Source organism: Fluviibacterium sp. S390, assembly GCF_049800695.1.
Classification (GTDB): domain Bacteria; phylum Pseudomonadota; class Alphaproteobacteria; order Rhodobacterales; family Rhodobacteraceae; genus Meridianimarinicoccus.
This window is the reverse complement of sequence record NZ_JBNAFN010000022.1, coordinates 1-56,366: the sequence shown is the minus strand read 5'-3', so window position 1 is coordinate 56,366 and position 56,366 is coordinate 1. Positions and strand designations below refer to the sequence as shown.

The following is a 56,366-nucleotide window of genomic DNA, read 5'->3' as shown; positions in this document are numbered from 1 at the left end:
GGGCGTTACGCAACTCCTCGATCTGGGCCTGCAGGGCGGTGATCTGCGCCAAAAGCTCAGCATTGGGCTCGACCGGATCGGGTGCGACGAACACAACCTCGGGCTCGGGCGGGGGCAAGGTCTCGATGGCGCCGAACCCGTCGCCTTCGTTCTGGAACACGTCCGGCGTGGCCGTGGGAAGGGCTTCCTCTTCCTCGGGTTGGGACATGAGATAGAGCAAGGCACCGCCCGCGCCGATCACGAGGACGACGACCAAAGCGAGCAGCGGTGAGCGTCGTGGGGCAGGGGGCGAACCAGCGCCCTTGCCTTGTTCTAGAGCCGCGAGACGTTTCTCGAGGTCTGCGTTTCCAGTATCGCTCATGAGCCTACCCCCGCAGGTGGTGTGGCCTCGATGCAGACCACCTCCTCCCCGATCCGCAGCACCCATTGTCGGTTCACGCCTGAAACCCGGATCACGCCGTCCTCGGTGGCTTGTGTGTTGACCGTCCGTTCTCGGCCATTCGCGTAGCGGAAGATCGCAGGCACCGGCGCATTCCGTGGGAATTCGAAATATGTAAACGTCCCGTCATCCCAGATGCGGGTTGGCGTGAACTCGGTCCGCGCGCTGGCACCGTAGTTGTAGTTCGGCGCTTGGGCCGCGATGGCCCGGGTTGGGCGCGCAGCGTCCTCCGGATAGCGGAACTGCACCACGTAGAAGGTCGGGCTGCGGGTCTCCTGGACGTTGAAATAGTAGCTTCGCCTGTTCGTGTAGACCGTCACATTGGTATGGACACCGCGCGCGACGGGCTTGATCGCGAAGGCCTGCCCGCCCGGCACGCCATCGATCTCGAAGCCCTCGGTATCGCCCGCGATGATCGAGCGGATGCTTTCACCCTCACCGAATTCGACCGTGGTGACATGGGTAAGCGAGACGCTGAGACGGTAGACCTGACCCTCCTGGTAGGTGGCCAAGCGCACTCGGCTGTCGTTGGGACCGCCACGCGGGATGGCTTCGGCAGAGGCGAGGCCGGGCAACAGGGCAATGACAAAAATAAGCGATCTTATAAACAACAACGTCAGTTCTCCAATCTGTCGGAGCGGATGGAATATTCGAGGACGGTGAAGCCGAAGGGATTGGTCCAGACCTCATCGATGGAGCGGCGGGTCTCCGGGCGGAACTCGAAGAGAAGCGTCGCGGTGAAGAGGCCGGTCTGGGTGCCGTTGATGGAGGTCAGGCGCTTGCGCAGGCGCACCGTGGCGCGGTTGGTGCCGATCCGGTTGATGCTGAGGATTTCCACGTCGAGCCGAGCATTGGGGCCATAGACCGTCGGCGGGTAATTCTCGTTGGCGCTGTTCCATATCTGGCGCAGCCTGCTCTCGGCGGCCCCGTCCGAGCGGCGCAGGACGCTGCGGATGCGCAGATCGTTATCGAGCTGATTGTAGATCTCCCGGTCGGTCACATAGCGGAAGACCTCCGCCTCGATGATCGCCTGGTTGGCGGTCACCGAGGAAGCGCCCACCGAGGCCTCGGGGAGTGCAAAGCCGGTGGCGGGATCATAGGGGACAACGACGGGGGGCGGATCGACATCGAGGATCGAGACAGCCGCGGCACTCAGACAGCCGATGATGCCGAAGACAAGACCTGCCAGACCAAGGCGTTGCCAGAGCCGTTCGCGGCGCAAGGCACCGTAGACCAGTTCTTCCTCGATGATCTCTTGTTCACTCGCCACGTGTCACACCCCTCAATCACTCGGCCCGTAGGTCCGGCAAGGTGAAATCCATGAAGCGCTGTTCCTCGGCGATGGTGGCGGCATCGATCACGCCGCCGGTGCCATCGCCCACGGTTTGCACGGCTTCGAGCTGCCACATGGCCACGAGCGCAATGGCGAGTTCCGCCGTCACGCGCGTGTTGAGATCGACGCTTTGCTTGAGCTCTTCCATGTCGTCAATGAGCCCGACAAGGCGGTCTACCCGCTCGAGCGACTGGCCGGCATCTTCATAGCTGTTCTGGGCGGCGGCTGAGACGAGTGCGCCGGTTGTTGCCTGCGTGGCCACACGGTTGGCCCCGGGATTGCCGCTGGTGGCCATTTCCGAGAGCGTGTCTTCATCGAAGCCGAGATCGGCCAGCACCCGGTCCATCTGGGTTTCGATTTCGCCTGCGCCGGAGCCCGAGAGGCCCGAGAAATCCCCAGTCTTGATCGCCTCAATCGTGGCGAGGATGTCCCCGAACTCCTGGTCGAGCAGACCGTTCAACTCGTCTTCCATTTCCGTCCGGATGATTTCGGGAAGCTCGGCAAGTCGGGTGAGCGCTTCATAGGTTCTTTGCAGCTCCGCGAGTTGATCCGTGAGTGTGGCAAGCTGTTCGCGGAGCTGCGTCAGCTGCTCGTTTTGCAGGATCTCGTCTTCAATCATCTGCCGGAGCTGCTGGATGTTTTGCGCGATATTCTGGGTGTCGACGACGGGCACGCCCTGCGCTGCGGCAGGGGACAGGGTGCATAGATGCAGGCCAATCCCAAGTGTCGTGGCCAAGGCCGTCTTCATGAGAATATGTCCCATCAGTCTATCTCCCTGATCGTAAAATCCATGAACGCGCCTTCGGCCATGCGGGCGCTGGCCTGCGCCAATTCTTCTGCGCTCAGGACACGGGTCCGCGCTGCCTGAAGCCGGATGCGGGCGGCCACGAGGCGCACCAGTTCGGCGCGCGCATAGGTGTTAAGCGCGATGCTCTCCTGTAAATCCTCGGTCTCGGAAATCCGTTCGACGATATCCGCAATACGCAGGGCGGCTTGCCTGATCGCGGCGGGCGAGTTGTTGCCATAGAAGGCCGCGCCGTGCCCGGTGATTGAGAGGTTGGCATTGGCCAGAAGTGCGGGGTCGATCGTGCCAAGCGCTTCGATCCCGCCGATACGGGTCAAATAAAGGTTATAGCGTTCGGGGATCACCTGGACGTAGTGCTGGGTCTCGCGGAAGGGTGGCACGCCGCCATACTCGAAAACCCGGCCGGGTCCGGCGTTATAGGCCGCGAGGGCGTTGATGATGTTGCCATCGAATGTGTTGAGCTGGGTCGCGAGATAGCGCGCGCCGCCATGCACCTGTAGGTAGGGGCTGTCATAATATTCCGGGTTGATGCTGAGATCGCTGGCGGTGCCAGGCATGATCTGTGTGAGACCATAGGCGCCGACGGGAGACCGTGCCCCAATCGTAAACCGGCTTTCCTGCCAGATCAGCGCTTGCAGCAGCGCGCGCCATTGGACGGGGGAGAGTCCTGCGCGTCCAACACCCGCAAAGCCGCTGGTCTCCTGAGCCACGCGGATGATGAGCTGCTCGATGTTTTCCGCAGCATCCCCGAACATCTGCGCACCGCCGGGATTGGGGTCGATCTCGCCCCTGCCATAGACGGCTTCCACGGCGCGGTCGGGATCGCCGCTGCCGCTTTCCAGCCCCGAGACCATAGCCGGCAAGCCCTGACCGCCGAAGCTGGTCTGGGCATCGAGGATGCGTTGCAGGGTTTCCAGCTGCTCCCGTTCGATCTCGGCGATGAGTTCGCGCACTGCCAGCTTGTCAGCCTGAACAGCCAAGTCTGCCTCGCGATCGCCGGTCTCGACGATGTCACGCGCGGTCAGCCCACTGTCATTGGTCGGCACGCCTTGAGACAAGGCGAGACCGGGCAGCAGGCAAACCGCGAGGATATGAGGCAGGCTAGACTTCAACGTCGCCCTCCGGCGCGCCGAGCGGTGCGAAGTGGCAATCCTGGGCTGTCGCTGCCGTCGAGGCGAGAAAGGAAAAGCAATTGGCCTGCGGCTCCCGATACTGGGTGCAGGAGGCCAGCGCGCCGAGCGCAGCCAAAGCGATAAGAATACGGATCATTAAAGCCTCCAGAAGTCTGGGCGGTCGCGGTAATCGGCGCCGACAAGCGCTTCGCCCTTTTCCATGCCGCCAAGGATCGTGAGATTGGGTCCAAGGGCGCTCAAATCGGCATCGACGACGATTGAGCCCTGATCGTCGCGGATCAGCGCCAAGCGGCTGTTGCTGCCCGTGTTGAGAAGGACGTCGAGCTCCTTCTCTGTGAGATTCAGCATGGCGTAATCCGCAGGCTGCGCGCGGATATTGGGCAGCAGGATCTGCGTCGGCACCGCCTCGACGATGGTCTTGCCGGTCCGGGTGCGCTCAAGCTGGCTTGCGTATTGCGTCATCATCACCGCGACCGTGTTCTGCTTGCGCGCGGTGACCAGCCAATTCGACAGCCGCTCGGCGAAATACGCGTTGTCGAGCGCCTTCCAGGCCTCGTCGATCACGATGATGGTGGGGCGGCGATCCTCGATCTCGCGCTCGACCCGGCGGAAAAGATAGGAGAGAACTGCCATCCGCTCCTTGTCGGCCTCGCTGTCGAGAATGCCGGTCAGATCGAAGCCCACGACATCGCCCTTGAGCGAGAATGTGTCCTCGAGGCTCTGTCCGAAGATCCAGCCGTAGCGGCCGTCCTCAGACCACTCGAGCAGGCGCTGGTGCAGATCGCCGCCATCATCGGTGGACACAAAAAGCGACGCGAAATCCCGCCAGTTCCGCAAGGCGGGGTTTGTGGCCTGGGCATTCTGGCGCACGACTTCCTGGATGCGGTTGGTCTGCGCCGGTGTGAGCGGCGTGTCGGCACGGTAGAGCAGGGTTGTGAGCCAATCCGAGAGCCAGGCGGTGCCGCGCGCATCGGTCTCGGTCCAGAGCGGGTTGAGGCCCGTGGGCTGGCCTGCGTTCAGGGAGGCGTAGCGCCCGCCACCCGCGCGGACCGCCATCTCCATACCGAGGCGGTAGTCGAAGACGAAGATCCGCGTCCCTGCTCGACGGGCTTGGGTCATCAGGAAGGCCGACAGCACCGATTTGCCCGACCCGGGTCGTCCCATGATCAGGGTATGGCCGCTGGTCGGTTCTTTGTCGGGCGATCCCTGCTCGTGATAGGAAAACCGGTAGGCGCTCTGCTCCGGCGTGGGCAGATAGGTGATGACCCGGCCCCAAGGGGTAAGTGCTGCGGGTTTGCCGAGCTGCGTCCGGTGGAAGGCCGCGAAATCCGCGAAGTTGCGGTTGGTGACGGCGCTGGCGCGGACGCGCTTTGGCTGGTTGCCGGGGTGCTGGCTGAGGTAATGCGCCTTGGCCGCGACCCGCTCGCCGATCATCTTCACGCCCTCGGTCGCGGCGGCGTTCACGATCTCCGCGCTGAGGGTTTGCAGCTCTTCGAGCGTTTCGCAGAATAGTGTGACGACCATATGATGCTCGCCAAAGCTCTGGCGTTTGGCCTCGAGATCATCGGCAGCGATATCAAGGGCTTCCATGAGCGAGAGGGCCGCGTCCTGGCTGGCTTGCATCTGGCGCTTTTGCCGCTTTATGCGGCCCGCCATGAGGTTCGAATTGATCGGCGTGAAGGAGTGCGTGACGATCATGTCGACCGGCAGGTTCAGCATGTCGAACATGGTGCAGGAGGTGCCTTCCGAGTATTCTCCGATGGTGAAGCTCTTGCCGTAGCGGTGGCCCACGACGCCCTCGGAAAGCTCGAAATGGTCGCCGTGAAACGTCACGCGGGTATTGGCGACGTTGAAGGACAAAAAGCCGTAGGTGTTTGCCGGGTAGAGCGGCAGCTCGGTGCCAGTGTTGAGCGCGCCCAAAAATCCCACCAACTCTCCCGATCCGGCTGACAGCAGGCGCGGCTTGAGCTCGGTAAGCCCCGAGAGGAAGACGTTCACGGCCTCACCGAGGCGCTGCAGGCGTTTGCGGGTCTCCTCTCTCAGGCGGTCCGGCGCGCTGCGGCTGAGGAACGGCAGGAGGCTTTTGGCGGGTGGGCGATGGATGACGGTGAGCGTCAGTGTTTTGTCGCGGAGCCCGCTGGTCTCGAGTTTCGCGCGCCAGCGCCGGTCGACCTCGCCCGCGAAGCTGTCCTCACGGATGGGGTCGAGATCAGGTTTGATGGCCTTGGAGACCTTGTGGACGTAATAGCTGAATTCCGGCCCGAGCTGCGCGACGATGCGGGCACAAAGCGCCGTCACCTTGTCGAGATAGGCATCGTCGGTCGTGTAGCTGTTGATCCCCTCGAGCCGGATGCAGCGGAACAGTTCGTTCACCCGGGTCCGCACGGTCTGGTCGTCGACGAGGCTCACATAGGGCAGCATATGCGCGAGGCGGGTCTCGCGCGCATACCAGTCTGGCGTCATTGTGCGGGCATCGAGCGCAGCATCACGGGCGTCATCACGGGGCATAGCTATCCCCGCCATGAATGGACCTGTTGCGCGTGGGCGGTGTCTCCTGCAGGGCCGTCATCATCACGTCGATGAAACGCGGGTCCCAATCCGCGGCCTTCCAAAGCACCGGATAGAGAAGGGCGGCGACACCCAGCACCGCGATGTGCTGGACCCAGACGAACAAGAGCACCGAACCGAAGAGCCAGACCATCGCGTACATGATGGGCAGGCCCAGAAGCTTCGGCGGGCGCACGAGGCCGAGAAAGAGAGGCGCGCGCTCAGCCACCGGCAAAGACCGCAGCAACGATCGTCGGGGCAGCCGCAACACCGGCGATGCCGACAAGCACCCAAAGCGCTTGGCGCAGATCGATGATGTTGAAGAACCAGCTCAAGAAAACGCCGAGAACCGCGAGTGTGGCGATGACCACACCAAGAGGTCCGGTCAGCGCATCGACAATGCCCTGCAACAGGCTTTGGATCGGGGAGAGATCGATGCTCTGTGCAAGGGCGGGCTCGGCAATCAGCAGGAATAGCGCCAGCGAGGCGACAAAGAGGTTTGAAATCCAACTTGTTTGGATAAAGCGGAATCGCCAATGCACTGCCGCGCTGCGCGCTCTCGTGACATTGCCGATAAGTGTTTTTAGGAATGATTTCCAAAAAGGTTGGGACATCATGAATTTGATCCTTCCAATCGGGCCACAACGGCCATGACACGGGCCACGTGGTTCTGGGTTTCTCGGTAAGGGGGAATGCCACCGTGTTGGCGCACGGCGTCCGGCCCCGCGTTGTAGGCCGCCAGCGCCAGATGCGGATCGCCGAACGTCGCCAGCATCATCGCGAGGTAGCGGGCGGAGCCGTCGAGGTTCTGGAGCGGATCGCGCGGGTCGACGCCGAGATCTCGGGCAGTGGTCGGCATCAGCTGGCCGAGGCCAATAGCGCCCGCAGTTGAGATTGCATCCTGCCGGTAGGCGCTCTCAACCTCGATATTGGCGCGATAGAGAGCCAGCCAATCCGTCACGGAAAGCCCGGCTCGACTCAGGCCAGGATGACCGGCATAGCGCAAGGCCGTGGTCTGAATCCCGGAGAGGACCTCGGCGCGGGGCAGGGGAGTCGGACCGACACTGGTTGCAAAGCGCAGCGCTTCACGCTCTGGCACAGTGTCATCGCTGCCGAAAATCGCAAGTTCATCGGCTGCCGACCCCTGACCGAAGCCGTCATTGTAATTGCGCGCGAAGCTATTTTGGGATTGGGACGGCGTCAGAGAGCCGTCGCTCTCCATGACCAGGACCATTTGCGCTGAGGCAGGTGCTGCGACCAGCCAGATACAGACGAGGTTAGCTGCCAGTGCCCAAGTCTGATGGGGCTTTGTCTGGCGGGGCGAGTTTATGCGTGCAGCTTGTCCCCGCCTCAAGCGGCAGGTCGACATGGGCAAAGCCAAGGCCAATGAAGAATGACACCACGCCAGAGACCGTCTTGAACTCGCGGATCTTGATATCGTTGTAGGTCGTCCGCGTGCGGGCGGTGACGAGGAGCTTTTCCACCCCGTCATCAGAGACAACACGCATAATCCAGACCCCGTAATAGCTGGGGCCTTTCTTATGTGCCGACTCCTGGCACAGGATTTCTGCGCAATAGCCGCTTTCCACGAGTTCGCGGAACCTGGCTTCCGTAACCACATTTGGTGCTTCGATGTCCCAGTTCATGGCCCGGCTCACGCTTTCTTCAATGGCGCGACCCTAGGCATTTCCACTTGAAGCCTAGAGTTACGATAGTATACTTTCAACCGCAAGATGTAATATCGTGCTTTAGCTGTAGTTTGGTTACGCAAACACTAGTCACGGCCAGTGTCCGCGATCAAGGAGATAACAGGTTTGAGAAACCCAAGGTTGACACACCTACTCCCATTGCAATCTATGGTCCCTCTGATCTGCGTTCCCGGGCTGGTTTTGGCGGAATCCTGCTTCGCCCCGGCCCGTCCTTTTCTACCAAGCGATTCGCAGGCAGCGCGGGACTATGCGGACATCATCCGTGGCGATTTCGAAAATTACATCCAGGATATCCAGAGCTACTTCCGTTGCCTCGACAGCGAACGCGCCCGCGCTTTCGAGGAAGCGCGCGAAGTCAGCGAGGACTATGGCCGATTTCTGCAATTGGTAGGGGATTGATGGGCAACCTCGGGAGCATCAGACTTGTAGCCCATGGAAACCAGACGCCGATAACACCCTCAAATATCTACTTTTTAGATAACAGATTTCATCCGCTAGCGACGTCACAAAAGGTATGTGACGCGTGGCAAAGACAATCAGAAGCACGGGACAGGTGGCACTCTGCCAGGCGTTGGTCGACGCCCGCATCAAGGCAGGCCTTGGACAGGCTGAATTGGCGACCAAGCTCAGATGCCACCAATCCCTCATTGCCCGCCTTGAAAGCGGCCAGCGCCGAGTCGACGTTGTCGAGCTGGTCGTCTTGGCGCGCGCCATTGGCTTTGACCCGTTTGAGCTACTGGCGATTGTCGACGCCGCCACGGAGCCCGACCACAGAATTTGAAAGCAAAGAAATTTTCAAACGTACCGAATTGGACGTCTCCATGTGAATTGAGCTCCTCCAGGAAGGGTAGTGATCCAACATCCACCAAGTACGGCATGCGATCCGAGCGCGCACTCAATGACACGATGCCGTAACTGCAGCGCCAATGTGCAGGAAGTCAGTAAACAGTGAACGATGATAAAGGTGAGGGCGTTGCGATCGCCAATCTGATCGGGACCGATGGGTGCAGCGTTGTTGGTTGGGTTTATCGCTGGGATACAGGCGCGCATGCAGTGATGTGGGACGTCCATGGACCCCAGCCGGTATCGGAAATCCGGCCGGATCTCACTGCGGAACAGAAGCAGGAAATCGATTTCGATGGTTTGAAACGGATCGGAAGCGGCGAAGGCGGATAGGCTCCTCAGCTAGCCGCCAGTTCATATGTGATGGATAGCGTTCGCCGGCATACCGGACATTGGGGTCGCACGCGGCGAATGCGGACTCTGAGCCCAACCCGGTCATCGGAAATTTGTGCTGCGTGCGCTCGCAGCGTGAAAATTGCCGCAGGTGCGTAGTCTTCGGCGCTGCGCGGCGGCAGATTTTGCGGCCATTCGGTCATCGCGCAGCGTCTTTTGGGACAGGAATCAACAGGTCTCGGGACAAAGCAGACATCCGCTGGAGCGGTCCAGGGTACCGCATGTTAACAAGACTAAGAGAGCGGCAGTTCTCAACCTGAGAGGGATTTTCGGGAGGACATCTCCGTTGGAAACAGTTGCAAAGTTGTGGTACAGGTGGCACCGTCGCACTGAACAAGATTGAACCCATTGAATCAAAAAAGATTGAACCCATTGAATCAAAAAAGCACGTATGTGTCGGAGTTCCCTCGATGTCCTCAGGAATCACAAACAAGGCTTCTCAGTTTGCAAAGAGAGCGATTTGCGCGTTCGCGGCTCTGTTGTTGTGTGTCCAGCCCGCGTTAGCCTGCACCGGCATTATGCTGAAAACAGCCGACGGCAGTGTCGTGCACGGAAGGACCCTTGAGTTTGGCTTTTTTATCGAGACGGACGTTGTCCGCGTGCCGCGTGGATACACCTTTACAGGTCAAACCCCGCACGGTGACGGCATGACATGGAGCGCAAAGTACGCGGCGGTCGGTGCGATTGCTTTTGACAATCTTGCTATTATGGACGGCATCAATGAAGCAGGCCTTTCGGTCGGCTCGTTTTACTTTCCCTCTTTTGCGGAATACGCCGAGACCACCTCGGACAACCAATCGCAATCAATGTCGCCGGCGGATTTTCCGAATTGGCTGCTGACCAATTTCGCGACGATCGAAGAGGTGCGTGCCGCGGTAGAGGCAGGAGAGGTGTCCATCGCGCCAACCCTCTTGCCCGGGTTTCCTCCGACGCCCCAACCCTTTCACTTCATCATATACGACAAGACCGGCACGAGCCTCGTGATCGAGCCGATCGACGGCGAGTTGAAGTTGCATGACAATCCGATCGGCGCCTTCACGAACTCACCAAACTTCGATTGGCATATGACAAACCTGCGCAACTACATCGCGCTTGAGCCCCGAAATATCCCACCAGTAGAGGTCGCCGGTCAGACGCTTAGCGCACTTGGCCAAGGGTCGGGGATGCTGGGGCTTCCCGGTGATTTCTCGCCCCCTTCGCGTTCCGTGCGTGCCGCCGTATTCAGCGCGACCGCAATTCCTGAAGAAAACTCCGAGCGTGGCATCTTTCAGGTGTTCCACATTCTCAACAACTTCGACATCCCGGTGGGGATTGCACGAGAAGAAGAGGAGGGTGTCCTCCATACGGATTACACGATGCTGACAACCGCACGAGATCCTCAGACATTGCGCTATTACTGGAAGAGCTATGAAGATCAGACGATCCGGATGGTCGATATGAACACGCTGCCTTTGGAGGGCGACAGCATCTTGTCGATATCAACGGATGGCGAGCAGCCTGTCTTGGATGTGTCCGGGGCAATGCAGTAACGGTCACCCAAAGTCCATAAAACCTTGGCGCCGGCGGTGGTGATCACGGGCCCGTTCCTGTGTTGGTCACCGTTTTCTCTTTAAGGCTTAAATCGGAGTATGATGACCTATGAATCCTTTACCACGGCGCGCTTTTCTTCGCTTGTTATCGGGAGCTTCTGTTGCCGCCCTTGTGACCGCACAGCGGTCCGCGACGGCAAGCACCACGAATTTGCAGGACTTGACCGGCCAGTCGGTTCCCCTGCCCGAAACTACGGTTTATGTCGCGCGCTCGGTCATCACCATGGACCCGGCGGCGCCGCGTGCCGAAGCCGTTGCTGTTGTGGGGGACCGGATCGCCGCCGTTGGCAGTCGAGATGATATTGTGGGACTGATCGGCGATCAGCCGTTCCGCGTCGACGAAACCTTTGCAGACAAAGTCATGATGCCGGGGTTTGTCGAGCAGCATGTACACCCCGTTCTTGCGGCCCTCACCATGACGACCAAGGTCATCTCCATCGAACCATGGGACGCGCAAGACGGGTTTTCCGAACAGGTTCGTGATCCGGAGGGCTATCGGCAAAGATTGCAGGCAGCCCTTGCCATGCACGACGATCCGAACGAGACCTTTGTGACCTGGGGCTATCACCACTACATGCACGGGGAGATGAGCCGGGCCATTCTCGATGAGCTTGCACCGGACTTTCCAGCAATCGTCTGGCACCGCTCCTGCCATGAATTTTTCCTGAACACCAAGGTTATGGAACTCTATGGTGTGACCGAAGAGTGGTACGCATCTCAATCCGCAAGCGTGTTGGAGCAGAGCGACTTTGACGAAGGTCACTTCTTCGAGCAGGGCGCACTCGCCTTGCTTGGTTTGATCGCACCGGCGATCGCCACACCTGAGAGAATGAAAAACGGATTGGAGTATTCGGTCGGCTACTATCACCGTGCCGGCGTCACAACGGCCTGCGAACCGGGTGGGTTCTTCTCCAAAGAACTGCAAGACGCGGTCAACGCGGTCTATTCGCCTGACGGGACGCCCTTCAATCACTTTTTCATTGGAGACGGAAAGTCCTTTGTCCTGCCGCATCTGGACGATCCGGAGGCGGTGATCGAGATGGCAACGACAGTCTATGACTGGGGCACCGGCCGCACGGCATATCTGCCCAAGCAGATCAAGCTTTTCACGGATGGTGCGATCTTCAGTCAACTGATGCAGATGCGCGACGGGTATACCGACGGGCATGAAGGGGCGTGGATCATGGACCCGGAGGTGTTCATTTATGCGTTCCAAACGTTCTGGGATGCGGGCTGGCAGATCCACATTCACAACAATGGCGATGCGGGCATGGACCTCTTGCTCGACACACTTGAAACGGCGTTGCGCCGCAACCCCCGCTTTGATCACCGCACAGTCATCGTGCACTTTGGCTTTGCGGCCAAGGATCAGATCGAACGGGCAGCGCAATTGGGCGCCATGGTCAGCGCGAACCCCTACTATGTCACGGCACTTGCAGGGCGCTACGGCGATATCGGGATTGGGCTCGAGCGAAACGCCCGCATGGTGCCGCTGGGGGATGTAGAGGCGCTTGGCGTGCCAATGTCCTTCCATTCCGACATGCCGATGGCACCAGCGAAACCGCTGCAGTTGGCTTGGTCGGCCTTGAACCGTAAGACACTGGAAGGTGATGTCGTCGGTCCGGATCAGCGCGTGAGCGTAGAAACGGCTCTCAAGGCCATTACGATCGACTCGGCTTACACAATCCAGATGGAAGACGAGGTCGGCTCCATCACACCGGGGAAGCTGGCGAACTTCACAATCCTTGAGCAAGATCCCTACGAGGTGAAGGTAGAGGACTTTGACAAAATTCCGATTTGGGGCACCATTCTGGAAGGGCGTGTGCAACCCGTGGAAACTGCCGAAGGTACAACGAGGACAAATCCAGCTGCAGACTATTGTATCGAGCAGGGCGGACGCTACGAAATCCGCAAGAACTCAGAGGGCGCCGCGCAAGGCATCTGTATACTTAGCGATGGAACCGAGATTGATGCCTGGGAGTACTTGCGTCGCGAACGCACAGAACTTTCACCACTCTCTGCTCCGGTCAGAACAGCCAATTCCATCTCGAATGGTATGGGTTACCGCACACGCATGCGCCTGAAGATCTCGCGCTTCTATGCCGACCTGGGATTATGTAGCAGCGATGCCGCTCTGCGGGAAACGCTGTGCCACGAAGTGGCAAAGGCCTTAAGTTAGAGTCTCACGCGTTTGTAACTAACAATTGGAGCGAGTCCCGGGGAAAAGGCCGGGAGCCTTGGCGACATCCGAGCGAAGGTTAAGGCGGTCACTTATCTGACACCACTTTCCGTGGGGATTGAATTCCTTTCGGACGGCAGTTTTTGGGGCGCCCAAATGTTAAATGAAACGCTGCAAACAAATGACTGGTTTCGACCCATTGTCCGAAGCTTTCGCTACGCGCCAGCTAATTCGCGTTAGCAGCGAAAGGTCGCTCTGTTCGCCGTCTGAGCAATCGGATCACGTCGCGGCGAAAGTTCGGTCTTGGATCGGGCGAAGTAGTATCAGGTGAATGACCGCTCTCGCGACAGGGGATGCAACGCAGCGATGGTCCTGCCGCGAGCGCGAACGAATGCTGCGTTAGCGAAGATCGAAAATCCAAGGTCGGGTTTGTCCGCTCTCCGGACCTTGGCACCGACAACTGCGAATGACCGGTATCTGACTCCTTCAGCACGCTCAAATTTCCTCAGTTCGATGGCAACGCTGTCTTTGATGGCGCTAGTAGTTCACCTGCTCAAAGCCGTAGTTCCCTTCATAGTCACGCCAGTCAACGAAGACGGAACGGTGATAGATGCCGGGGCAATTCTGGCCCCAGCGTTCGAGACCGATATGGGCGGAGGGTAGGGAGGTGATGGAGGACCTCTGCCAGGCGAATTCGCCTTGGGTTCCGTATGTGCCGACGACCACTGTGGCGCTACGATTGCAGTCGCCGTCACGTCCGGATTCATGCTGTCGCGCATACCGGACATCAAAGACTCGGATGGATCGTACGAAGTTGAACTCAGGTCCGCTGATGTCGATGTCCGCGCGGTCTTGAACGAGCCGGAGGGCCTGGTCGGCGGGAACAAGGAATTCTGGGGCTTCTGGGGTACGCCAAGCAGCCGTAATTGGGTCAGCGGTATCGCGCGCTGGAAAGGATTGTCGCGGTCCAGTGCTGTTGTTCTGGAAGAACGCTTCAAAGATGCGGTCTGCACTGTTTGCTGCTGGAGCGGCCTCAAAGGACGCGCCCATGGGACAGCGCCAGATCTGAAGCGGCGGTTCCACCGGCCAAGGCGTAATGCGTCGGATGAATTCGGCGCGGGCTCTGGCGCATGGCACGGAAGCGGGCCAACCACCAGAGAGACACAAGAGGATCGCGCAATCGATCGGGTATGTCTGGGCTCTGGCGGACATCGGCAGCGAAAGACCTGTCACAGTTAAAGCGACTACGACCGAGGGGAGAAGCTTCTTGAGTAAATGACGCATGCTGAGAACCCTCTGTGACAGACCTCAGCATACATACGAAAATATACTATCGCAACACTAAGTATAAGTTCGCATAATGAAGTTTATGTTAATTGTTTTGAACACGTCACTTCACGCGCAATTCGCTCAGCACAACCAGCCGAGACGCGCAAAAGCAGATCACATGGTTCCGGCCCTCCCTGACAGAAGCGGCGGGGTCATCCCCCGCCGCTTACCTTTTAGCCCATCGTCGGCATGACGAACTCGGGGTCGGTCCGCACTCCCGTGGGCCAGCGGGTCGTGATTGTCTTCAGCCGGGTGTAAAACCTGACACCTTCTGGCCCGTGCATATGGTGGTCGCCGAAAAGCGATTGTTTCCAGCCGCCGAAGGAATGAAAGGCCATTGGCACGGGGATCGGGACGTTCACGCCAACCATGCCCACCTCGATGTCATGGGCGAAGGTGCGGGCGGCATCGCCGTCGCGGGTAAAGACCGCCACCCCGTTGGCGTAGTCGTGCGCGTGGATCAGGTCGACGGCCTCGGCGTAGTCTTTGCGGCGCACGACCGAGAGAACCGGTCCGAATATTTCTTCTTTCCAGACCGTCATGTCGGGCGTGACGTTGTCGATCAGGGTCGGGCCAACGAAGTAGCCGTTTTCGTAGCCTTGCGGTGGGGTAAAGTTGCGGCCGTCGACGACGATTCTCGCACCTTCCGCCTCTCCCTTGTTGATCAGGCCGACGATCTTCTCCTGAGCGGCCTGAGTTACGACCGGCCCCATCTCCGACGCCTTGTCCGCGGCGGGGCCCACCTTGAGCGCTTCGATCTTGGGCACGAGCCGCTCGATCAGAGCATCAGCCACGTCGTCGGTCACCGGGACAGCGACCGAGATGGCCATGCAGCGCTCGCCGGCAGAGCCATAGGCGGCGCCCATCAGCGCGTTGGCGGCCATGTCGAGATCCGCGTCGGGCAGGATCACCATGTGGTTCTTGGCGCCGCCAAGCGCCTGCACGCGTTTGCCGTTCGCCGTGCCGGTCTCGTAGATGTATTTCGCAATTGGTGTGGAACCGACAAAACTGATCGCCTTGACGTCTGGATGCGACAGCAAGGCGTCCACCGCTTCCTTGTCACCCTGGACCACGTTGAACACGCCCTCCGGCAACCCGGCCTCGGCCAACCACTCGGCGATCAGCAGCGATGCAGAGGGATCGCGCTCGCTGGGTTTCAGGATGAAGGTGTTGCCGCACGCCAAGGCGACCGGGAACATCCACATCGGCACCATGGCCGGGAAGTTGAACGGGGTGATGCCGGCAACCACGCCGAGGGACTGACGGATTGAGTTGCTGTCCACGCCCGTGCCTACATCTTCGGTGTAGTCACCTTTCAGGAGGTGCGGCGCGCCGACGGCGAATTCGACGACCTCGAGCCCGCGTGTCACCTCGCCCACGGCATCATCATGGGTCTTGCCATGCTCGGCAGAAATGGCTTCCGCCAACTGATCGGCGCGGTCCCACAGAATCATCTTGAACCGGTCAAGGATGCGCGCGCGGCGAAGCGGCGGCGTCTTTGACCAGGTTGCCCACGCCGTCTTTGCGGACGCAACGGCGGCGTTCACTTCGTCAGTGGAAGCGAGTGCCACGGTCTTCTCCGCCTCCCCGGTGGCCGGGTTGAATACCGGCTGGCTGCGGCCAGAGGTTCCCGCGACGCGGGCGTTGTCGATGAAGTGTGCGATCTCTGTCATGGATATCTCCTCCGTTTGTCAAAGGCTCTATCGCTATTTTGATTTCGCATATAAATAGACGAATATGGTAATCCGTTATGCAGAAATATATGAATGAACTGGGATGATCTAAGATACTTCCTCGCCGTGGCGCGCGAGGGGCAGATGCTGGGTGCAGCGTCCAGACTTGGCGTCAGCCAAGCCCGCCTCAGCCGCCACATCGCCGCCTTGGAGGAGGCCATCAGCACCCGATTGCTGGAAAGGACACCACGTGGCTCGACCCTGACAGAGGACGGGGCGGCTTTGTTCGAGGTTGCCGAACGCATCGAAGCCGAGGTGCTGAACGGCACCGCGCGTTTGCGGGGTCGTGACACGGTCTCTGGAACCATTCGCATCGGTGCACCGGACGGGTTCGGCAGCGCGTTCCTTGCGCCGCGACTCGGTCGATTTCGCGACGCATATCCCGACCTTCGGGTGCAGCTCGTTCCGGTGCCGCGCAGTTTCTCGCTGTCCGAGCGGGAGGCCGATCTTGCGATCATGGTCGGGCGTCCGAAAAAAGGACGCTTGCGGGTCAAGAAACTGGTCGACTACTCTCTGGGGCTTTATGCATCGCAGGACTACCTGACCCGTGCCGGGACGCCGCGTTCGATCGATATGCTTAGATCCCATACGTTGATCGGATATGTCGACGATCTGATCTACAGCCCGGAGCTTAACTACACGCAGGAATTTGTGCGCGACTGGCGGTCCGATATCGCGGTCTCAACTGCCATCGGTCAATTCGAGGCTGTGCGCGCTGGCACTGGGATCGGGATCTGCCACGACTTCATGGCGTCGGGGGTGACCGGCTTGACGCGCCTCTTCCCCGACATGTCCGTGACCCGAAGCTATTGGATCGTCTGGCACGAAAACCTTCGCGTCGCTCGCCGGGTTCAGGCTGTTGTCCAATTGCTTGATGAGTTGGTACGCGATGAACGCGAACACTTTATGCATTCTTGAGGCGCGCGCCCTGAATGATCGCCGACTTGCCCATCAGGCTTCGGTGAACGCCTCGTTCTGCGGTACCGCGAAACGCGGCAAGGCTTGCTGGCAACGCCGCGAAGCTATCAAATCGGTCGCAAGCGAAAGGTAGCAAAGACATGGCCATCACCCTGCAAGATGTCGCCCTGCACGCCGGTGTGTCGAAATCCGCGGTGTCCCGGACGTTCACACCCGGTGCCTCGGTTTCGCCCTCAATGCGCGCCCGCGTCGAAAAGGCAGCGCGGGACCTTGGCTATCAGCCGAATGTTCTGGCCTCTAGCCTAACGACCGGTCGGACAAAATTGATCGGGCTGATTTCCAACAATTTTACAAACCCCTATTTTCTTGAAATCTTCGACGCCTTCACTCGCGCACTGCAAGACGCTGACCTGCGTCCATTGCTTTTGAACCTGTCCGACGCCGCAAACGCTGAGACATCGCTGGAAAAGCTTCAGCAATACAGCGTTGACGGGGTGATCGTGGCCTCCTCAACCCTGCCACCGCAATTCGCGACCGTATTCCAAACCGCAGGGATCCCGGTTGTGCATGCGTTCGGATGGTCGTCGCCCGTATCCGGGACGGCCTTCGCCGGTATCGACAACGTGGCTGCTGGGCGGTTCGCGGCCCAGACCCTTTTGGCGCGTGGCTATCGAAAGGTGGGGTTTCTCGGTGGTCCAGAACAGGCGACGACCACTCAGGAACGGCTTGGGGGATTTCAATCAGCACTGAATAGCCTTGGGAAGGCTCCGCCGATCCATTTCGCACAAGACTATTCATACACCGCCGGATTTGAAGCGATGAACGAAGCCCTTACGCAAGAACCGGTCGATGCGTGGTTCTGTGGCGATGACGTGATTGCGGTGGGTGCGCTGCACGCCGCACGGGCCGCCAACCTGCACATTCCGCAGGATCTAGGCCTTTTGGGATTGAACGACATGGCCATGGCCGGATGGTCGGGGATTGAGCTGACCACCATCAATCAGCCACTGAATGCCATCGTGGAGGCGGCGGTCGCGCTTATTGAAAGCGGTATCGCCGACCCCGACGCCGTGCCAGACCATCGGCTGCTGCCGTTCAGCCTCGCAGACCGCAATACGCTCAGGCAGCCCGGCTAGCGAAACATCGGCGGGCGGGCGTCGGTCCAAGCACCTTGCGCCTTACCGCTTTCGGCGACTGCAAAGACCGCCGCCATCGATCGTAAGCCATCCTCTGCGCGCGGATAGAGGGTCGCCGCAGGGTCAGGATCACGGTTTTCTTTACGTGCGCGTATGGCTTCTGCCAGATCGGCGTAGATATTGGCAAAGGCCAGCGGCATGCCTTCGGCATGGCCGACGGTCACCCGACTGGTCCGGTCCGCCTCAGGCGACAGGCCGGCCTGCCCGCGCTCGATAGTTTGTAGATTTTGCCCAACTGGCATCCAGTAGAGCTGGTTCGGCTGCTCTTGGCTCCAGCGCAAGCCGCCCTTTTCGCCGAAAACCTGCAAGGTCAGACCGTGTTGGCGACCGATGGCGATGGACGAGGTCCAAAGCCTGCCGACGGCACCACCGTCGAACCGCAGATTCACCATCGCGTCGTCTTCGAGTTGGCGGCTGGCGATGCAGCTGACCGTGTCAGCGGACAGGCTCTCGGCCTGTTGACCGATCACGAAGCTGGCCATGTGCAAGGCGTGGATACCGCAATCGGCGAATTGCGCGCTGACCCCCGCCTGTGCCGGATCGTAGCGCCAGCGGACACGTGGGTTGTCGGCGTCGGCGGCGTCGGCATGGTGGCCATGCGCGAACTCGGCTTTTACAAGACGGATCGCTCCAAGATCACCACGGGCGACCATGGCACGCATGTGGCGCACGAGGCTGTAGCCCGTGTAGCCGTAGTTGACAGCGCAAATGCGGCCCGTTTCGCGGGCCAAGCCCACGATCTCTTCGCCCTCGGCCACGGTCATCGTCATGGGTTTTTCACACAGGACGTGAAAGCCCGCCATGAGGTACGCCCTGGTGATTTCAAAATGCGTCGCGTTGGGCGTCGCGACGGTCACAAGGTCGATCCGGTCCTCGCGGCCTGTTTCACCCTCCAGCATTTCGCGCCAATCCCCATAGGAGCGGTCAGCGGCAAGCCCCAGCCGTTGCCCATAAGCACGGCCTTCGTCCGGCCTATGATCCAGCGCCCCCGCGGTGAATGCGAACAAGCCGTCGAGACCGGCACCCAGACGGTGCGCCGGCCCGATCTGGCTGCCCTCACCCCCGCCGATCATGCCCCAATTCAGTTTGCTCATGGCCTTGCTCCTTCAGAAGCCGATGGATTGCAAATACGAACGGTTTGCCCGCGCATCGTCGAACGGCGAGACCTCAAGTGTGGGGTCGCAGTCCTGTTCAACTGTGCACCAGCCGTCAAAACCGGCATCGACCAGAATTTTCCGAACCTCGGGGAAATCCACATCACCCTGACCAAGGTTGCAAAAAATCCCTTGCCCACAGGCCTTATAGAAATCTGTTCTGTTAGCGACCACATCAGCCTTCACACGCGGGTCGATATCCTTGAAATGCATGTAGGACACGCGGCCAATGTGGCGTTTGAGGAAGGCCACCGGATCAAAGCCGGCATAGGAATGGTGGCCGGTGTCGAAACAGATTTTCAAAAGTGTCTCATCGACCTCGTCCAAAAGCCGCTCCAGCTCGGGCTCGAAATCGATAAAGCCGCCGGCATGTGCATGGATCGAAGGGACGAGTCCATGATCGGCGCCAATCTGTGCGGCCGCTTTGATCCGGTCCACAAAGGCCCGCCATTCTTCGGTTGCCATCTGTTCTGCCTCGTCAGCACGCCCCGCTGTTGGCGCACGGCGCGGAGAGATGGAGTCGATCAGCACGAAATGGCGCGCACCATGTGCAGACAGCGACCGGGCCGTCCGAACTGCTGCGTCGCGGACCTCGTCCCATTTCGACGGATCATGAAACGGGCGAAACACCACGCCGGCAATCAGCGAAAGATCGTGTTCGGCCAACGCTTCGCCCAAAACATCTGGGGCCTCGGGCATAAAGCCGATCGGGCCAAGTTCGATGCCGCGATACCCGGCCCCTGCACAGTCTTTCAGAACCTGCTGCCAAGGCGGGTTACGTGGGTCACCCGCGAATTCTACACCCCATGAACACGGTGCGTTTCCAATCCGGATTGTCATGTGGGCTGCCCTCCAACTTCCGAAATGTCCACCCAACGCGATTGCTCGGCGGATTGGATAACGGCCTCGACCACCTCCGCGACCTCCAACCCGTCGCGGAACGTCGGCCAGACCGACTGACCTGTGTCGATGGCAGTCAGGAAATCCTTGGCCTCAATGATGATCTGATCCTGATAGCCCGTCCCATGGCCGGGTCCCTGGCAGAACGGCTCAAAGTCCGGATGGGCGGGGCCGGTCAGGATCTTGCGGAAGCCGCGTGTCGCCTCCGGCCCCTCGGCAAGATACAGCCAGACGGCGTTTTGATCTTCCTGATCGAAACGGATAGCGCCCTTGCTCCCCGTGATTTCATAAGCATAGCCCATCTTGCGCCCGGTCGAGACACGGCTCGAGTAGATGTGCCCCATCACACCGGACGCAAACCGGCACATGATCTGCGCGTGATCGTCGTTTGTTACGGCCCCGCCAGGCCGGTTCGCCACGACCGTTTCCACCTCGCCCATCACCCGCGTGATTGGCCCCATCAACGCCAGTGCTGCATTGATGGGATGCGGGGCAAGGTCGCCCATGTTTCCGTTGGCCCGCCCCGCACAGCGCCAATTGAAGGGCGTGTCAGGATCGGCAAGGAAATCTTCTGTGTGTTCCCCGCGGAACCATCTGATTTCGCCAAGGACACCGTCCTTCAGCAACTGGCGAACGAACTGGCTTGCCGGGGTTCGGATGTAGTTGAAGCCTGTCATGTTCACGACGCCCGACGCCTCTGCCGCGGCGACCATCGCGCGGGCATCATCAAGCGTGTCGGCCAGCGGCTTTTCACACAGGACCGGCTTTCCCAATGCAAAGGCGGCCTCGGCGATCTGGCGATGGGTGTCCTGTGGCGACGCGATGACGATTGCCTCGACCTGTTGGTCTTCGACCAAGGCCCGCCAATCGTCCGCCCATCGGCGAAACCCGTAAGCCTTGGCATAGCGTTCCGCACTGGCCGGACTGGTTGCGGCGATCATTTCCAGCCTCGGTCTCAGGCGCGTGTTGAAAACAGCGCCGACCGCCGACATTGCAACGGAATGGGCCTTGCCCATATAGCCGCCACCAACAATTCCTATTCCGATCTCTGCCATGCCCAACTCATATTGCAACCGGTTGCAAAACCGATATCCTGAGCCGTGAATTTGGGCAACGGCAAAAGGCCAGTTTCAACTGATGGATATTTTGAAACGGGATGCGACTGGGTTTCTGATCATGGGCCGCGCCGGGATGGATCTTTATGCCGATCCTCCGGGCGCTCAGATCGAAACGGCGACGGCTTTTACCGCCGCTCTTGGCGGATCTTCGGCGAATATCGCGGCCGGTTTGTGCCGACAGGGGCTGCGCGCCGCGCTGGTCACTTGCGTTTCAGATGATGCGATTGGCCAGTTCTGCCGCACGCAGCTTGCGGCCTATGGCATCGAAGACCAATTCGTCCGGTCGGTCGGAGGAGATGCGCGCAACTCGCTGGCCGTCGTCGAGACACGGGTTCAGGACACACAATCGGTGATCTACCGCAACGGCGCTGCTGATTTTGAGATGACCGAAGAGGACGTATGCGCCCTGCCCTACTCCGCGTTTCAGGCTATGGTGACGACGGGAACGGTGTTGGCTGCTGAACCATCGCGAAGTGCCGCAATCACGGCTTTTGGAAAAGCGAAGGCCGCGGGCGTTCCGATCGTTTTTGACATCGACTACCGCCCCTACACCTGGACGTCGGCGGAAGAGGCCGAACAGGTCTACAGTCATGCAGCCACGTTCTGCGACATCATCGTCGGCAATGACGAAGAATTCGGATTTATGGCCGGGGCCTATGACAGGGGTTTGTCCAAGGCCCGCGCGCTGGCGGTCGATACGGCAAAGATCGTCGTCTACAAAATGGGCGAAAAAGGCGCGATCACCATCACACGCGATGGCGAGGTCCACACCGGCATCTTCAAGACCCAAGCGCTCAAGCCGACGGGCGCGGGAGATGCGTTCATGGCCGGGTTCCTTGGCGGGTTGGCGTCCGGCTTGCCAGTTTCCGGCGCCGTCGAGCGGGGTTCGGCCGCCGCGGCAATCGTCGTATCACGCGTCGGTTGCGCGCCCGCCATGCCCACGGCGGATGAGCTGGCGCAGTTTCTCTCCACCAATGCCCTTCAGACATAAGGCAGGTTCCCGATGCACATTCCTCCCCACGACAATGCCAATCGCCCCATCGTCGATGTGGACGACGCGCATGTTCCCCTCACCTATTTCAATATCATCAAGCTAAAGGCGGGTGACACATTCAACTATCGCGTCGCCGGGTATGAAACCTGCATCGTGCCGGCCACCGGCACCGTCACTGTCGAGGTCGGCGGCGAGACCTTTGCGGACATCGGCAATCGCGGCGCAGATGTCTGGGACGGCGATCCAGAGGGCGTCTACGTTCCAACCGATACCGGCGCGCGCATTACGGCCCGCACCAACACGGAAACCTTCATTGCCGGGGCAAAATTTGCCGACACGCTGACGCCCTTCGCCGTCCGGGCCGCCGATCTGGACCTCGTGCAATACGGCTCTGACGACACCAAAACCCACCGCAAGATCAAACACATCCTTGGTGCTGGCCACCACGACCGTGTGGGTCGCCTGCTGGTGAGCGAGCTGTTTACAGTGGGCGCTGGCGGTTGGTCGGGGTTCCCGAGCCACAAACACGATACCGATCGCTTGCCTGACGAGACACGGCATGACGAGTGCTACAACTTTCGCTTCAAGCCGAATTACGGATCGGGCCTGCAGATGTTGCAACGTGTCGATAACGAACCAGGTGATGCCTACCATATCATGGACGGATCTACCGTTTTGATCGACAAAGGCTATCACCCCTGCTGTGCGTTGCCTGGATATGAAATGTATTATTTCACGATTCTCGGCGGCCTGTCCCAGCGGTCGCTCAAGCAGTATTTCCAGCCCACCCATGCAGAGCAGCTGCACACTATTCCCGGCATCATGGATATGGTCGCCAAGTTCAAATGACGCTGGCCACGCTGAACGATATCTTGCCTCAGGCCAACGTCGACGGCTTTGCCGTGCCTGGCTTCGTGTGTCTGGGCTGGGAAGACGCACGAGCCTATGTCAACGCGGCTGAGGCCGAGCGCGCGCCGGTCATCTTGCAGGCAGGACCGTCCTGCCGCGCGCATACACCGCTGCCTGTCCTGGCTTCCATGTTCCTGCACTTGGCAGATTCTGCCTCTGTCCCCGTCGTAGCACATCTGGACCACGGTCAATCGCTTGCAGAATGTGAGGCGGCGTTGCAGTGCGGCTTTACCTCGGTGATGTATGACGGTTCTCGGTTGCCGCTGGCTGACAATATCGCGAAGACCAAAGCTGTGGTTGAGCTTGCCCACAATTTCGGGGCGTCCTGCGAGGGCGAACTCGGTTTTGTCGGTTATGCCCACGGCGCCGCGTCTGCCGGAACGGACCCTGATGAAGTCAGCTTTTTCGTGACCGAAACCGGCGTCGATGCCTTGGCGGTTTCGGTTGGCAATGTGCATCTTCAAACCCGCCCTTCACAGTCCTTGGACCAGGAACGCTTGACGGCGATCTCGCGGCAAAGCCGGGTACCGCTGGTAATCCACGGCGGGTCCGGCCTTGCCTTGGAAGACCGGCAGAATCTGCCAACCCGAACGCCCATCGCCAAGATCAATATGGGGACAGAGTTACGGCAAGCATTTGGGGCCTCGCTTCGCAAGGTGTTAGCCGATAACCCGAACCAGTTTGATCGCGTCGAGATCATGTCAAGAACGGAGGCAACCCTTCAGGGCGCTGCCAGCGCTATATTACGCCAGTTGAGAACGAGTGGGCGGGCGTAGTCCAAGTAGCGCTGTTGAATTGGTGTCAATCAAGGCTTCCAAGTCTTTTCTCGGGGATAACTCGACAGGGGAACGGCTATTCAATTGTGACGAAGTGTTACTTAGTCGCAGGTAACATTTTGAAATTCCACTCGAGTGATTGCTGTAAAAACAGCATTGGCCAAATGATCTCATCCGAGAGCGAAACGATTTTTCCGATAGGACGGCGACACTATCCGCTACGAAGGCCAACTTTGCCTCGCACCAATTCGATGAAGACTCCAAAAGGTCGAGCCAGCAAGATCATGAAAATGATAGCCGATCCCAAGGCCGCACCCATTTCTCCAAAGCTGGCGCCGGCCACTAATAGAGTGGCACCATAAACCGGGCCTTGAAAGGTGAGAAATGCCACGATGTCGACAATGATCGTAGTCAGGCGCTTACGAGGGGCAACGCGCCTCAAAAGCCAGTCCCGCCAACCCGTGTAGGGACGCGCCGTTGCGATCATTATTGGAACCATCAAAATCCGCGTGGTCAGGACCTCCTCCGGGTCCATCCCTGCGATGACCAGTTCAGAGAAACTTGCGATAGCAGTGAAGAAAACGATTGTTGCCAAAGTATCTACTATGAAAAGGCGCATGGCAGACGTTTTTATCTCATTGGGATACTTGGCGACCATTTTATTGCAAAACACTCAGCGTTCAGCCGTGACCAGCCTGACGGCCAAGCCAACAAAAACCACAGCTGCGACGCGGTTCAGGCCCATTTGAATAGCCGGCGAAGCCCTCAGCCACTTGCCCAAGAAGCCCGATCCCCATGCCACGAAGCCGAAAATGAGGACCGTCGCACATATGAAAGCGCAACCAAAGATTAACAATTGCGGCGCCAAGGGGCCCACGGACGGGTCTGCAAATTGCGGTAGGAAGGCGAGGAAGAAAATGACGACCTTCGGATTTGTGACATTCATCACGATCCCGCGAAAATAAAGTTGCGCCAGACTCGGGTTGTTCGATTGCTTCACCGAAAGGTTCGATGTGCCCGCTCTGAACGCTTGCCATGCGAGATACAGAAGGTAGCCGGCCCCCAGAAACTTCACTGCGTTGAAGGCCATCGATGACGCTGCAAAAACGGCGGCTATGCCGAACGCGACTGCAGTGGTGTGAAAAAGCAATCCGGTACACAAACCCAAGGTCACAACCAGTCCCGCAAGTCGCCCGTAAAGTGCGGATTGGGTAATAACGAAAATGTTGTCCGGTCCGGGAGCGAGCCCGAGCGCAACCGAAGCTGCGAAAAAGACAACTAAAACATCGAATTCGGGCATTCACATATCCTTGTTAGGTTTGTTCGCTTGAGGACCAATGGGCCAATAATCCACTGTCTATGCTGCCTGTGACTTTCAATCACCCTCATTAAGCAAGTTTTCGGCAAAAGCTTTCCGAACCTGCAAACGTACCCCCTGTCCGCCGCGTCATGAATGCGCAGAGGCAGATCTTCTCCTTGGCTCTACGAGTTTTTCAGTCCACAGCCCCCGTCAGTCGTAGTCAGCGGCCAATCGCGAGGTGAATTTTTCAAGTTCCGCATCCGAGATTGGGACGGAATGTTCCGATGCTGGATATGCGCCGTTGGCAATATCTGCACCGAACTCTTTGAACGCGTTGATGCGTTCCTCCTGCAAGCGGTCCAGTTCCTTGCGGAAATCCCGATAGGTCTTTGCATGGCGCGGCTTGTGACCGCGCGTGTAGCCTAGAACATCCTCAGCGAACAGATACTGTGCATCGGCATGCGGTCCAGCGCCCATACCAAGAAGAACGAGGTTCGTTCGCTTGGCGATCTCGGCGGCGACCCTGTCGGGAACGACCTCCAGCTCCACCCCAAAGCATCCGACGTCCTCGAGTGCTTTCGCGTGTCTGAAGACGTCCATGGCGCTGTCGGCGGTCTTTCCCACCGCCTTGAAGCCACCCGTCCATGTCGCCTTCGACGGGATCAACCCAATATGGCTCACGACCGGAATACCATCATCTGCCAGGGCCTTTATCGTCCCAAGCGAGGACGCGCAGTAAACGCAATCGCCGCCCACCCTCATCGCCCGGTGGGCGGCGCGCTGGTAATCCTCCAGCGTCACAAGTTCGCCGTAGAGCAAACCGACCTGGACGAAACAGTTCCCCGCCGCCTCTCGCATCTCGGGTGTCCAGACCGGATCGATGATCGAAAGCATGTCGATCCCGGCTTCCGCAGCAGCGGCAGCCTCGTCGGGGGTATCGACGTAGAGCATAGAAAGCGTCCGCTTACCCTTCAGCGCGCGGATGTCGGCGACCGTTGGCCGCTTGTGATAAAGTCCCATTCTTCCTCCCTTCGCTCAGGCGGCCCTGAGCAGTTTCTTCAGATTTTGCCCTGGGTCCGACAACGCGGCGGCGTCCAACCGAACTCCGATCAACCTCTGCGCAATCTTGATGTCCTTTGCGACCGCATTACCCCGACCGAGCCCCGCGGCCCCGACAAGCGCACCGTCGTCGTCAAGGAAGAATAGCATTTCTGCATCTTTCCCCAGATCCCGGATCGCAGCCGGTGATCCCGAGGTTTCACCGACGCCCTGAAGGCCCAGGTCGTATTGATCCGACCAAAACCAGACCGGTATGTCGAAGCAGGCGTTGCCACCCGCAAGATTGCGACCAGCCACCTCGCCCTGTGCCTGTGCGTTCTGCCAGGTCTCATATCGCCGATAAGAGCCTTCTCCAGTCTTGACTGCCGCGCAGTCGCCCGCCGCGAATATGTTCGGATCATCTGTCATCAGCCGACTGTCGACCCTGATCCCGTTTTCGGTCGTCAGGCCGGCCGACGCGGCAAGTTCGGTATTCGGCGCAACTCCAATCGCAGCAATGATCAAGTCGGCTTCGAAAATACGCCCATCGTTCAGAACGACGGCGCTTTCGGTGCATGAGGCGATTTGGGTGTTGCAGACAATTTCGACACCCGCGTCCTGATGACGTAACACCATTTTGGTCGCAAGCTTCTCGGGTACATTGCGTCCTAACGGTCGTGGCCCGGCCTCGAGAATTGTGACGTGGAGACCACGTATCCTGAGCTCCGCGGCTAGTTCCAGCCCAATAAGCCCTGCCCCGACGATAACGACGTGCGTTGCGGTCCGGGCAGCGCTATAGATCGCGCTCGCGTCCTTGATCGTGCGCAACACCAGCGCCCGATCTCCGCCGGTGCAATTCAGCGGGCGCGGCCGCGAACCGGTTGCGAGAAGAAGTTTCTCGTACGGGAGCGATCCGCCTTCCGACAGTACAACTTCCTGCGCATCCCGATTAATGGCGATAGCCGAGACGCCACGTTTGAGCACTATTGCCTTTTCCGACAATTCCTCGAGTGTTGTAATCGGTTTTTCGACCGCACCTGAGTCATCGGGTTTGGACAATGGCGGTCGCTCATAGGGCAGCGCCGTTTCCTCGCCGATGACGGTGATTGGGCCCTGATACCCGGTATGGCGTGCGGTGACCGCGGCTCTGATTCCGCACTCACCGGCGCCGATAATGACGATGCCGGACACGTCAGATCTCGACGAAGACGCGGTCGCCCTCGACCTTGACCGGATACGTGCCCAGATTAACGCAAACCGGTGCACGTTTCGCCTCGCCGGTGCGATAATCGAACTGCCCGTTATGCTTCGGGCACTCGATAACGTAGTCCATCACCAACCCGTCCTCTAGATGCACCTGTTCGTGCGTGCAAAGCCCGTCCGTACAGAAATATTCATCGTTCGGGCTGCGATAGATCGCAAATGTGCGGTCACCGTGGTCAAAGCGGATCAGATCCTCTTCGTCGATGTCATCAGTTGCGCAGGCGTCAATCCACTCAGCCATGTCAGTCTCCCTGGTTTGTTTTTCGTTATTCTGCCGGGACGCTCAGCGCCTGCTCGTGCAGATCTTCCCGGTAAGGTTGAGCAGATCCGGGCAGTTCGCGCTTAATGAAGAAATCTTCGTAGCGGAGCTGCCGCCTCAGAGCGGGCCAGATTTCCTTATATGCGTCGAGGATCGATGCGTTCGGCGCAGGAAGGTCATGCTTGATCTTCTCGTGCAGCTCCGGAAGCCGATGATAGGGCACCATCGGGAACATGTGATGTTCGACGTGATAGTTCATGTTCCAATAGATGAAGCGGCTGATGGGGTTCATATAGACTGTCCGGCTGTTCAAGCGGTGATCCAGAACATTCTCGGCCAAGCCCGCGTGCTGCATGATGCCTGTCATCACGTGGTGCCACGCGCCGTAGAGCCGCGGAAGTCCGATCACCATCAAAGGCAGGATCGACTGCATGGCGACTGCAACCACGATGGTCGCCAAGTAAATCAGAACCCAAATCCGCGCGACTGAAACGACTTTGTGCTGCTCCTGTTCGGGGATATACGTCACCTCTTCGGTGTCGAGGCGCCCAGCAGCATTCAGTAACATCCTCTTCCAGCCGGTCAGAGCATCAATGATCCCGAAGAAGTTCAGAAAGATACGGAAAAGCGCGGGTGGTCGCATCGCAACAATCTCGGGATCGCGGCCGACGATGATCGTGTCGGTATGGTGCCGGGCATGGCTCCAACGCCATGTGACGGGATTCCGGACCATGCAGAACGACGCAATCTGGTAGACGACGTTGTTCATCCAAGGCGTCTTGAACGCGGTCCCGTGACCACATTCGTGCCAGCGGCTGTCCATTGCCGAGCCGTAGAGCACGCCATAGGCCAGCCAGAACGGCGCTGACCACCACGAGGGCCAGAGCGCAATTCCGATGCCCGCGAGGACGATCATCGACCCGAAAAGGATTATTGTATCGCGGATCGCGGGCTTGTCGGAACGCTGCATCAACGCCTTCATCTCCTTGCGGGGGATGTCCGTATGATACCACTCCGCAGTGGCCAGGCCCGTTTCGACGGCACGCTCGGCATCCGGGCCAAGCAGGGAATAGTCGCGCTTCGTCATGATTTCCTCCCGAGACAGCTTCGCCAGTAGATACCCTTGACCATCTGATTCCTGCCATACCCGGGCTTGTAAATCACACCAAATAACATCAGGATGATCTCAGTATTGATGCAATTACCTCAGTAGCCATGAAGTCTCGACGTCCCACTTTGAAAGACCTGGCCGAGGCCGCGGGCGTCGGCGTCGCCACGGTGGACCGGGTCCTGAATGAGCGCCCCAATGTAAGTGAAGCAGCGATTGAGCGCGTGCTCGGCGCCGCCGAACGCATCGGCTATCCGACTGGAAAACTGGAAGCCATCAGACTGGACGCCACGCGACCGATCATCCGATTTGGCTTTGTTCTCCATAAGCCGAGCCAGGAGTTTTATCGAAATTTCGCGCGAGCCCTTGAAGCTGCCGTAGAAGAGCGCGCAGACATACGTGGACGTTGCGATGTGCGTTTCGCGACGTCTCAGGCCCCGTCTGACTTTGCGTCCGAACTAACGCAGATTGCCAAGACAGCAGACGTTCTCGCGACCTCAGCCATTAATCACCCGACTTTGACTGACACAATCCGCACTCTGCAGGATCATGCCAAACCGGTGTTTTCGCTTCTCAATGATGCCGCATCAGGCGTTCAGCAGAGCTATATCGGCCTCGACAACGTCAAGGTCGGACGGATCGCAGGGTGGATGATTGCCACGCAGATCCGTGAACCTGGCAAGGTGGCCGTCTTTATTGGCGGGAACCGGTGGCATGGGCATATCCTGCGCGAGACGGGCCTTAGGAGTTACCTCAGGGACCATGCGTCGCAGCTCGAACTTCTGGATGCCATCGTAAACCTAGAGACGCGGCAAGTCACTTACGAGGCAACGCTTGATCTTCTCGATCGGCATTCCGATCTCCGAGGCATTTACGTGGCAGGCGGCGGGATGGAAGGTGCGATCGAGGCCCTCAGAGAATCCAGACCAGCCGGTAAGGTCGCGTTGATTGTGAACGAGCTGACAAATGAGAGCCGAGACGCCTTGTCCAAACGCTACGTAAGCTTGGTGATCGCTACACCGCTCGATCAGCTTTGTCGTGAGCTCGTCGATTTGATGATCAAAGCGGCGCAAGGCGGCATGTCCGAGAACTCAGGTCAGCACTACCTTCTACCGCAGCTCTTCGTACCGGAATCGCTATAAGGATCAGGCGTCCCGCTCCATGATCCACTCGACCTCAGGTGCAGGAACGAAGCGCCATTTGCGCAAGGGGCCAGCCATTACGTTGAGGTAGTACATCTCGAACCCGTATGGCGCACCACAGGGGTGGTGGCCGCGCGGCACCAAAACGACGTCTCCGTCGGAGACAGCCATCGTTTCATCGAGCAGTCCATCGTCTGTATAAACCCGCTGAATGCCAAATCCAGAGACTGGGTTCAGCCGGTGGTAGTAAGTCTCTTCCAGGTAGGTGATGCGCGGGAAGTCATCTTCGTCGTGTCGATGGCTTGGGTAACTGGACCAGTGGCCCGCGGGTGTGAAGACCTCGGTCACCAACAGGCTGTCGGCGTAGTCCTCGTTCTCCATCGCGATGTTGTTGATGTGGCGGGTGTTTGTGCCCTTACCACGCTCAGTCAAAGTGATCCCATCAGGCCCAATCCGCCGAGCTTCGTGACCGCCCTGACCCGGGGCTGAACAAACAGCGATAATGCAATCGGTTTCAGCCGTGGCCTTCCATTCAGTGCCGTTCGGTAGGTAAAGGCAATGGGGCGGTGTTTTTTCAAACACATTCATCCGGTCGCCAAGAACCCCCCAGTTCTTCCCGGCCCCAGTAATCGCGGCCTTGCCTTCCACAATGACAAGAATGACCTCGCGATGGCCTGTTGCCTCCGCTGCAGTATCCCCCGCCTTTAGATGGTATAAGGAAAAGCCCACGTAGCGCCAGCCCGCGCTTTCCGGGGTGATGCGGTGCACCTCGCCCCGAGTTCCAAAGGGTTTGCGAAGAAGATCGGGCATGAGTGCTGCCTCCTTTAGGCTTTGCGTCGTGCGGACAGTGCATCAAGGGCGCGGTGCAGCGCAGCATCGTCCCAGCCGCGCGCGTAACCGCGGCGCAAGATGTCGGCTTGGGTTTCTGGAGCGTTGCCATCGAGCGGTGGATCAGTGTCGAGGTTCGTGGGGAATGCATAGCCTTCAGCCGTCGCCGCAATGACGGCGTGCGCTTCGGACTGACCAAGCGCCCCGAGCACGGGATAGACGGCGCGGCACATTTTGTCGCGATCAATTGCCTCCATCGCGCGGCCGAAGGGCGATGAGACCTGCAACAGGTTCGCCATCCGGTCAATGTCGCTGCTGCGGTTTTCGCCCGCGGCGTGAAACAGTGCGGGATTGAAGAAGACTGCGTCGCCTTTGTTGAGTGGCAGCTGGATATAGTGATTTTCGAAAAATTCGCTGTGGCCTGTCTGGTGAAACGCGATGTAGCCAGGCGCGTAGCGTTGCGAAAACGGCAAAAGCTTCGTCGGACCGCTGACCAATGGCATATCGCAATGTGCAACCGCGCCCTGAAGGGTCAGCGCGGCGGTCATATCATGGACATGTACGGGATAGCTGGCGGCAGTTTCGGCGGCTTGAAACCCTAAGTGATAGTCGCGATGCGCGCGCTGCGCCTTGCCACCGGGGCGCACTTGATTGACCTGAGCCGTCATCTGGTAATGCGGCCCAAGCCACGCCGTGGAGGCGGCCGCGATTGCCGCGTTAGCGTAATAAGCGGCAAAGCCTTCGGGGTCGCGCAGGCAATGTTTCTGCAGCGCGTTCCAGATGCGATCATTTGCACCGGAGGCCGCGAAGTGATCTCCCTTGCTTGTGCCCTTTGCGCGCTCTTCCTCAATGATCTTGCAAAACACATCTGTCGCGCGATCAATTGTACCCGTATCCGCATAGGCGCGTTTGAGGCAGATCACCCCCGCCCCGCCGCGCAGCACACTTCCCCATTCGGCCAGAAGGTCGGGATTAGAGAGGTCGAGCGCGGGCACATCGTAAATCGGCACGTTCTTTTCGACCGCGCTGGCAAAGGGCACATCTGAGGCTGCGAGACGCTGAAGGATCAATGTCTCAAGCGTCTCGATATCGCCGCTGTCGATCAGGTAGTACCCGCTATCCATCAGTTGACCTGCCACTACCTGATGATCGTGAGGCCCGACTGACCGCAGATGTCGGTGATATGATCATAGCCCAGTTTGGAATAGTCATATGGCGGCGCTTTTGCCGGGTCCTGCTCGGCTTCGACGACGATCCAGCCATTGTAATCCTGTGCCTTCAGCTTGTCCGTGATGGCCTGAAAGTCGATGCACCCGTCGCGATCGCCGGGTACCGAATAGACGCCCGCCGCGACACCGTCGAGGAAGCTCTTGTCTTCCGTGCGCACCCAATCGAGCACGGGCTGGCGCACGTCCTTGAAGTGGACGTGGTGGACGCGGTGGCCCCATTTGTCGAGGACGGCGACAGGATCCGCCCCCGCGAAGTGCAGGTGGCCCGTGTCATAAAGCAGCGTCAGGTCCTCGGTGGAGCCTTCCATCAGCCAGTCGATGTCTTCGGCATCCTGCACCATGGCGCCCATGTGGTGGTGGTAGCTAAGCACAACACCTTGATCCTTCGACCATTTTGCCAGTTCCGAGAGCCTTGTGCCATAGGCCATGACCTCATCTCGGCTCAGCTTTGGGCGCTGGCTGATCGGTTGGCCGATATTGCCCTGAATGGTGTTGGAGCATTCGGCATAGACGATGCAGGGGGCGTTCAACGCGGCGAACTGATCGACCTGTTCGCGGATCGCGGCCTGTTCGTCGGCCAGATCATTCACCATCAGATTGCCCGAACACCAACCGCCACACAGCGCGACACCGTAGCGGTCGAGATAGGCGCGCAGCCCTTCGGTGTCCGCAGGCATCCGGCGTCCGCGCTCGACGCCCGCGTAGCCGATCTTCGCGGCATCTTCCATAGCACCTTCGGTGGTGTAATCCTTCGTCAGTTCCGGCAGATCGTCATTCTGCCAGGCAATCAGGGATATGCCGATCTTCACACTCATCAGTCTGCTCGCTGGGCTTTCTTGTTTTCGATGTATTTATCACGGGCGGCGTTCACTTCGGCGCGGTCCGAGACTTCCGGCACGCCAACGTCCCACCAGGTGCCACCGGGTTCGGTGGATGGATAGGGGTCGGTGTCGATGACGACCACGTAGGGGCCCTTGATGCTGTCCCGTTTGGCCAGCGCCTCTTCCAGTTCGGCAATTGACCCGACCTTGACCGAGGTCGCGCCCATCGCCTCCGCATGTTTGGCGAAGTCGATGTTGGAGTTTTCGCCACCGATCGCATGGTCCAGCAGATTGTTGAACTCCGCGCCACCGCAGCCCATCTGCAGCCGGTTGATGCAGCCATAACCGCGGTTGTCGGTGACCACGACGGTGAAGGAAATGCCCATCATGGCGGCGGTAGCCATCTCGGAGTTGGCCATCATATAGGTGCCGTCTCCCGTGAAGCAGATGACATCACGCTCAGGCTCGGCCATCTTTATGCCCATGGCGCCCGCGATTTCATAACCCATGCAGGAGAAGCCGTATTCCATGTGATAAGATCCGGGCTGCCCCGCCTTCCAGAGCTTGTGCAGCTCGCCTGGCATTGTGCCAGCGGCGCACATTGCCACAGTGTTTTCGTTCGCGGCGCGCTGCACGGCACCGATCACCTGCATGTCGGTGGCAAGGGCGTTGGTGTCATTCGGGGCATCCGTCAGGGGATCGACACTGGCAAACCAGTCGGCTTTGAGAGACGCCGATGGTGTCTCTACCTTGTAGTCACCAAGCGCCGCCCCGATCGCTTCCAACCCGACCTTGGCATCGGCGCAGACCGGTTTGGCCCCGTGCTTCATCGCATCATAGGCGGCGACGTTTAGGCTGATGAGTTGACGGCCCGGATTTGCGAACAAGCCCCAGGACCCGGTTGTGAAATCCTGAAACCGCGTGCCGACACCGATCACCACGTCCGCTTCGGCACAACGCGTGTTTGCACTTGCGGCACCTGTCACGCCGATGGGGCCAAGATTGAGCGGATGGTCCCAGGGCAGAGCCGATTTACCCGCCTGCGTCTCGACTATTGGAATGCCGTGCTTCTCAGCAAAAACCTTCAAAGCATCGTGCGCGTCCGCGTAGTGCACGCCGCCACCTGCCACGATTACGGGCTTTTTCCCCGCGCTGATGATCCCGGCCACCTTTTCCACTTCGTGCGGATCGGGATGCGGGCGGCGAATGGTCCAGACCTTCGGTTCGAAGAAGCTAACGGGATAGTCGAAGGCTTCGGCCTGCACATCCTGACAAAACGATAGGCAGACCGGCCCGCATTCTGCGGGGTCCGTCATCACCCGGAAGGCACGCGGCAGGGCCGTCAATAGATGTTCGGGCCGGCTTATCCTGTCAAAGTACCTTGTTACAGGCTTGAAGGTATCGTTCACGCTGACGGTGCCATCGCCAAAATTTTCAACCTGTTGCAGCACCGGGTCGGGACCACGATTGGCAAAAACATCGCCTGGTAAAAGCAGCAGCGGCAACCGATTAACATGGGCAAGCGCCGCCGCCGTAACCATGTTCGCCGCCCCCGGCCCAATCGACGAGGTGACAGCCATCGCCCGTTTTCGGCGCAGTTGCTTGGAATAGGCGATCGCGGCATGGCACATCGTCTGTTCGTTGTGCCCCCGGTAGGTCGGCAAGGCATCGCGTGAGGCATAAAGTGCTTCACCCAACCCCGCCACATTGCCATGTCCGAAGATCGCCCAGCATCCGGCGATAAACGGCTCGTCATTTTCAGTAAGTTGCGCGGTCAGGTAACGCACCAGGGCCTGAGCCGCTGTCAGTCGGATTGTATCTGTCATGCCGCGTCCTTCGTGAAATGGCTGCGTGCCTTATCCCATATGCCGCACAAGCGGGCGTAATTGTCTGCCATTTCCGTGATGGCCTCATCGTTGGTCATTTCGCCTTTCAGCCAAGCGCGGGCAGCATTGCCGAAGATCGTGCGGCCAACTGCGAAACCTTTGACCAAAGGCTGTTTGGCAGCCAGCGCGAAGCTGGTGGCAAGCTCTGCTTCTGGTGCGTCGAGACCCAGGACGACGATCCCACGTGTCCTTGGGTCATTCCGCTCGATGGCCGCGACGGCATTGGCCCATGCAGCATCAGTCTTGAACGGCTCCAGCTTCCACCAGTCGGGATAAATGCCTGCGTCGTAGAAGGTTTGAATCAGGGTGGCTGAGGTCGTGTCATCGATCGGACCGACTTTTGAAGGGATGATCTCCAGCAGGAATTCCAAGCCGTTGCGCCGCGCCGCCGTGAATAACCGCTTCACGCGCGCCACCTGCATCTTCGCAGTCTTGTCGTCATCATCGGGATGGCAGAAGACCAGCAGCTTGACCACGTTCTCCCGCGCCCATTCGCGAAGGCGGCCGAGGTCGTCGCCCAACTCGGGTTCGAACTCGATTGGCCGTGATCCGGGCAACTCGGTCGGGCGACCGATCCATAGGCCAGAGCCGGTGGCGCGATGTAGTGCTGACCGCCCGATCCGGTTGTCACATAGGATGCCGAAGCCCGCCTGCCCGTTCTGCACCTTCAACGCCGCATCGAGGCAAAGCTCCTTGAACGCCGCGCCCTTGTCCCTCGTATAGCCGTCCATCTCTTCGAGTTGCAGCCGATGGTCGAAGGCGAAGGTCTTGACCGAAGACCAGTCGCCCGCACGGTTGGTCGCCCAATGCACCTGCTCCAGCTCCGCATCGTTGCGCAGATCAGGCCGTTTGATCCCGCGCTCAAAGAAGAACTGCAGCTCTTCCCAGCTTGGATAGGCCGGCGTGCAGCCGTGACGGCTGACCGCGAAGGCCCCGCAGGCGTTGGCATATTTCAGCGCGGTCGGCCAATCCTCACCATCGAGCCAGCCCTTCAGCAGACCGGACATGAACCCGTCGCCCGCGCCCAGCACATTGAAGACCTCGATCGGAAACCCTGGCCCGGCTTCGCCATCGTCAAGGCTGTCGGGCACATCGCCCGTAAACGCCACAGCGCCCGCCGCGCCCCGCTTGCACACCAGCGACGCGCCGGACACCGCCCGCACTGCGCGCAGGGCTTCAATCGTGTCGGTCGACCCGCCGGCGATGTGAAACTCTTCTTCTGTGCCGACGATCAGGTCGAACAGGTGCAGGGTGGATTGCAGTTTCTCGGTCACGGCTGCACTTTCGACAAAGCGGCTTTCGCCATCGCCATGCCCCGCGACGCCCCAGAGGTTTGGGCGGTAGTCAATGTCGAGCGCGGTCTGCTGGCCATTTGCCCGCGCAATCTCCAGCGCCTTCAGCGTCGCCGCCTCCACCTGGGGGTGGCTCAGATGCGTGCCGGTCGCCACAATGGCGCGGGCGCTCTTGATGAAGTTCGCGTCAATGTCATCGGCGGTCAGACCCATATCCGCACAGTTCTCGCGGTAGAAGATCAGCGGAAACTGCTCCTGATCCCGGATGCCCAGCAGAACGAGTGCCGTCAGCCGCTCGGGGTCAACTTTCACGCCATTGGTGTCCACGCCCTCACGCTGCAACTGCTCGGTGATGAAACGCCCCATGTGTTCGTCACCCACACCCGTGATCACCGCTGACTTCAGACCCAGCCGCGCCGTCCCGCAGGCGATGTTCGTGGGCGAGCCGCCGATATACTTATCGAAAGAGCCCATATCCTCCAACCGCCCGCCGATCTGTGCGCCATAAAGGTCAACCGAGGATCGGCCGATTGTGATGAGATCAAGTGTCTTGGACATGTCTGAATCCTATCCCATACGTTCCGAGGCGTAGGAGCCCGGCGATGGCGGAAAGACCACCGTCTTGTTTCCATTCAGGAAGACCCTACCATTCACATGGGCATGGATCGCCCGCGCAAAGACCTGAGCTTCAACGTCTCGCCCCAGCGAAACGTAGTCCTCTGGCGACTGCGCGTGGGTGACGCGGATCGTGTCCTGTTCGATGATCGGACCTTCGTCGAGATCGGCGGTGACGTAGTGCGACGTCGCACCAATCAGTTTCACACCCTTTTCGAAAGCTTGCTTGTAGGGATTGGCCCCCTTGAACGACGGCAAGAACGAGTGGTGGATGTTGATGATCCGCCCGGACATCTTTTCACACATGGCGTTGGACAGAATCTGCATATAGCGGGCGAGCACGATCAGTTCCGCGCCGATGTCTTCGACAACCTGCATGATCCGCGCTTCGGCTTCCGGTTTGTTCTCTTTGGTAACCTTGATGCAGTGGAACGGGATATCGTGGTTCACCACGACCTTTTGATAGTCCATGTGGTTCGAGATCACTCCCACGATGTCGATAGGCAACGCCCCGATACGCCAGCGGTACAGCAAATCGTTCAGGCAATGACCGAAACGAGACACCATGATGACGACCTTGCGCTTCGTCGCTTCGTCAAAGAACTCGGCATCCATGCCAAAGCTTTCGCGAACGTGCGCGAAAGCCCCGGAGAGGTCATCGAGTCCCCTGCCCTCTTCCGACTGGAAGCTGACGCGCATGAAAAACGATCCCGTTTCGGCATCATCGAATTGCGCGCTGTCGGTAATGTTGCATCCCTGCTCCGCCAGAAATGTCGAGATCGCCGAAACGATTCCGCGGCGGGATTTACATTGAACACGGAGAGCAAAACTGGTCATGCGGATCTCAAGACCTCCGAAATCTTGACGACACGTCCTTCGGCTACGGATTTCAGCGATGCATCGGCCAGGGCCAATGCCATCATGCCGTCGTGGCCGGTGGTCGGGGTCACCCCCCCGTTCGTCACCGCGTCGACGAAAGAAGCGATTTCGTTGGCGTAGGCGTTCACGTATCGCGACATGAAAAAGTTAAGAAGCGGGGGCCGGACATAGCCCGTGCCATCGGCAATCTCGATATTTGCCTCGCGGTGGTTTTCCGCAGAGACAGAGCCTTTCGATCCTAGGACTTCAATGCGTTGGTCATAACCATAAGTCGCACGGCGCGTATTGGTGATGGTACACTGTTTGCCGCTTGCAGTTGTGAGGATGACGTTGACGCTGTCGTAATCGCCGAGCTCGCCGATTTTCTTATCGGTCAGGACCGATGCCGCGGCCTGCACAGACTCGACCTCCTCGCCCAACAGCCAGCGCGCGACGTCGAAATCGTGAATGGTCATGTCGCGGAAGATGCCGCCGGAGACCTTGATGTAGTCGTATGGAGGCGGACCTGGGTCGCGGCTTGTCAGGGTGATCATTTCAACATCGCCGATGCGGCCGTCGTCAATGGCCTGTTTCAACGCCATGAAGTCGGGGTCGAAACGGCGCTGGAAACCCACCATCAGGGTCGCATTCTCTGCCTTGAGGGTCTCAAGGCAATCCCTCACGCGGTCGAGACTCAGATCGACGGGCTTCTCGCAGAAGACCGCCTTACCGGCTTTCGCGAATTGCTCAATAAGATCGGCATGCGTGTTGGTCGGCGTGCAGATCAGGACCGCATCCACATCGTCGCTGGCTGCGATCTTGTCGATTGATCGGATGTCGCAGCCATAGGCATCGGACAATTGTTTTGCGGTCTCGGCCATGGGATCGGAAATTGCGATCAACTGCGCGTTCTGTGTCGACGACACGGCCCGCGCGTGTACTTGGCCGATGCGACCGGCCCCCAGAATTGCGATACGAAGGGTCATTTATTGTCTCCTTGGCAAGCAGTCACCGCAGCTGGGCGAACCGGCCTTTTGATTTCAACGATTTGGCCCGTGGTCGCACTGACCCGGGCGGCTTCCAGAACTGCTACCGTGTGGATTGTATCTGATGGAAGGACTGGTGGTGTTCCGCCGTGGCTCACAGCGCTTGCGAATGCTTCATAAAAGTCTGTGTATCGTGACGGAACAGACGGCACACGGCGCGCCGAGCCATCCGTGTAGAGCGTCCCCCACGAGTCTTCGGTCTCGGCTCCCCAGTCGGGGCGGCCCCCAACGGGCAGGTCGCCGCTCAGGACCGCAGCGACCTGTGCATCGCCACCGTTCACGACGAAAGCGCCAGACTCTCCATAAGCGCGGAGTTCACGCGCGTGCAAATGGTTTGCCTTGCTGGCTTCGATGTGACTGCTGGCACCGCTCGCATGAAGCAAGTTGACCACGAAACCGACATCGGTTCTGCCGCCCGGAACGTCGCCCTGTACGGTTTGCGCGAAGACCGAGGTCGCCGGTCCCAAGAGCCACAACATCTGGTCAACGATGTGACTTCCGAGATCCCCGAGAAGACCGCCTTCAGGACCCGGCAGCAAACCGTCGAGTGAAGGGAAATCCATCCGATTGTGAACCCGCTGCACCCGACCCAGATCGCCGTTCTGGACCAATGCGGCAAGCGTGCGCAGATCGGAATCCCAGCGGCGGTTTTGAAACGCGCTGATGACAACGCCCTGTTCCTCTGCTGCGCGAATCATCCTTTCGGCATCGGCAGCGTGAAAGGCGAAAGGCTTGTCTGCGACGACATGCAGACCCGCCCTGATCGCCTCGAGGACCAGCGAAACCCGCGTTGTGGGAGGTGTCGTGATTGTAACTGCATCGACGACTTCCGCAGCGATCATGTCCGAAAGGCTAGCGAACACGGGAACACCGGGAAAGTCGGCCCGGACGTTGGCAACCGTTTCAGGCGAACGGGCGACGACACCGGCCAAATCAACGCCGTTGGCGGCCTTGATGAAAGGCGCGTGAAAGCGACGACCGCCAAAGCCGAAACCTACTAGACCGAGTTTCATATTTTACTCACCAAGAAAGCTGTCCCGCATCTCAAATGCACTCTCAACTGGCTGCCTGCTTTGATTTCAGGCTGCGTCTTCGTAGCCGACCTGCGTCTTGGCACCTGTGATATACGCGACAACGTCTTCGCCGTTGGTTTCCTCCTTCTTGAGGTCGGCGCAAATTCGGCCACGCCGAAAAACCACGATGCGGTCCACAAGGTCCATGACTTGGCGCATGTTGTGGCTGACGAGGATCAGCGGTTCGCCTGCTTCCTTTAGCGTACGGATGATGTTTTCGACCTGTGCCGTCTCCTGAACGCCAAGCGCTGCGGTCGGTTCGTCCATGATCGTCAGTTTCGAATGGAAGGTCGCGGTCCGTGCGATCGCTACACATTGCCGCTGGCCGCCTGACATCCGCTCGATCGAGCCCCGAATATTGGGAATCTTGACCCCGGTTTTTTCCAACGCATCGAGCGTACGCTGGCGCATCGCTTTGTAGTCAAGGATCGAGAAAGGCCCGAGCTTCCACTTGATGATCTCGCGTCCCAGGAAGAGGTTGTCTGGAACATCAAGCTGATCGGCCAGCGCCAAGGTCTGAAAGACCGTCTCGATTCCGGCGTTGCGAGCTTCGAGTGGGCCAGCGAAATGCACCGGTTGACCGTCGAAGATGATCTCGCCGCGGGTCCGTTCCTCCACCCCCGTAATTTGGCGCACAAAGGTCGATTTTCCGGCGCCGTTGTCGCCCATAATCGCCACGTGCTCACCTTTGCGAAGCGTGAAGTTGGCACCCTCCAGCGCATGCACGCCGCCGTAGTGTTTGGTCAAATCCTTTGTTTCGAGTATGATTTCGCCCAAAGGGGCTGAGGAATGCGGTGCCTCTTCCCCGGAGATATTGGTCTGCAAATCGCTTGCCATGATGTTCTCCTCCCTCAGGCCTTGGCGGCCGCGCGCTGTTGCCGGTACTGGTCAAGGACCACGGCGCCGATGATGATCGCCCCCATCGCCATCAACTGATAGAAGGCGTCGAGTTTGATGTAGGTGAAGCCGGACTGGATCACGCCGAAAACCATGGCGCCGAGAACGGTCCCAATGATCGAACCACGGCCACCGGTCAGGCTGACGCCGCCGATCACCGCCATGGCGATTGCGTAGAGTTCGTAAAACTGGCCCATACCGGCCTGCGCCGTAAGGTTCTTCGAACTCAATACGATGGCGGCAAATGCTGCCAGCATAGAGGCGATCATATAAACCATGATTTTGTGGCGGCGCACATTGATCCCGGACATCCGAGCGGCTTCTTCGTTTGAGCCGATGGCGTAGGTATGCTTGCCATAAACCGTATACCGCATGATGAGATGCAGCAGGATCGCCAAGCCGATGAACCAGACCACTGGCATCATTCCCGAGCCTATCCATGCATATTGATCAGTCGGGAAAGACACAGGCTGACCTTTGGTCCACCACTGCGAAATGCCGCGGCAGATGAGGAACATGCCCAGCGTCGCGATGAATGGTGGGATCTTCGCGAAAGCGATGAAAAACCCGTTGATCGATCCGATCAGCGCGCCGAACAACAACCCTACGATCAGCGGGGCAATGACGGGCAGATCAAAAGCCCAGTCGCCAAAGACCGCCTTTGGGTTCGGGTTGCCGTTAACCAGTTCGGTCTGTGCGAATGACATCACGATCATCGCTGCCGCACCGACCAGGGGACCCGACGACAGGTCGATCCCGCCGGAGATGATGACCTGCGTCACGCCGAGAGAGATGATTCCGATAATCGCGACCTGCAGGATGATGATCTTGATCCGGGCCATATTGAGAATGGTCCCGTCGCGCGCTTCGTTGAAATCGAAGAGCATGCTCTGGTTGTTCATGTAAGGCAGGATCTGGCCAAGCGCCTCGAACAGCACAATGATCAGCACAAGCGCCAGGAAGACGTTGAATTCATTCGGCCAGGCCCTCTTCTTCTTGTCGAAGATCAGCCCGCCAATCCCGTGTGATGTTTGGTCCGCCATTCCCGTCTCCTCCCACGAAAGGGCCCCGATTTTTTCGTGGGAACGGCGCCAGAAAACGCCGCTCCCCTTTGTTCAGACCTTGTGAAGATCAGTTCTGCGAAAGGTAGTCGTCGATGTTGGCCGGAGTGACGAGCTCGAAAGGAATGTAGACCTTCTGAGCAACCTCTTCGCCGTTTGCCAGGGCGATAGCAGCATTGAGCGCGCCGGAGCCCTGCCCGGCCGCATTCTGGAAGACCGTGACGTCAAGATCGCCCGCCTGCATGGCGGCGAGAGCATCCTGGGTTGCATCAACGCCACCCACGACGATGACGTCCATATCGAGACCGGCAGCCTTCATGGCCTGGATCGCACCAATTGCCATCTCGTCGTTGTTGGCGATGACAGCGTCGAACTCTTCACCTGAGGACAGCCAGTTGGTCATCAGGTTCGTAGCTTGTTCACGCGACCAGTTTGCGGTCTGACGATCAATGATCTCGATGAAGTTGCACATGTCCATGCCGATGACATCATCGACGTCCTTCGTACGCTGGACAGCCGCCTGGTTCGACAGTTCGCCCATCATCAGATAGGCGCGTGCGCCGTCACCTTTGCCTTGGCCTCGCAGAATCTTGCAAATCTCGAAGGTTTCCAGCGTGCCGGATTCGATCTCGTTCGATGCCACAAAGGCCTGGTTGTCGGGCAGTGTGTCGACGTTGATTGGCTGGCGGTTCACATAGACGAGTGGCACGCCAGCTGCTGCGGCTGCTTGCGTCATCGCCTCGGTCGCCGAGGTGTCAACCGGGTTTACGATGATCGCATCGACGCCGGAAGCGATAAAGTTGTTGATCTGGTCGAGCTGACGCGCAACGTCGTTCTGTGCGTCCTCAATCTGAACATCAACGCCATCCATGCCATCAGCCATCTCCTGAATTCCGTTCCGTAGAACGGTCAGAAAGTTGTCGTCGAAGAGCGCCATAGACACGCCGACGTCCTGAGCCCAGGCGCTAGTGGTCATCATGATGGCGGCGGCACTTGCCATAAGGGTCTTTTTCATTGGGTTCCTCCCTTTGTAGGTGTCCGGCGCACCAATTCCCTTGCCGGAGGCCCCGTCATGGGGCGGTTGCTCCTCCCCTCAGGCGGCGTGCGCCTGAAGCTGAGAGGAAATAAAGTCAAACGAGCGCTTGATCTCTGTGTAGGGATCGTCAATCGCATGTGTTTCAGGTGAAAAACATTCATATGAGATCGGACCATCGTAGCCGGCCGCGATCAGAGCCGCGATTTGCTCCACATTGCCAAGGCGGTCGCGTGCGTCGACCAGCACGCGATGCTCGTCTTCCATCTGTGCCAAGGTAAGATTCTGATCTACTACAGCCGAGATATGCACGATTCCTGTCATCTCCGGATAAATCGGACCACCGTCAGCCAACGTGTGATGGAAGGTGTCATGGACGATCTTGAAATGATCTTGCCCCCCGATCGAGGTGATCGTCTCGACCAGTTCTGTCTTCGAGCGTAGCGACGAGCGCAGGAAGCCGAGAGGTTCAACAAGAGCTGTCATCTCGGCGTCCTGCAACAAAGGCAGCACGCCTTTAAGCGCGACCCGAAGGTTCGCTTGCCGCTCACCGTTTCCGAGTGCGGTGCCGTCGTTCCGCGGGATTAGACTAATTGTTTCTGCGCCAGAGGCCTTGGCCGTTGCGATGAGCGCCTTGACAGCGTCCTCGCGCGCCGAAGTCCAATCGTTGAACGGATAGACTTGGCTCAGTCCAACGAGGCGCAGACCCTTGTCTTGCGCAATGCGTCCCGCTTCTACCGGATCCAGATTATCGAACAGAGGGCGGGGTATGTCATTGCGGACTTCGACGCCAACACAGCCAAGCTTCTTGGCCAGATCAAGAAATGACACATAGCCGAGGTTGGGTACGGTCATGTGGTTCAAAGCTGTCTGCATTTTCCCTCCCCTGCCGAATCCTCCATCCGGCGCTGTTCATGACGATTGCGCCGACTTGCGGATTCAGTCAATCAAGGGAGCGGTATTTAACGTCATTAATGACGCATTTTTATTGCGCGCCATGACGTTTTTACGTCATCAAACAATTTCCGGAAGATATAGACGTGGTTCGAGAAAGAACTGTCCTGATACACCGTCATCGGCCTGGCCTCTGGCATCAATCATCATCTCGACGAGGTTCTTGCAAAGCTCAGGTAGAGGCGTTGCGATAGCCATGATGGCAAAGCCATCGACAAGTGCAGTACGGCTCTCCGCCGTCAACTCGTTAACAACAAGTGCGACCTGCGGTTCGGCGTGCCGCTCGCGCAGTGCGGCAATCGCACCTTCCATGCCACCACCAGCTACATAGATGCCCTTCAAATCCGGATGACGGTCGAGAAGATCTAGTGTTGCCTCGTAGGTCAGTTGCCGGGTCTCGAGGTTCACAAGCGTGTCAAGAACCGAGAACCCTGACGCCGCGTCACGCACGAAGGAACGAAAGCCGACTTCGCGCAGATCGTGTCCGTGCCAGCGGTTTCCCCCGACGAAAATTGCGAGTTTTCCCGGATTGTGGACAGTTTTCGTTATCAACCAAGCCGCGAGTCGACCAACCTTCATGTTGTTCAGACCGACGTAGTTCTTGCGAATGCCCTGAGCGAAATCGTTCAGGAGGGAGAAGACCGGCACGTTCTTGTCCTTCAGGTCCTGAACGATCCTATCAAGCTTCTGATCATTCACCGCTGCGCCAGCGATCACATCACACTTTTCGCCAAGCTCCGTCAGAATTTCCGCAAATTCGGCAGGTGATTGAGACGACGAGAACTGAACGATCGCTTCGCCACGGATGTCAGACCGCGCTGCGACCGCCAACTCGATTTCGCGGGCAAAATTGCGATAGAACTCCTGGGACTGCTTCAGGAGCGCGAAGCCAAGTTTTATTTCCGGAAGCGTCTGATCCAGCCGATCCCGAAAACCGGCTATTCCATGATAACCAACACGGCGCGCTGCCTCAGCGATCTTTCTAAGCGTATCCGAACTAACGGTAGCGCGACCGTTAATTGCCCGGTCGACAGTCGTCACGCTGACACCTGCCGCGCGAGCGACATCCTTGATCGTTGCCCTGTTCGCCAAAATGAAACCCCAGATGACGTAATTTCGTCACTCAGTGATAGGATCAACAACCCCTGAAAGCAATGTGTGACGAGTACTCACAGGTGGAAGCAATATCTGCTTGCACGAAGCTACTCCGTTTCAATCCGTCGTTTAGTAGCGATACCTTAAATTGCAAACGGCCCGATTTCATGCCCCTCATAGGCTATGCGCGCGTATCAACCGAGGATCAGACCCCCCTGCCCCAGTCTGAGGCCCTCCATTCTGCGGGTTGCGTCGAGATCTTCGAAGAGCACGCCTCAGGCGGCAATCGCGCGCGTCCTGTGCTCGCGCGGGTGCTCGAACGCGTCCAGAGCGGCGACACGCTGGTCGTCGTGCGGATCGACCGCCTTGCGCGGTCCTTGTCGCATCTTCTCGAGGTGATTGAGCGTCTGGAGGCCAAGGGCGCCTTCTTCCGCTCCCTGCAGGACCCCATCGACACCTCATCCCCGCAGGGCAAATTCACGCTGCAAGTTCTGGGCGCTGCCGCCGAGTTTGAACGTGCCCTGATCCGAGAGCGTACCAAGGCCGGCCTTGCCTCGGCACGCGCCAAAGGGCGCGTAGGTGGCAACCCTGGGCTTCGCGCCAAGGACCCCGCCGCGCTGCGCAAAGTGCGGCTGGCGCGACAGGACGGTTTCATGGAGCGCTTGAACGAAACTGCGCAGGATTGGGTGCCCCATGTGCGCCGTTTGCGCCCCGATATGGCTTGGGAGGACGTCCTGCGGATCATCAATGGCCCCCTGCCCCACGATCGCCGCTGGACACAAAGTCGCTTGCTCCGTGCCGTGAAGGCATATGTGCGCGACGGATTTCTGCCCAATGAAGTGCTTGGCCGCGCCGGGCGCCGCGAAACCAACGATCGCCTGCCCGCAATCGTCGCCGGCATCAAGGGCGCGGACCCAGACATCACTCTTCAGGCAATCTGCGACCGGCTTGAGTCTATGCGTGAGCGCACCCCTCGAGGTCGCACGAGCTGGCAGCCGTCGTCGGTCAAGATGTTGCTCGAACGAGCGGAGCGACTTCGTCTAATTTCATCAGAATCGGCTCACTCCCGACTGTAACTAGCAGGGGCTCATCCAACAGAAACTATTGCTCCAGACACCGTCAGACGTTCAATTGTGCCATTGGTTGCATGGGTTTAGCTGAAACCATCCAAACAATTCGGATTGGTGGCTTGAAGCGCGATCACGTCGACTTAATGCAATAAAATCAAACGTTTACGGCTATCCTGATGCGCCTGAACGTATTGGTGCTGTGGATAACTTTCACACTACATCTAGATTCTTCTTGCCGGACTCACTGGATCGTGGCATTCCCATTCTGACGGAAAAACGCGTCAGATACGCTGTACACCGTCAGAATGACCAAGAGCCTCAACAGAGGCCGAGAGTGGGCGGCAGGATATGGATGATCGTAACGTTGGATACGCGCAAGGCATAGGGTCTTCCGACATCGGAGCATTTGCCGACAATCTGGCTGAGTCTTTGGATCGCCAGATGAAGATCGCTTTCGAGCCCGAAGAACGAAAGTCCCTGCGCCGTTTCAGTTCTACCGAGGTCGCCAGCCTCCTGCGCGTGAGCACATCTAACCTGCGCAACCGGCACAAGGACGGCAGCTTCCCGGAAGTGCATACAGACAACCGCGGACACCGGTTCTACACAGCCCAAGAGATTGATGAGTTGCGCGATATTCTGGGGCGCACTGGAAAGAACGCAGAAAGTTACCGCCCTGGTCGACGTGAGGGCGATCGTCTCCAGGTGATGTCTGTCGTCAATTTCAAAGGCGGATCGTCAAAAACGACAGCAACGATACATCTTGCACAACGGTATGCCTTGCGAGGCTACCGAGTGTTGGTCTTGGATCTCGATCCGCAGGCAAGTCTGACCACCTTTTTCGGCTTTCGGCCCGAGCTCGAGTTCGCCGAAGGCGGCACAATTTATGATGCCCTGAGATATGAGGAACAAGTTCCGCTCTCAGCCGTCATCCAAAAAACCTACTTCCATAAGCTCGATATGGTCCCAGCGGGCCTAATGCTCTCGGAATACGAAACCGAGACGGCAAACGCCCTCGCCCGCCGGGTGCAGCCCATATTTGCGGAGCGTCTCGCCTTAGCGCTTGAGGAAGTAGAGGCGAATTACGACATCGTTCTGATCGACTGCCCACCTCAACTTGGTTTTTTGACCCTTACGGCGTTGGCAGCCTCGACGGGGCTTTTGGTAACCGTGGTACCTGGCATGCTCGACATCGCGTCCATGAGCCAGTTCCTGAAACTTGCTTCGGAAACGGTCAAGGCCGTGGAAGAAGCCATTGGCCGGCGCGTTACCTGGGACTTCGTAAAGTTCTTGATCACGAGATACGAGCCGTCGGACGGGCCTCAGACCCAGATGGCGGGCTACCTGAGATCGATCTTGGCCGGACAGGTCATGACTGAGCCAATGCTGAAATCTACGGCAATCTCGGACGCTGGTATGACCCAGCAAACCGTCTACGAAGTTGATCCGAGCCAATTCATCAGAAAAACGATTGATCGCGCTCTGACCAGCGTGAACGGCGTTGGCGATGAGTTGGAACAGACAATCCAAATGGCATGGGGGCGTCGCTGATGGCCCGAAACATCTTCAATCAGCCACCAAAGGAAGAGAAGGAGAGCACGGCCCCCTCCCCTACCCCATCAAAGGCAGCAAAACTGCCAGGTTCTGTTGGCGGATTGCGCGACTCTTTGCGCGAGATTACCGCGAATTCGATCCGTGACATCGAGCCCGACCAGATTGATATGGATGGCCTGCGCGATCGGTTGGTGCTGGAGGATTCCAGCATTGATGGGTTGGCCGAAAGCATTCGCAAGCATGGGCAACAAGTACCAATTATGGTCCGTCCATCAGCGCAACCGGACAGATACCGCATCATCTACGGACGACGCAGGCTTGCAGCGATCCGCATGGTCGGCGGAACGGTCAAAGCGATCGTTCGGACCTTGGATGACGATGCATCTCTGATCGCACAGGGCCAAGAGAACAACCTCCGACTAGACCCGTCTTTCATTGAGAAATCTATTTTTATCAAAGAGATGCAGGAATCAGGTTACAAGCCAAACGTCATTCAGGATGCTCTCGGCTTGACACGGCAGGGCGTGTCCAACCATCGCGTCGTCATAGAGCAACTGCCAGAAGGGCTTGTACAGCTGATAGGGCCGGCGCATGGCATCGGACGACGGCAATGGGGTGACCTGGCCGCGTTCTCGAAAAAGATAGATCTGGTGAACACGGCCAAAGAGGTGATTGCCGCCCTGCCCGACGACACTCCAAGCGCGGAGAAGTTTCAGGCAGTCTACTCGGCTTGCTCGAACAAGGCGCGTAGCGACAAGAAGCAAGCCAACCGCAGCCTAACGTCCGTCGTCAAAGATGGGGACGGTAGCTCTGTGGGAACGCTGACAGTCGATCAGAAAACGATCGCCATCAAGATCGCCAAGAAGGACAACCCAGAATTCGGCCGATGGCTCGAAGAGCGCGCGGAGGCAACGCTTTTGCAGCTCTTCGAACAGTGGCGGGATGAGAGCGGCTCTGGGTCCTAAGCCCCGAGCCACACAGAGTAACGCGAGCAGAGGAGAAAAGCGAAGACCAGAAAGAAAAGAGCCCCCCAAAGTTTCCCCTGGAGAGCCCTCATCATTCGATTAGCACTCATGATGTAGCAACCTCCAGCAAACCGGTCAAGAGTCACCGATTCGGTGGACCGATTTTTATTGCCTTTTTCTGAGCGAAATCTCGGGAAGAGACTGGGAATTTGTGGGCCGAACGGTCGTCGTGAACAAACCATGGCATTTACAGAACTTTCGATCAGAACCGCTGGTGCTGATGCATCACGCGGCTCAATTTCTGCGGCTGAAACCGACATCTGGACCATCTTCAGGGCACTGAGAGATGCACGTAGCGTATTCGGTCTGCGTCCTGGCCATATCCAAACACTTCAAGCCATGCTCAGTTTCTTGAAGCCCGGCCATGGTGAAACGGTTTTCGCGTCCAACGACTCGATTTGCCAGCGCGTCGGCGGAATCGACGAACGGACACTTCGCAGACACATCAACCGCTTCGTCGAACTCGGGTTCATCAAACGCAATGACAGTTCAAATCAAAAGCGCTACCGCGTTCGCTCGTCCAACGGGGAATGCATCAGTTATGGACTGTCTCTTACCCCCCTCCTCCAACGCGCGAGCGAGCTTATCGCCATCGCACATGAGATGGAGAACAACCGGCGGGATCGGATATTTGTCCGCAAACAGATCCTAACAAAGCTCGCCCATTTGGAAGAGCATGATCCCAGCAACACATTCATCAGCCACGCACGGAAAGCTCTACGCAGGAAGCTGAGCCTCCCTGAATACCACGCGCTACTCGCAGACACAGACAGAGAATGCCAGAGTTTGCATACCCCAGATGACCCACCAGAAACTGTAGAATTGCCCGCCAATGACGGACAAACTGTCCGGCACCAATCTAAGTCTGAAGAAGAAAAAAAAGATTTAGATAGCAACATAGGCAATGAAGCTCTGAAACCAGACTTGCTAACCTCAGTTTGCGATCAAGCGACGTCGTTCTCCACAGAGAGGCTTAGAAACTGGTTGGAAATTGAAAACCATGCTCGAACACTTGCACCCATGATGGGGATTCACCCAGATACATTCGAAAAAGCCAAGAATGCAGTAGGAGCTCAGAAAGCATCATGCGCGATCTTCATCATGCTACAACTTGGAAAACGTATCAGGGACTTTGGAGCGTATTTTCACAGTATTACCTTGGGCCAACGTCAAGACCAGTTTGATCCAATGGCTTTGATCAAGCGTCTATCCAAAACTGCTATGCAAACCGCCTAGTGTCCACCGCGGTGGACGTCTGACTGGCAACTAGTCCAATGACGAGTGGTCTCTCCACATGCATCAAAGCCAACGAGCCAAATTCCAATAGGGCGATACTGCGCGGTCATTCCATGTTCCTCCGTCCGGCCGATGTCCACCGCGGTGGACAGATCTGGCACCAAGTCTCACAACTCACATGCGTGACAGCCGTTCTTCGTCATCCACCACTTCCAAAGAACCGGTATTGTCAGTCCAGGCCCACAAAACGATGTTCAAGTCCGATGATGACGCGCCCTTCGCAAAACTCTGGATCAGAAGCCCCGCAAACCGATCCGCTATGAGGGCGCGTGCTAAATCCTGTGTCGGCACAGGTTGGCCATCGAGCATCTTCATGCGCCATGCAGGGTCGGCAAGCATCGCCTCGGTCGCGTTATACCGGTCAAGTCCGTCCTGATCGCGGGTATCGAAAATAGGCCCAAGGTCGGCATTGTAGGACACCAGGATCGTGGGTTGCAGGCTGCCTACCTGGTTGGCTTCTCTAAGAGCGGTCGCGGGATCCAGCGAGGTGTAAAGGGCAGGGGTGCCCTTGGCATTAAAGCGCCCTCCATAGAGTTCGGCGCCTCGTCCGGACAGAGGTTCACGCGCATAGACCGGGTTCAGGGCGCGATAGAGTGGCCCTGCGTAGCGTCCATCTTTCAGGGGCATCAGGCAAAGACGCCCGCATCGACCGCATCGATGTATTCCAGAACTTGCTGCGCTTTGCCTTCCTGAACCAGCTGCATGGCTGTTCGGCCATCAAAGCCGGGCAGGGGCTCTGACCGGTACCATGCATAGGCCATCAATTCCGAGCCGAAGCGGGGTTCGACTTTGTTCAGCACCTCTACCAATTCGCGCAGGCGGCGCTGCGTCTTGTCCGAACCGATGCGGGCTCGCCTCTGCAGCGCGTCCTTGCCCAAGCCGACGGTCAATGCGATCTCTTCTGCTGATGTGCGTAGTACCGCGGCGATCTTGCGCGGTTCGAATTGCCCGGCTTCAGCAAAGTTCGTGATGTGCATGATCTATGCTCCTACAGTGATATTGACGGTATATAGCGGCAATATTGCTGAAATTCAAGCTGTCAGGAGGTAATGTGACTTCTTTTCCCATGCTAATCCGTAACGCTGCATTGCTCTGAACGCCGGAAATCCTGATTTTTGGGCCTGAAAAGTCGCAGTAGGCGCGTTTCTTGCCGATCGAGAGCATCAGATAAGTTATTGATAATACGCCAAAGACTGCTGTGGTCGAGCAGGGGTTGCCGATATCCCTTGCCGATCTTGGACCCCAACCGGCACTGACTGCATGAAGTTCTTGGGAACCGCGGTGGTGTCGGACCCTTGTCAGTTTCCGTGGTCCAGTTGGCGGTTGGAAAGTGAAAGTGTCCTTCGGGTTTTGTGACTGACGGATGAGGGCCTTTGGGGTCCCTCAGATGGGTCCGGGCCGGGTTCCGGTCTGTTTTTCCGGATGAAGGGCATTCCCATGCAAACAGGTGTCTTGCGCGTGTTGCGCGCGACCGCTGCCTCTTGGTGGCGGCATAGAGAGCTGCGCCGAGCCGGTCAGACAGGGCTGGCACGGAAGCTCGAGCGGAAAGCCGTTCTCCGCGATCTCGGCTATCTCAGGCAGGCGGCGTCATTGCCTAACGCGCATGTGATCTGCGGGGAGGGTGGGACATTCCTCCATCTCGGTTGGACCACCGTGTCGACCTTCGCGCCGATCGAGCGCTTTCCCTTGGCCGCTCTAGCGGTCGCACGAGGCACGCCGTTCATCGATATCCGACCCGTCACCGATGGCATCGCCTTCGCGAACCTGCCTCGTGTGACACGAGACGGATCGGTCGACCCTGACCCTTGCGGTCCTGGCCGGGCTGTCTCGCTGACCACCTACATCGACATGGTCGAAAAGCTCGGCGCGCGGATCACCAACAATCCACGGCCCCGTCAGTCAGCCTGATCACCATTCCCTCTCACCAACACTCGAAAGGAGGCCAGCCATGGCCCGATCACGAACGCCCAAATTCGATGCCTCCGAGGTCATCACGAACGAAATCATCCGCATCATCGAGAGCGGCGTCCTGCCATGGCGCAAGCCCTGGACCGCAGGCGGCAGCTCACGCCCCCTGCGCGTGGGCGGTGAACCCTACCAGGGGGTGAACAACTTCCTGCTGACCATGCGGACCGTGATGGCGGGCCACAGCTCTCCCTTCTGGATGACGCTGCCGCAGGCCAATGCCTTGGACGCAAAGGTTCGCAAGGGCGAGAAGTCCTCTGTCGTCGTCTATTACGGCCAAAGCTGGAAAGACGCCGGTGGCGAGGACGACCACGGGGAGAGGGATGATCGCTCCGAGGAGGCCCGCGTCTTTCGCTTCCAGAAATCCTACCGCGTGTTCAACGCCTGCCAGATCGATGGCTTGCCCGACAGCTGCTTCCCCGATCCGGAGCCAGCACCCGAGCATCCGCCGTCCGAGCCCATTCCGCATATGCAGGCGTTTTTCGACGCCATCGACATCACGACCGTCTTTTCCGGCACGGAAGCCTACTACCTACCGCCCGTGGACAAGGTCTACATGCCGTCGATCACCCGGTTCCACGACCCGCGCAATTTCTACGGGGTCTGGGCCCATGAGCTGGCCCATGCCACGAAAGCCCCGCATCGGCTTAACCGGGACTACGGCCTCTCGAAGTTTGGCAACACGGCCTATGCCCGCGAAGAGATCGTGGCCGAGCTCACGTCGGTGTTTTTGGGGCAGGAACTTGGGTTCACGTCGCATACGCTCGAGATGAATGCCGCTTACCTCTACAACTGGCTGCGCTAATGACGAGCTCGTCATTAGCGCAGTTATCACGAGGACGGCATAATGCGGAGGAAGTCCGCCAATGCCTTTGTTTCCCTGGCGGTCTGTTCACTTTCCTCCGCATAATTTTTGATGCGCGTCAGAGCGTATCCAACCAGTCGAGCACGCCCTGGTCGCGCCGCCATGATGGCGGACTATCGGTCTTTGGTCTTTCGACCCGCTCCAGTGCTTTCCGTTTGGTCTCCAAGTTGGCCTGTGCATAGTGGTTGGTGGTCTCAAGGCTGACATGACCCAGCCAGCTTCGGATGACCGTGACGTCGACGCCGGCGGCGACCAAGTGTACGGCCGTCGCGTGCCGGAAGCTATGCGGCGTCACATGTTTTCTCGCCAGCGTCGGCGCGGTCTTTTCAGCCGCCCTGACATAGTCCGCCAGCTTGAACCGAACGCCCGAGGCGCTGAGAGGGTTGCCGTAGCGGTTTACGAAGAGAGGTTCATCGGCCGGCCTCGGTATTCGCTCAAGCAACGACCTCAGCAAGGCGACCGTTTCCGGCCAAAGCGGGCTGATCCGTTCTTTCCGGCCTTTTCCGTACAATCGCACGCAGGCCGGAGCATCGAACCTGATCGCCTGGGGGCGAAGATCAAGCGCTTCCTGGATGCGCGCGCCGGTATTGTAGAGCAGCGACAGCAAGACATGGTCCCTCTGGCCGATCAACGTGGAGCGGTCGGGTTGAGCCAGGATCGCCTGCACTTCTTCGGGTTCGAGGTAATCTGGCGCGCGGATCGGTGCCTTTTTCGTCGGCACGTTCAGAACCTCCGCGCATTGCGCCATGAACTCCGGTTCGCGCGTTGCCACAAAGCCGAAGAAGCTGCGCAGGGCGGCGAGGCGGCAGTTCCGGGTGCCGATTGTGTCACCGCGTTCGACCTCAAGATGTTGCAGGAAGGCGATGACCTTCGCCGCGGTCAATTCGCTCAGCGCTAGGCGAACAACCGGCTTGCCATGCCGGGCCGCGACAAATTGCAGAAAGAGCCTCCAGGTGTCCCGATACGACTTGATGGTATGCACAGAGGCGTTGCGTTGCTGGACCATCCAGTCAGTGAAGAACATGCGCAGCAATTGGGGGAGCGGATCAGATTTCATGGTGCCACCTCCGCCGGTTCAGCGTTGCCGGGCGAGGTGAAGGCCCGGAACCGCTCACTCGCTTCATACAGCAGCTCCTGGGTCACCGTGATGTAGACCAGCGTGGAGTTGATATCGCGGTGGCCGAGATATGTTGCAAGATACGGCAGCTTTTCCTGCGGGTTCACACCTTGTCGGTACCACTCGAGGATCCGGTGAACGACAAAGGTATGTCGCAGGTCATGGATGCGCGGCCCGGTCTTGCCCGTGGCCGGTTTGAGACCAGCCATGCGCAGAATGGCAACAAGGTGGGTGCTGATAGTTGCCCGACAGTAATAGCGGTTCTTTTGATCGTGCCAGAACAAACCGGCGTCTGGGCTGCGAGAGACCTTGGCCTTCTGCCGCGCTTCGAGAAGCACGCACAGAGCATCCATCGCGCTGTCCGACAGCGGCAGAATGCGGGACTTGAAGAACTTCGTCTCCCGGATCGCGATTGTTCCGGCCTGCATGTCAATGTCGCCAAGCGTCAGCCTTGCGATCTCGCCGATTCGCAGCCCGGCGCAATAGGCCAGAACCAACATCGTGTAGAGGTTGATCGGACGCGAGGGCGCGCGCGGCGATGGGTAGGTCCGGGCAATTGCCAGTAACCGCTGGATGTCCTCGGGTCTGTAGATATAGGGACGCCGCCAGCTGCGCACGACTTGTTTTTCGGGCCGGTTATTCGGTCGCCGTTTGGGGCGAGTTGGGTCGTCATGACACAGTGCCTTGTTCAGGATACGTGCCAGTCTCTCGCATTCGACAGGATGATTTACATTGGACTTTGTCTGGCGATATTGCGCAAGCAGCGTCTCCAACGGCTTGCCATCAAGATCGGGCCTTTGCTGCAGAAAGCGGTCGAACCGGCGGCAAATGACGTCGGCCGCCTCATACCGGTAACCTCGGCGCTGCATCCGCTCGACATGGTTGCGCATCAGCTCTCCCAATGAACTTTCGAACGGTCGAGGTTGCCGCAACGCCTCGAGTGCCTGATTGGGATCAGGGGCCATCAAAGCCCGTATTACGCCCGTGTCACTGTGGGCATTATAGTCACGGCGAAGGTCGGAGATCGGATTGCTCCCAATCCTTCCTTCATGCGCCAGGGCATCGAGGAAGCGGGCAACAATCCGGGCGCGGTGCAGCACCGTTGAGCGGGCCCAAACCTCACCGCGCTCACGCAACCAGTATTCAAGTGCTTGCCGGCCGGTTGCGCCAAACCGCAACACCGCCTGCCGGAAGCTGTTCAGCGCTTGCCGATAGTAGATTGGCGTTATCGCGCAGTTCAATGGAAGCCGGGCGATGTAGTGCTCGATGATCTCATCGCCATCCTCGGGCCAACCTCTCATTGTCTCACCTCCCGGTCTGGAAGGTTGATGGCAATCGAACGCAAGTCTTCGGTGGCGAGCTTCAGATAGGGCGCTGTCGATTCCGGGGATCGGTGGCCAAGTACATCGCCAATGATCTTGCGCGGGGTGGATGCCCTCAGCATGCTGACCGCACGGGCATGGCGAAAGATATGCGGCCCGCGCTTGCCAGCAAGCTCAATTCCGGCGGCAGCGAGGCGCCGTTTGACCACACCATAGAGGCCGCCCGCCTTCATCGACTGATAGGGTGCACGGCTCCGCAGGAATACGGTGCGGACATCCGCGTCCGGACGGCCGTCCCGCAAGTAACGCAGGATCGCTTCCCCCACGGGTTCCATCAGGGGCAGCATAGCCGTGGCATTGGTCTTGGAGCGTTGCACCCGAAGAGTATCCGCCCGCCAGTTGATATCCTCGATCTGCAGGCGGCCGACCTCGCCGGACCGAAGGCCGTAGTTGGCAAGAAGCTGCAGGATCGCGTGATCACGCAACCCCAAGGATGAGCTGTCCTGCCCCGCAAGCTCAAGAACCGCCGCGATCTGTTTGACGGTCAGGATCGACGGAATGCCCTCATGGGCGTAGAGAAGCGGGGCAATCACATGACCCGAGAGATCGTCCGCATGCAGCTTGCTCCGGTGCAAATGTCGCAGGAAGCCGCGTAACCGTTCGGCGACATCCTTGAGCGATTTGCGTGTCAGGCCCGGCGCCCTGATATCCATATAAGCATCGATGTCGCGCACGCTCAGATCGGCAAAATCGGCTTTTCTGTATCGCTGGATGAGCCATTTGCAGAAGTGGCGCGCCTCCCACATCAGCGCCGTGATCGAAGGCTCGGCCAAACCGCGTTCGTGTCGCAGCCATCGCTCATATTGGTCGCAAACCTCGCGGGTGAGACGCTCCGCTTCGTTTGCAGCAGGCAGAGCCGGCGGCCATTTCGGCAGAGCGGAGCGCAGCAAAGCGTAAATCCCCGACCGCGGTATCGATGCCCAGCTGGACCCCGGTGCGCGCCCGCGGTCCATTTGAAACTGCCGGACCGCGTAGCGCAGATATTCGGCGACAAGTTCCGGAGTGACGTCGTGCAGGTCAATCGCATGCTCTTCCAGGTAAGCGAGGAATTGACCCGCGTAGAGGCAATAATTGTGAATGACAGTTGGACTATAGCGCTGCCGGCGCAGCGTGCCGCGAAGTTCTGAAATTTCCTTGAAAGGCGATTGGGACATCGATTCCTCCTTGGTTTGATTGATCAACCCAAGAAACATCCAGCCTGAAATAATGCGCAGCAAGAACGGCACAGCCACGACCCAACACATTGAAATCAAACGGGCTACGAAATTCTCCTCCGCATTATGCCCTCCTCGCGATAACT

At 58.8% G+C, this 56,366-nt stretch carries 56 protein-coding genes and 1 pseudogene (1 of these 57 running past the window's edge); 17 read left to right on the top strand and 40 right to left on the bottom strand.

Features of this window, described 5'->3' with window-relative positions; translation table 11 throughout:
• The 11 genes from ACP15K_RS16125 to ACP15K_RS16075 all read right to left on the bottom strand — a co-directional run.
• On the bottom strand, positions 1 to 361 hold the start of the coding sequence (locus ACP15K_RS16125; RefSeq protein WP_093994391.1) for a TrbI/VirB10 family protein. 1,019 nt of this gene lie to the left of the window's left edge; 361 of the gene's 1,380 nt are visible here — the first part of the coding sequence; it begins with the start codon at positions 359 to 361; its stop codon lies beyond the left edge, outside the window.
• Positions 358 to 1,053: a TrbG/VirB9 family P-type conjugative transfer protein gene (locus ACP15K_RS16120; protein ID WP_424990997.1), complete on the bottom strand. Its 696-nt coding sequence runs from the start codon at positions 1,051 to 1,053 to the stop codon at positions 358 to 360. Before ACP15K_RS16120 ends, ACP15K_RS16125 begins: the two co-directional genes overlap by 4 nt.
• Positions 1,054 to 1,055: 2 nt before the next feature.
• Complete coding sequence (locus tag ACP15K_RS16115) at positions 1,056 to 1,709, bottom strand: virB8 family protein (RefSeq protein WP_424990996.1); 654 nt, start codon at positions 1,707 to 1,709, stop codon at positions 1,056 to 1,058.
• Between the two features lie 16 nt (positions 1,710 to 1,725).
• Positions 1,726 to 2,535 carry a type IV secretion system protein gene (locus tag ACP15K_RS16110; RefSeq protein WP_424990995.1) on the bottom strand — a complete coding sequence of 270 codons (810 nt, stop codon included), beginning with the start codon at positions 2,533 to 2,535 and terminating at the stop codon, positions 1,726 to 1,728.
• The gene (locus tag ACP15K_RS16105) at positions 2,535 to 3,689 is read right to left on the bottom strand and encodes a lytic transglycosylase domain-containing protein (protein WP_424990994.1); all 1,155 of its coding nucleotides are present in this window, start codon (positions 3,687 to 3,689) and stop codon (positions 2,535 to 2,537) included. Before ACP15K_RS16105 ends, ACP15K_RS16110 begins: the two co-directional genes overlap by 1 nt.
• Positions 3,679 to 3,846, bottom strand: a complete 168-nt coding sequence (locus ACP15K_RS16100) for a hypothetical protein (RefSeq protein WP_009815545.1) — start codon at positions 3,844 to 3,846, stop codon at positions 3,679 to 3,681. The genes ACP15K_RS16105 and ACP15K_RS16100 overlap by 11 nt, the downstream gene beginning before the upstream one ends.
• Positions 3,846 to 6,218, bottom strand: coding sequence for a type IV secretion system protein B4 (locus ACP15K_RS16095; RefSeq protein WP_424990993.1), 2,373 nt, complete (start codon positions 6,216 to 6,218; stop codon positions 3,846 to 3,848). The genes ACP15K_RS16100 and ACP15K_RS16095 overlap by 1 nt, the downstream gene beginning before the upstream one ends.
• On the bottom strand, positions 6,208 to 6,486 hold the full coding sequence (locus ACP15K_RS16090) for a type IV secretion system protein VirB3 (RefSeq protein ID WP_012187324.1): 279 nt from the start codon (positions 6,484 to 6,486) through the stop codon (positions 6,208 to 6,210). Before ACP15K_RS16090 ends, ACP15K_RS16095 begins: the two co-directional genes overlap by 11 nt.
• Entirely contained in the window at positions 6,479 to 6,763 is a 285-nt protein-coding gene (locus tag ACP15K_RS16085; RefSeq protein ID WP_027246639.1) for a TrbC/VirB2 family protein, read from the bottom strand. The genes ACP15K_RS16090 and ACP15K_RS16085 overlap by 8 nt, the downstream gene beginning before the upstream one ends.
• A gap of 107 nt (positions 6,764 to 6,870) precedes the next feature.
• Complete coding sequence (locus ACP15K_RS16080) at positions 6,871 to 7,491, bottom strand: lytic transglycosylase domain-containing protein (protein WP_424990992.1); 621 nt, start codon at positions 7,489 to 7,491, stop codon at positions 6,871 to 6,873.
• Between the two features lie 43 nt (positions 7,492 to 7,534).
• Positions 7,535 to 7,903, bottom strand: coding sequence for a hypothetical protein (locus ACP15K_RS16075; protein ID WP_424990991.1), 369 nt, complete (start codon positions 7,901 to 7,903; stop codon positions 7,535 to 7,537).
• Positions 7,904 to 8,113: 210 nt separating this feature from the next.
• Here ACP15K_RS16075 and ACP15K_RS16070 point away from each other — a divergent pair, with 210 nt between their 5' ends.
• The 5 genes from ACP15K_RS16070 to ACP15K_RS16050 all read left to right on the top strand — a co-directional run bounded on the left by ACP15K_RS16070 (position 8,114) and on the right by ACP15K_RS16050 (position 12,970).
• Entirely contained in the window at positions 8,114 to 8,365 is a 252-nt protein-coding gene (locus ACP15K_RS16070; protein ID WP_424990990.1) for a hypothetical protein, read from the top strand.
• Between the two features lie 124 nt (positions 8,366 to 8,489).
• The gene (locus ACP15K_RS16065) at positions 8,490 to 8,747 is read left to right on the top strand and encodes a helix-turn-helix domain-containing protein (RefSeq protein ID WP_424990989.1); all 258 of its coding nucleotides are present in this window, start codon (positions 8,490 to 8,492) and stop codon (positions 8,745 to 8,747) included.
• 167 nt (positions 8,748 to 8,914) lie between these two features.
• A complete protein-coding gene (locus ACP15K_RS16060; RefSeq protein WP_424990988.1) occupies positions 8,915 to 9,142 on the top strand; it encodes a hypothetical protein in 228 nt (75 codons plus the stop codon).
• Positions 9,143 to 9,612: 470 nt separating this feature from the next.
• A complete protein-coding gene (locus ACP15K_RS16055) occupies positions 9,613 to 10,731 on the top strand; it encodes a linear amide C-N hydrolase (RefSeq protein WP_424990987.1) in 1,119 nt (372 codons plus the stop codon).
• A 220-nt stretch (positions 10,732 to 10,951) separates the two neighbouring features.
• Positions 10,952 to 12,970 carry an amidohydrolase family protein gene (locus ACP15K_RS16050; protein ID WP_424990986.1) on the top strand — a complete coding sequence of 673 codons (2,019 nt, stop codon included), beginning with the start codon at positions 10,952 to 10,954 and terminating at the stop codon, positions 12,968 to 12,970.
• 537 nt (positions 12,971 to 13,507) lie between these two features.
• On the opposite strand, the gene ACP15K_RS16045 is transcribed toward ACP15K_RS16050, so the two are convergent.
• A complete protein-coding gene (locus tag ACP15K_RS16045) occupies positions 13,508 to 14,254 on the bottom strand; it encodes a hypothetical protein (protein ID WP_424990985.1) in 747 nt (248 codons plus the stop codon).
• Positions 14,255 to 14,472: 218 nt separating this feature from the next.
• On the bottom strand, positions 14,473 to 15,972 hold the full coding sequence (locus tag ACP15K_RS16040; protein ID WP_424990984.1) for a CoA-acylating methylmalonate-semialdehyde dehydrogenase: 1,500 nt from the start codon (positions 15,970 to 15,972) through the stop codon (positions 14,473 to 14,475).
• A 93-nt stretch (positions 15,973 to 16,065) separates the two neighbouring features.
• Here ACP15K_RS16040 and ACP15K_RS16035 point away from each other — a divergent pair, with 93 nt between their 5' ends.
• Complete coding sequence (locus ACP15K_RS16035; protein ID WP_424990983.1) at positions 16,066 to 16,950, top strand: LysR family transcriptional regulator; 885 nt, start codon at positions 16,066 to 16,068, stop codon at positions 16,948 to 16,950.
• Between the two features lie 140 nt (positions 16,951 to 17,090).
• Positions 17,091 to 18,086, top strand: a complete 996-nt coding sequence (locus ACP15K_RS16030) for a LacI family DNA-binding transcriptional regulator (RefSeq protein WP_424990982.1) — start codon at positions 17,091 to 17,093, stop codon at positions 18,084 to 18,086.
• Here the strand turns inward: ACP15K_RS16030 and ACP15K_RS16025 are convergent.
• From ACP15K_RS16025 to ACP15K_RS16015, 3 genes are read right to left on the bottom strand one after another with little or no spacing between them, the layout of a single operon-like run.
• On the bottom strand, positions 18,083 to 19,240 hold the full coding sequence (locus ACP15K_RS16025; protein WP_424990981.1) for a Gfo/Idh/MocA family protein: 1,158 nt from the start codon (positions 19,238 to 19,240) through the stop codon (positions 18,083 to 18,085). The two genes, ACP15K_RS16030 and ACP15K_RS16025, sit on opposite strands and share 4 nt — an antisense overlap.
• A 12-nt stretch (positions 19,241 to 19,252) precedes the next feature.
• A complete protein-coding gene (locus tag ACP15K_RS16020) occupies positions 19,253 to 20,140 on the bottom strand; it encodes a TIM barrel protein (RefSeq protein WP_424990980.1) in 888 nt (295 codons plus the stop codon).
• Positions 20,137 to 21,255, bottom strand: coding sequence for a Gfo/Idh/MocA family protein (locus ACP15K_RS16015; RefSeq protein WP_424990979.1), 1,119 nt, complete (start codon positions 21,253 to 21,255; stop codon positions 20,137 to 20,139). Before ACP15K_RS16015 ends, ACP15K_RS16020 begins: the two co-directional genes overlap by 4 nt.
• A gap of 82 nt (positions 21,256 to 21,337) precedes the next feature.
• Here ACP15K_RS16015 and iolC point away from each other — a divergent pair, with 82 nt between their 5' ends.
• From iolC to ACP15K_RS16000, 3 genes are read left to right on the top strand one after another with little or no spacing between them, the layout of a single operon-like run.
• Positions 21,338 to 22,309, top strand: a complete 972-nt coding sequence (gene iolC / locus ACP15K_RS16010; protein WP_424990978.1) for a 5-dehydro-2-deoxygluconokinase — start codon at positions 21,338 to 21,340, stop codon at positions 22,307 to 22,309.
• A 12-nt stretch (positions 22,310 to 22,321) separates the two neighbouring features.
• Complete coding sequence (locus ACP15K_RS16005) at positions 22,322 to 23,161, top strand: 5-deoxy-glucuronate isomerase (protein ID WP_424990977.1); 840 nt, start codon at positions 22,322 to 22,324, stop codon at positions 23,159 to 23,161.
• Positions 23,158 to 23,997: a class II fructose-bisphosphate aldolase gene (locus ACP15K_RS16000; protein ID WP_424990976.1), complete on the top strand. Its 840-nt coding sequence runs from the start codon at positions 23,158 to 23,160 to the stop codon at positions 23,995 to 23,997. The genes ACP15K_RS16005 and ACP15K_RS16000 overlap by 4 nt, the downstream gene beginning before the upstream one ends.
• A 211-nt stretch (positions 23,998 to 24,208) precedes the next feature.
• On the opposite strand, the gene alaE is transcribed toward ACP15K_RS16000, so the two are convergent.
• The 6 genes from alaE to ACP15K_RS15970 form a co-directional block, all read right to left on the bottom strand.
• A complete protein-coding gene (gene alaE / locus ACP15K_RS15995) occupies positions 24,209 to 24,655 on the bottom strand; it encodes an L-alanine exporter AlaE (protein WP_424990975.1) in 447 nt (148 codons plus the stop codon).
• Between the two features lie 15 nt (positions 24,656 to 24,670).
• Positions 24,671 to 25,297, bottom strand: coding sequence for a LysE family translocator (locus ACP15K_RS15990; RefSeq protein WP_424990974.1), 627 nt, complete (start codon positions 25,295 to 25,297; stop codon positions 24,671 to 24,673).
• Positions 25,298 to 25,507: 210 nt separating this feature from the next.
• Positions 25,508 to 26,317 (bottom strand): 3-methyl-2-oxobutanoate hydroxymethyltransferase, encoded by an 810-nt coding sequence (locus tag ACP15K_RS15985; RefSeq protein ID WP_424990973.1) that lies wholly within the window; start codon positions 26,315 to 26,317, stop codon positions 25,508 to 25,510.
• Positions 26,318 to 26,332: 15 nt separating this feature from the next.
• The gene (locus tag ACP15K_RS15980) at positions 26,333 to 27,526 is read right to left on the bottom strand and encodes an NAD(P)/FAD-dependent oxidoreductase (RefSeq protein WP_424990972.1); all 1,194 of its coding nucleotides are present in this window, start codon (positions 27,524 to 27,526) and stop codon (positions 26,333 to 26,335) included.
• 1 nt (position 27,527) lies between these two features.
• Positions 27,528 to 27,839, bottom strand: a complete 312-nt coding sequence (locus tag ACP15K_RS15975) for a MocE family 2Fe-2S type ferredoxin (RefSeq protein ID WP_424929397.1) — start codon at positions 27,837 to 27,839, stop codon at positions 27,528 to 27,530.
• 25 nt (positions 27,840 to 27,864) lie between these two features.
• Positions 27,865 to 28,944: a fatty acid desaturase family protein gene (locus ACP15K_RS15970; RefSeq protein WP_424990971.1), complete on the bottom strand. Its 1,080-nt coding sequence runs from the start codon at positions 28,942 to 28,944 to the stop codon at positions 27,865 to 27,867.
• 149 nt (positions 28,945 to 29,093) lie between these two features.
• Between ACP15K_RS15970 and ACP15K_RS15965 the strand changes: the two genes are divergently transcribed.
• Positions 29,094 to 30,107 (top strand): LacI family DNA-binding transcriptional regulator, encoded by a 1,014-nt coding sequence (locus tag ACP15K_RS15965; protein WP_424990970.1) that lies wholly within the window; start codon positions 29,094 to 29,096, stop codon positions 30,105 to 30,107.
• Between the two features lie 3 nt (positions 30,108 to 30,110).
• Here the strand turns inward: ACP15K_RS15965 and iolB are convergent, their stop codons facing one another.
• The 13 genes from iolB to ACP15K_RS15900 all read right to left on the bottom strand — a co-directional run bounded on the left by iolB (position 30,111) and on the right by ACP15K_RS15900 (position 44,795).
• The gene (iolB, locus tag ACP15K_RS15960) at positions 30,111 to 30,917 is read right to left on the bottom strand and encodes a 5-deoxy-glucuronate isomerase (RefSeq protein ID WP_424990969.1); all 807 of its coding nucleotides are present in this window, start codon (positions 30,915 to 30,917) and stop codon (positions 30,111 to 30,113) included.
• Between the two features lie 14 nt (positions 30,918 to 30,931).
• Positions 30,932 to 32,059, bottom strand: a complete 1,128-nt coding sequence (locus ACP15K_RS15955; protein ID WP_424990968.1) for a phytanoyl-CoA dioxygenase family protein — start codon at positions 32,057 to 32,059, stop codon at positions 30,932 to 30,934.
• A 14-nt stretch (positions 32,060 to 32,073) separates the two neighbouring features.
• On the bottom strand, positions 32,074 to 32,979 hold the full coding sequence (gene iolE, locus ACP15K_RS15950; protein ID WP_424990967.1) for a myo-inosose-2 dehydratase: 906 nt from the start codon (positions 32,977 to 32,979) through the stop codon (positions 32,074 to 32,076).
• Entirely contained in the window at positions 32,979 to 34,811 is a 1,833-nt protein-coding gene (iolD, locus tag ACP15K_RS15945) for a 3D-(3,5/4)-trihydroxycyclohexane-1,2-dione acylhydrolase (decyclizing) (protein ID WP_424990966.1), read from the bottom strand. The genes iolE and iolD overlap by 1 nt, the downstream gene beginning before the upstream one ends.
• Positions 34,808 to 36,721 carry a bifunctional 5-dehydro-2-deoxygluconokinase/5-dehydro-2-deoxyphosphogluconate aldolase gene (locus ACP15K_RS15940; RefSeq protein ID WP_424990965.1) on the bottom strand — a complete coding sequence of 638 codons (1,914 nt, stop codon included), beginning with the start codon at positions 36,719 to 36,721 and terminating at the stop codon, positions 34,808 to 34,810. Before ACP15K_RS15940 ends, iolD begins: the two co-directional genes overlap by 4 nt.
• 9 nt (positions 36,722 to 36,730) lie before the next feature.
• Complete coding sequence (gene purU / locus ACP15K_RS15935; protein WP_424990964.1) at positions 36,731 to 37,615, bottom strand: formyltetrahydrofolate deformylase; 885 nt, start codon at positions 37,613 to 37,615, stop codon at positions 36,731 to 36,733.
• Positions 37,612 to 38,622, bottom strand: a complete 1,011-nt coding sequence (gene iolG, locus ACP15K_RS15930; RefSeq protein WP_424990963.1) for an inositol 2-dehydrogenase — start codon at positions 38,620 to 38,622, stop codon at positions 37,612 to 37,614. Before iolG ends, purU begins: the two co-directional genes overlap by 4 nt.
• Entirely contained in the window at positions 38,619 to 39,695 is a 1,077-nt protein-coding gene (locus tag ACP15K_RS15925) for a Gfo/Idh/MocA family protein (protein ID WP_424990962.1), read from the bottom strand. Before ACP15K_RS15925 ends, iolG begins: the two co-directional genes overlap by 4 nt.
• Before the next feature lie 66 nt (positions 39,696 to 39,761).
• The gene (locus tag ACP15K_RS15920) at positions 39,762 to 40,592 is read right to left on the bottom strand and encodes an ATP-binding cassette domain-containing protein (protein WP_424990961.1); all 831 of its coding nucleotides are present in this window, start codon (positions 40,590 to 40,592) and stop codon (positions 39,762 to 39,764) included.
• A 14-nt stretch (positions 40,593 to 40,606) separates the two neighbouring features.
• Positions 40,607 to 41,695: an ABC transporter permease gene (locus ACP15K_RS15915; RefSeq protein WP_424990960.1), complete on the bottom strand. Its 1,089-nt coding sequence runs from the start codon at positions 41,693 to 41,695 to the stop codon at positions 40,607 to 40,609.
• A gap of 88 nt (positions 41,696 to 41,783) precedes the next feature.
• Entirely contained in the window at positions 41,784 to 42,728 is a 945-nt protein-coding gene (locus tag ACP15K_RS15910) for a sugar ABC transporter substrate-binding protein (RefSeq protein ID WP_424990959.1), read from the bottom strand.
• 78 nt (positions 42,729 to 42,806) lie between these two features.
• A complete protein-coding gene (locus ACP15K_RS15905) occupies positions 42,807 to 43,601 on the bottom strand; it encodes a TIM barrel protein (protein ID WP_424990958.1) in 795 nt (264 codons plus the stop codon).
• 159 nt (positions 43,602 to 43,760) lie between these two features.
• A complete protein-coding gene (locus ACP15K_RS15900) occupies positions 43,761 to 44,795 on the bottom strand; it encodes a LacI family DNA-binding transcriptional regulator (RefSeq protein WP_424991001.1) in 1,035 nt (344 codons plus the stop codon).
• A gap of 167 nt (positions 44,796 to 44,962) precedes the next feature.
• Here ACP15K_RS15900 and ACP15K_RS15895 point away from each other — a divergent pair, with 167 nt between their 5' ends.
• The 4 genes from ACP15K_RS15895 (at position 44,963) to repC (ending at position 49,677) form a co-directional block, all read left to right on the top strand.
• A complete protein-coding gene (locus ACP15K_RS15895) occupies positions 44,963 to 45,871 on the top strand; it encodes a recombinase family protein (RefSeq protein WP_424990957.1) in 909 nt (302 codons plus the stop codon).
• A gap of 342 nt (positions 45,872 to 46,213) precedes the next feature.
• Positions 46,214 to 47,413 carry a plasmid partitioning protein RepA gene (gene repA / locus ACP15K_RS15890; RefSeq protein ID WP_424990956.1) on the top strand — a complete coding sequence of 400 codons (1,200 nt, stop codon included), beginning with the start codon at positions 46,214 to 46,216 and terminating at the stop codon, positions 47,411 to 47,413.
• On the top strand, positions 47,398 to 48,381 hold the full coding sequence (gene repB, locus ACP15K_RS15885) for a plasmid partitioning protein RepB (RefSeq protein WP_424990955.1): 984 nt from the start codon (positions 47,398 to 47,400) through the stop codon (positions 48,379 to 48,381). The genes repA and repB overlap by 16 nt, the downstream gene beginning before the upstream one ends.
• Positions 48,382 to 48,621: 240 nt before the next feature.
• Positions 48,622 to 49,677 carry a plasmid replication protein RepC gene (gene repC / locus ACP15K_RS15880; protein WP_424990954.1) on the top strand — a complete coding sequence of 352 codons (1,056 nt, stop codon included), beginning with the start codon at positions 48,622 to 48,624 and terminating at the stop codon, positions 49,675 to 49,677.
• A gap of 174 nt (positions 49,678 to 49,851) precedes the next feature.
• Here the strand turns inward: repC and ACP15K_RS15875 are convergent, their stop codons facing one another.
• On the bottom strand, positions 49,852 to 50,364 hold the full coding sequence (locus ACP15K_RS15875) for an RES family NAD+ phosphorylase (protein WP_424990953.1): 513 nt from the start codon (positions 50,362 to 50,364) through the stop codon (positions 49,852 to 49,854).
• Positions 50,364 to 50,714, bottom strand: coding sequence for an MbcA/ParS/Xre antitoxin family protein (locus ACP15K_RS15870; RefSeq protein ID WP_027264271.1), 351 nt, complete (start codon positions 50,712 to 50,714; stop codon positions 50,364 to 50,366). Before ACP15K_RS15870 ends, ACP15K_RS15875 begins: the two co-directional genes overlap by 1 nt.
• 445 nt (positions 50,715 to 51,159) lie before the next feature.
• On the opposite strand from ACP15K_RS15870, the gene ACP15K_RS15865 reads away from it, so the two are divergent.
• Both ACP15K_RS15865 and ACP15K_RS15860 read left to right on the top strand, forming a co-directional pair.
• Positions 51,160 to 51,645 carry a hypothetical protein gene (locus ACP15K_RS15865; RefSeq protein WP_152453183.1) on the top strand — a complete coding sequence of 162 codons (486 nt, stop codon included), beginning with the start codon at positions 51,160 to 51,162 and terminating at the stop codon, positions 51,643 to 51,645.
• 40 nt (positions 51,646 to 51,685) lie between these two features.
• Positions 51,686 to 52,504, top strand: a pseudogene (locus ACP15K_RS15860) (ArdC family protein); the annotation flags it as partial.
• A gap of 121 nt (positions 52,505 to 52,625) precedes the next feature.
• Here ACP15K_RS15860 and ACP15K_RS15855 read toward each other — a convergent pair.
• From ACP15K_RS15855 to ACP15K_RS15845, 3 genes are read right to left on the bottom strand one after another with little or no spacing between them, the layout of a single operon-like run.
• Positions 52,626 to 53,624, bottom strand: coding sequence for a tyrosine-type recombinase/integrase (locus ACP15K_RS15855; RefSeq protein ID WP_424990672.1), 999 nt, complete (start codon positions 53,622 to 53,624; stop codon positions 52,626 to 52,628).
• A complete protein-coding gene (locus tag ACP15K_RS15850; protein WP_424990673.1) occupies positions 53,621 to 54,985 on the bottom strand; it encodes a tyrosine-type recombinase/integrase in 1,365 nt (454 codons plus the stop codon). Before ACP15K_RS15850 ends, ACP15K_RS15855 begins: the two co-directional genes overlap by 4 nt.
• Positions 54,982 to 56,220 (bottom strand): tyrosine-type recombinase/integrase, encoded by a 1,239-nt coding sequence (locus ACP15K_RS15845; protein WP_424990674.1) that lies wholly within the window; start codon positions 56,218 to 56,220, stop codon positions 54,982 to 54,984. The genes ACP15K_RS15850 and ACP15K_RS15845 overlap by 4 nt, the downstream gene beginning before the upstream one ends.
• Between the last annotated feature and the right edge of the window lie 146 nt (positions 56,221 to 56,366).

Excerpts from the sequence above, each read along its gene's own strand:
- ACP15K_RS16110 (WP_424990995.1), bottom strand. The coding sequence starts at position 2,535 with ATGGGACATATTCTCATGAAGACGGCCTTGGCCACGACACTTGGGATT.
- ACP15K_RS16100 (WP_009815545.1), bottom strand. The coding sequence starts at position 3,846 with ATGATCCGTATTCTTATCGCTTTGGCTGCGCTCGGCGCGCTGGCCTCC.
- ACP15K_RS16095 (WP_424990993.1), bottom strand. The coding sequence starts at position 6,218 with ATGCCCCGTGATGACGCCCGTGATGCTGCGCTCGATGCCCGCACAATG.
- ACP15K_RS16080 (WP_424990992.1), bottom strand. The coding sequence starts at position 7,491 with ATGGTCCTGGTCATGGAGAGCGACGGCTCTCTGACGCCGTCCCAATCC.
- ACP15K_RS16075 (WP_424990991.1), bottom strand. The coding sequence starts at position 7,903 with ATGAACTGGGACATCGAAGCACCAAATGTGGTTACGGAAGCCAGGTTC.
- ACP15K_RS16070 (WP_424990990.1), top strand. The coding sequence starts at position 8,114 with ATGGTCCCTCTGATCTGCGTTCCCGGGCTGGTTTTGGCGGAATCCTGC.
- ACP15K_RS16055 (WP_424990987.1), top strand. The coding sequence starts at position 9,613 with ATGTCCTCAGGAATCACAAACAAGGCTTCTCAGTTTGCAAAGAGAGCG.
- ACP15K_RS16045 (WP_424990985.1), bottom strand. The coding sequence starts at position 14,254 with ATGCGTCATTTACTCAAGAAGCTTCTCCCCTCGGTCGTAGTCGCTTTA.
- ACP15K_RS16040 (WP_424990984.1), bottom strand. The coding sequence starts at position 15,972 with ATGACAGAGATCGCACACTTCATCGACAACGCCCGCGTCGCGGGAACC.
- ACP15K_RS16035 (WP_424990983.1), top strand. The coding sequence starts at position 16,066 with ATGAACTGGGATGATCTAAGATACTTCCTCGCCGTGGCGCGCGAGGGG.
- ACP15K_RS16030 (WP_424990982.1), top strand. The coding sequence starts at position 17,091 with ATGGCCATCACCCTGCAAGATGTCGCCCTGCACGCCGGTGTGTCGAAA.
- ACP15K_RS16025 (WP_424990981.1), bottom strand. The coding sequence starts at position 19,240 with ATGAGCAAACTGAATTGGGGCATGATCGGCGGGGGTGAGGGCAGCCAG.
- ACP15K_RS16020 (WP_424990980.1), bottom strand. The coding sequence starts at position 20,140 with ATGACAATCCGGATTGGAAACGCACCGTGTTCATGGGGTGTAGAATTC.
- ACP15K_RS16015 (WP_424990979.1), bottom strand. The coding sequence starts at position 21,255 with ATGGCAGAGATCGGAATAGGAATTGTTGGTGGCGGCTATATGGGCAAG.
- iolC (WP_424990978.1), top strand. The coding sequence starts at position 21,338 with ATGGATATTTTGAAACGGGATGCGACTGGGTTTCTGATCATGGGCCGC.
- ACP15K_RS16005 (WP_424990977.1), top strand. The coding sequence starts at position 22,322 with ATGCACATTCCTCCCCACGACAATGCCAATCGCCCCATCGTCGATGTG.
- ACP15K_RS16000 (WP_424990976.1), top strand. The coding sequence starts at position 23,158 with ATGACGCTGGCCACGCTGAACGATATCTTGCCTCAGGCCAACGTCGAC.
- alaE (WP_424990975.1), bottom strand. The coding sequence starts at position 24,655 with ATGGTCGCCAAGTATCCCAATGAGATAAAAACGTCTGCCATGCGCCTT.
- ACP15K_RS15990 (WP_424990974.1), bottom strand. The coding sequence starts at position 25,297 with ATGCCCGAATTCGATGTTTTAGTTGTCTTTTTCGCAGCTTCGGTTGCG.
- ACP15K_RS15985 (WP_424990973.1), bottom strand. The coding sequence starts at position 26,317 with ATGGGACTTTATCACAAGCGGCCAACGGTCGCCGACATCCGCGCGCTG.
- ACP15K_RS15975 (WP_424929397.1), bottom strand. The coding sequence starts at position 27,839 with ATGGCTGAGTGGATTGACGCCTGCGCAACTGATGACATCGACGAAGAG.
- ACP15K_RS15970 (WP_424990971.1), bottom strand. The coding sequence starts at position 28,944 with ATGACGAAGCGCGACTATTCCCTGCTTGGCCCGGATGCCGAGCGTGCC.
- iolB (WP_424990969.1), bottom strand. The coding sequence starts at position 30,917 with ATGCCCGATCTTCTTCGCAAACCCTTTGGAACTCGGGGCGAGGTGCAC.
- ACP15K_RS15955 (WP_424990968.1), bottom strand. The coding sequence starts at position 32,059 with ATGGATAGCGGGTACTACCTGATCGACAGCGGCGATATCGAGACGCTT.
- iolE (WP_424990967.1), bottom strand. The coding sequence starts at position 32,979 with ATGAGTGTGAAGATCGGCATATCCCTGATTGCCTGGCAGAATGACGAT.
- iolD (WP_424990966.1), bottom strand. The coding sequence starts at position 34,811 with ATGACAGATACAATCCGACTGACAGCGGCTCAGGCCCTGGTGCGTTAC.
- ACP15K_RS15940 (WP_424990965.1), bottom strand. The coding sequence starts at position 36,721 with ATGTCCAAGACACTTGATCTCATCACAATCGGCCGATCCTCGGTTGAC.
- purU (WP_424990964.1), bottom strand. The coding sequence starts at position 37,615 with ATGACCAGTTTTGCTCTCCGTGTTCAATGTAAATCCCGCCGCGGAATC.
- iolG (WP_424990963.1), bottom strand. The coding sequence starts at position 38,622 with ATGACCCTTCGTATCGCAATTCTGGGGGCCGGTCGCATCGGCCAAGTA.
- ACP15K_RS15925 (WP_424990962.1), bottom strand. The coding sequence starts at position 39,695 with ATGAAACTCGGTCTAGTAGGTTTCGGCTTTGGCGGTCGTCGCTTTCAC.
- ACP15K_RS15920 (WP_424990961.1), bottom strand. The coding sequence starts at position 40,592 with ATGGCAAGCGATTTGCAGACCAATATCTCCGGGGAAGAGGCACCGCAT.
- ACP15K_RS15915 (WP_424990960.1), bottom strand. The coding sequence starts at position 41,695 with ATGGCGGACCAAACATCACACGGGATTGGCGGGCTGATCTTCGACAAG.
- ACP15K_RS15910 (WP_424990959.1), bottom strand. The coding sequence starts at position 42,728 with ATGAAAAAGACCCTTATGGCAAGTGCCGCCGCCATCATGATGACCACT.
- ACP15K_RS15905 (WP_424990958.1), bottom strand. The coding sequence starts at position 43,601 with ATGACCGTACCCAACCTCGGCTATGTGTCATTTCTTGATCTGGCCAAG.
- ACP15K_RS15895 (WP_424990957.1), top strand. The coding sequence starts at position 44,963 with ATGCCCCTCATAGGCTATGCGCGCGTATCAACCGAGGATCAGACCCCC.
- repA (WP_424990956.1), top strand. The coding sequence starts at position 46,214 with ATGGATGATCGTAACGTTGGATACGCGCAAGGCATAGGGTCTTCCGAC.
- repB (WP_424990955.1), top strand. The coding sequence starts at position 47,398 with ATGGGGGCGTCGCTGATGGCCCGAAACATCTTCAATCAGCCACCAAAG.
- repC (WP_424990954.1), top strand. The coding sequence starts at position 48,622 with ATGGCATTTACAGAACTTTCGATCAGAACCGCTGGTGCTGATGCATCA.
- ACP15K_RS15875 (WP_424990953.1), bottom strand. The coding sequence starts at position 50,364 with ATGCCCCTGAAAGATGGACGCTACGCAGGGCCACTCTATCGCGCCCTG.
- ACP15K_RS15870 (WP_027264271.1), bottom strand. The coding sequence starts at position 50,714 with ATGCACATCACGAACTTTGCTGAAGCCGGGCAATTCGAACCGCGCAAG.
- ACP15K_RS15865 (WP_152453183.1), top strand. The coding sequence starts at position 51,160 with ATGAAGGGCATTCCCATGCAAACAGGTGTCTTGCGCGTGTTGCGCGCG.
- ACP15K_RS15855 (WP_424990672.1), bottom strand. The coding sequence starts at position 53,624 with ATGAAATCTGATCCGCTCCCCCAATTGCTGCGCATGTTCTTCACTGAC.
- ACP15K_RS15850 (WP_424990673.1), bottom strand. The coding sequence starts at position 54,985 with ATGAGAGGTTGGCCCGAGGATGGCGATGAGATCATCGAGCACTACATC.
- ACP15K_RS15845 (WP_424990674.1), bottom strand. The coding sequence starts at position 56,220 with ATGTCCCAATCGCCTTTCAAGGAAATTTCAGAACTTCGCGGCACGCTG.